We start from the raw sequence: 57,345 nt of genomic DNA, 5'->3' as shown, positions 1-57,345 counted from the left end.
GGACCAAGAAGCTCCCTGCGGCAGCCGCCCGCTTCACCGACGTTCCGGCTTCACACTGGGCGTTCAAGGATATCATGTCGGCGGTGCAATAGAAATAAAGTCTTACATGAAGGAGATTTAGCGGATGAGAAATAAACTGATGGCGCTGTGCCTGCTGGTGGCCTTGGCTTCCGCCGGGCTGCTGTATACGCGTCCTGCCGGCGCCGATACTCCTGTCGTCAACAATGCCGAACAGACCTACCGGCTGGCCGAGAACGCCATGTTCTATCTTCGGGTGCTGAAAAGCGACGGCACTGCCAGCTCCACGGGGACGGGAGTGATCCTGTCCTCCGGGGGAACGGCGGCGACGGCTTATCATGTGGTTAAAGGTGCGGAGCGTCTGGAGGGTGTGCTGGCGGATGGGACGGTGATTAGCCCCATCAAGGTAACCAAATATGATGAGCTTAAGGATGTTGCCGTTCTCGAACTGCCGGCACCCGGGGCGAAAGTGAAGGGCGGCGCCTATGCTTATCTCAAGATCCGCAAAGAAGTGCTGGAATATGGGGAAGCGGTATTTGCACTGGGTTATCCGCTGAAGAATACCAGCATCATTACAGCCGGGATTGTCAATTCACCTGATGCGCCGATCAACGGGCGAAGCCGGATTCTGACTTCGTCCCAGGTGGCCAGCGGCATGTCCGGCGGACCGCTGATCGACGCGCACGGGCAGCTTGCCGGAGTTATCTCCGGTTCGCTGCGGACCATGGACAATATTCATCTCGTAGTGAGTATGGAGGATCTGCGCAGCTTGCTGCCGGCGGCGCTGAAGTAAAGCGGCGTATTCCACAAGAGCTGTCCCCAAGCGTGTAAAAGCGCGGGGACAGCCTTTTTATAAAGGGGCCTTGCTGTCCGGCTCGATTCTACGGCGGGAGGTGGGAGGAAATGATCAAAGCATTCTTACTCGATGTGAACCAGAAGGATCTGTACAAGCTTTCTTCCATGTTGCAGCAGTCCGGGAGAGTCCATGTCATCGGCATGTCTACACATCCCGGCGATGCGGTCGAGACCCTGCTCCGTCTGCAGCCGGATGTATTGTTTCTGGAATTGCAGCTGCCGGACCTCCAGGGGGTTCTGGTCGCCGAGCAGGTCAAACGAAAGCTTCCGCAGATCCAGATTATCGTGGTGACCGGGAGCAAGCAGCATGCCCTTTGGGCCTTTGATCAGGCGGTGGCGGATTATGTGCTGAAGCCGCTGGAAGAGCTGCGGCTCGGCCAATCTTTGGACCGGCTCCGGCTGGGCAGTTAAGCTTCCGGGTAGCGGTGCAGGAAACGGGCGCCTGTGATACAATAAGCGGATATAACCGGAAGGTCACTTGGAGGTGCAGTAGTTTGAAATATGATTTTGACCGGGTAACGAACCGGCTAGGCACACGTTCCCTCAAATGGGATCAGCTCGAGAAGCTGTACGGGAGCGATGAAGTGCTGCCGCTTTGGGTAGCCGATATGGATTTTGAGTGTCCGCCTGCGGTGAAGGAGGCGCTGGTCCGCCGCGCCGAAGCCGGCATTTACGGATACAGCACGGATAGTGGATCTTACAGAGAGGCTATTGTCCGCTGGTTCGCCGGAAGACATGGCTGGAAGCTGCAGGAAGAATGGATTACAGATTCTCCGGGTGTAGTCACCTCACTGAGTCTGGCGGTGGAGCTGTTCAGCGAACCGGGAAGCGAGGTCATCATCCAGCCGCCGGTATACTATCCGTTCTTTGATGTGATCCGGACGAATGGGCGCAAGACCGCTCTTAGTCCGCTGCTTCTTACAGAGGGACGTTACGAGATGGATTACGCCAGATTGGAGGAGCTGATGCAGGGCGGAGCCCGGCTGCTTCTGCTCTGCAATCCCCATAATCCGGGAGGGCGCGTATGGGAGCCGGACGAGCTGCGGAAGCTCGGCGATTTATGCCTGCGCTACGGGGTGAAGGTCATCTCGGATGAAATCCACTGTGATCTCATCCTGCAGGGCCATAAGCATACGCCGTTCGCTTCATTATCGGGTGAGCTGGCGGAAATTACGCTGACTGCCTTGGCTTCAACGAAGACGTTTAACCTTCCGGGGCTGCAGACCTCGTTCATCGTGGCCAAGAACCGGGAGATCAAGCGCAGCTTTGACCGGAAGATGAAACAGCTCAGTCTGCAATCGGCTTCCTTCTTTGCCCATGAAGCGGTGGAGGCTGCGTATAATGAAGGCGGAGAATGGCTGGACGAGCTGCTTACTTATGTAGCCGGCAATGTGCAATTTGCAGCGCACTTCCTTCAGGAGAAGCTTCCGCAAGTCAAGGTGATGCAGCCGGAAGGCACCTATCTGTTATGGGTGGATTGCCGTCCGCTGGGACTCGATGTGGAGGAGCTGAAGCGCCTGATGTACCGGGAAGCGAAGGTCGCCTTTACCGAAGGCTCTATCTTCGGCGAGGAAGGCCGGGGCTTCCTGCGGATTAATCTGGCCTGCCCGCGGTCCATTCTGGCGGAGGCGCTGGAGCGCTTCGGCCGGGCGGCTGCGGCGTATACTGTAGACTAAGAGCAGGAGCAGCCTGCTGAAGAGGCCGTGTATCATCCGCCGTACCCTGCAATAAGACAGGGGCGGCGGATTTTTTTGGCAGAAGAGAATCCTGGAGGCCTGCTGCGTACATGAATGGGCATAATCCAATGGTTCCGTATTATAGGGGCAGGCTGGTGCTGATGGAAAGCAGGCAGCAGAACAGAGCGGCTGATGTAACATGCTTCTGCGGCAGGCCTCTTGAGCCCTTGTCGGCAAGCGTGATAAGATGATCCACATGCCAGGCATACTGTTAGATAGAGAAGAATGGGAGAGATACGAGAAGATGAACAACGAAGATACGCGAATGATTATAGATTGCGATACCGGGATAGACGACGCTCTGGCGATTTTATATGCCTTGCGGGCGCCGGGGGTAAGTGTGGAGGCCATTACCACCGGGTTCGGCAATATCGATGTGCAGCAGGCGGCGGAGAATACACTGCGGCTGCTGGCCCTGGCCCGGCCAGAGCGGGAAATTCCCGTGGCGGTGGGCGCGTCCCAAGCCCTTGTCCGCGAACCGGGCATCTACTCGCCCCATGTGCATGGAATGAACGGCATCGGGGGTGTCCTGCTTCCCCCTTCCGCCCAGCAGCCGGTCAGCGAATCTTCGGCTGAGCTCATTGTGCGGCTTGCGAATGAAGCGCCGGGCGAGCTGGTCCTTGTGACGCTGGGCCGGCTGACCAATCTGGCGCTGGCGCTTGAGCTGGACCCGGCGCTCCCCGGCAAGCTGAAGAAGGTGAGTGTCATGGGCGGAACGGTCTACAATCCGGGCAATGTAACGCCGGTGGCCGAAGCCAATATCTGGGGAGATCCGGAGGCTGCCGACCGGGTGTTCAGCGCCGGATTTCCGCTCCTGATGGTGGGTCTGGACGTCACGCTGAAGACCCTGATTACGGAGCAGCATATCGAACTGCTGAAGCGGCTGGGTAAACCGGACAACCTGCCGGTCATCAAATTCATGGAACAAACGCTGGGGCATTATTTCAAGTTCTACCGGGAAGCCAATTATGTGCTGAACGGGGCGCCGCTGCATGATCCGCTGGCCCTGATGGCCGCGCTCCAGCCGGACCTTGTGACCACCCGCCGGATGAAGGTCCGGGTAGAGCAGAAGGGCGAGTTCACGGCGGGCATGGTTGTTGCCGATCTGCGGCCGCAGCCCAAGGTCGGCGAATATATTGAGGTAGCCGTCGACGTCGATGCGCAGCGGGCGGTCGGCGCTTTTCTCAGCGTATTCATGTAATCTGGCTGCCTGTCCGAAATGAGAGATTGCGGTCCGGTATGGTTAAAAGTAACAATCTATTAATTTGCTATAAATAGCAGGTTTGGTAGAATGATAGAAGGCCGCCGGGCCATTCACTTACATCTTTCATTTCAGATTGGAGACCTTAGAGTATGAAACGCTTACCCAAACTGTTGTTGTGTGCAGCCATTTCCCTCGGCGGATGGGCTGCATTGCCGGTGCCGGCTACTCATGCCGCCGGAGGCGTCAGCATTGTGCTGGACGGCTATCCGCTGCCGTTTCCGGTAGAGCCGGCCATGATGAGCGGAACGACGATGGTTCCATTCCGGGCCATCTCTGAAGCACTGGGCATCAATGTACAGTGGAATCAAGCCGCGAAGAAGATAACGGCCACCATAACGGATAACGGCGTTACCAAAACGGTGGTACTGACTTTGGGCAAAAACACGGCAGCCGTCAACGGAACAGCCGTCAAGCTGGCGGTAGCGCCGCAAAATGTACGCGGGACGACGATGGTTCCGCTCAAATTCTTCAGTGAACAATTCGGTGCTGCGGTGTCCTGGAATCAGGCGACCAAGACCGTATCAATTACCTCTCCGCAGAAAGATTTGTACACGCTTGGTTTCTACGCGCAGAAGGCGTACAGTGAAGTCTCCCTTATTCCAGGCTTCGATGCGATAGCATTCGGCTGGAGCCGGATTGACCGCAGCGGACAATTCACCACAACCAGCACAGACTTCTGGTGGCCGGAAGCGGCCGGCGAGGTGACTCCCGAGCTGATCGTGCAGAATGCCGACGCCGGGGGAACCACTCCTTACCTGATGGTGTATTCCGGGGACAAGGAATTGGAGCTTACCAAGAACCTGGAGGATTTATCGCTGCAGCAGCAGACGATTACCAGTATCGTCGACTTGGCGGTGCAGAAGGGCTTCAAGGGCATCGGACTTGATCTGGAAGGTCTCGGACTAACCGGGGACAAGGCTGCGGTGCAGGCCCAGTTTAATACTTTTGTGCGGAATCTGTCTGTGAAGTCAAAGGCCGCAGGTCTTAAGCTGACTGTGATTGTACATCCGCTGAACGGCCCTTACAAAGGCTATGATTACAAGACGCTCGCCCAGATCGCCGATGATCTGGTGGTGATGGCGTATGCCTATGAGGATGAGTCGCGTCCGGAGCCGATGAACAAGGTGGATGAAGGCATCCGCCTTGCACTGAAGCAGGTGCCCAAGGAGAAGCTGATTCTCGGAATTTCGGTGTACAGCGAGGATGAGACCTCCGTCAATGCCAAGATCGGCCTGGCCAAGCGCTATGGTCTTAAGGGGATTGCGATCTGGCGTCTCGGATTGATCGGACAGCCGGTATGGAGCGAAATGGGCAAATCGGTGGAATTGCAATAGGCTTTGATGCAAGATAGACAGCATGAAAGTGATACCAGCATTACATTGTAAGGAAGAGCTTATGATATAGCGCTAAGTGTAAAGTGCTGTGGCCATAAACACATTATCTAGAAAAGACTGCCTATGGGCAGTCTTTTTAAATTGCGTCAACGGCTGACATCACGCGAGCTTGCTGGGGGAGAGTATTCAAGTTCCTGCGGCTGTTGAAATTCTGTCGTAGTAGAGCTATTCGGGCGCATACAGTAGTATCAGACGGACAAATGTCACATTAACACGCGGCGTAAACCTTTATAATGCTTAGGTTAAGCCTTGTGCAGACTATTTTATTTTTTCAGGAGGATTACGGGCATGAGTACAAAATATAAAGCGCTTGAGCTGGATAAGCCGCTGACCTATGATCTGGAAGGGCTGGAGGTCGGGGTCACCTCGAACTGCAATTTCCGCTGCGATTACTGCTGCGCCTATAATAGAAATGACGGACAAAGCATCAACGGCCAGGAGGTTATCCGTATTCTGGAGGAGCTGCCGCGGCTGAAACGAGTGCGTCTGTCCGGGGGAGAAGTGACGCTGAAGTTTCAGGATTGTCTGGACATCGTTACTTATTGCACATCCCGGGGAATTGCGACCCAGCTTAATTCGAACGGCAGTCTGCTGAACGCGGAGCGGATCGCACAGCTGGAGAAGGCCGGGCTGACCACCATACATATTTCCTTCAACTTTACGGATGCGGAAGCATTCTCGCGTTATTACAATATCCATCCTAGCGTGTACGTGAAGATCCGGGAGAACATCACCATGTTCGCCAAAACCAGTGTGAACGTCGTACTGGAGACGCTGCTGTTCAACGAGACTCAGGATAATATGAAGGAAATCAGCGAGCATGTCTATGCCATGGGCGTGCGCACGCATGAAATCCAGAACAGTATCATTATGGGTCACACCGGCTGGAAGGCAATTGCCGCCCGCGAACAGCTGAAGAACGCAGTGAACGAACTGATTTCCGGCAAAAAAGAGGACACCACGCTTTACTTCACCTGCATGGACCGTTTTATGGACGCCATGGGCTTCCAGGAGCAGCCTGGTGTGCATTTCCCGCATTGCATTGAGGGCATGAAGCAGTTGCATCTGCACGGCAATGGCGATATTCTGATCTCCGAGCTCTGCCACCCGGTCATTATCGGCAATATTTACAGCGGTACCTCGCTGAATGAGATGTACAGCAATATGCCGAAGCCGCTGGAGGATTATTTGGAGAAACGGCCTTGTCCGGCGCTGGATGCGCTGTTTCCGCAAGGCGTATAAGCCGAGATCCTTTACTTTCGCAAAAACCCGACCGCAGCGCCCAGCGCTGCGGTTCTTCATTATGGCGGATACTTGAATCGTTAGGCGCGGTAATTCTGAACATAAGCGTGGTATGGATCTATGATTTTCTGAAATAAGGAGAACGCTGTCATTTATTCCCGCAAATTTCAGCACAAACTGAAAAATTTCATGTATAATCATCATCATGTGCAGGGATAACGCAAAGCTTACTCTGCTTGATTTTTATAGATATAGTAATTTAGAAGATTCAGTGATATAGGGGCAGGAGGATTCATCATGGTTTACGGATTTTTGCTGTTGCTGCTGGCATGCTTCTTTCAGGGCAGCTTCGGACTGGGTATGAAGAAATATCAGCCTTTCTCCTGGGAAGCGTTCTGGACGATCTTCTCGCTGGTCGGGATTCTGATGATCCCGGTGCTCTGGACCTGGATTGAAGTCCCGGACTTCTTCAGCTTCATTAAGCAGACGCCGGGGGATGTGCTGTGGACAGCGTCCATCTGCGGCTTCATCTGGGGCATCAGCTCGATTATGTTCGGCAAGGCGATTGATACGATCGGGGTCTCGTTGACATACGGAGTGAATATGGGGATTTCCGCTTCCCTGGGCTCACTGATTCCGCTGTTTATCTTCGGGAATATCCCCGCAGCCGGCTCATTTACGGTCCTGCTGATCGGCACAGCGATTATGCTGGGCGGTGTGGTGGTTATAACCCGGGCGGGGCTGCTGAAGGAAAAAATGCTCGCGGCCGCCTCGGCCGGGAGCGCCACGGGCGGCGGCCTGTCCAAAGGCTTGATCATCGCATCGGTTGCCGGACTTGGCTCAGCAGCGATGAACATCGGCTTCTCTTACGCCAGCGAAGCTGCTGATATCGCGGTGGCCGCCGGGACGCCGAGAATCAGCGCCAGTCTTATTTCCTGGGTAATTACACTTTCAGGCGGCTTTGTCGCCAACTTTGTGTATGCGTTGGTACTGCTCATCAAGAATCGTACCTACCGGGACTACGTGGCCAAGGGGGCAGCTATGGCTTATGTCAAAGCGCTGGCAACCGCTCTGATCTGGTATCTTGCCCTTGGCTTCTACGCGAAGGCCACAGCGCTGCTCGGACCGCTCGGCTCGGTTGTAGGCTGGCTGGCCTTTAACGGCCTCTCGCTGATTATCAGCAATGCATGGGGGCTGAAGGACGGAGAATGGAAGGGCTTTGCCGCACCCAAAAAGCTGCTGCTCTGGGGAAATGTCATTCTGATCCTGTCCTGGATTGTGGTCGGCATCGCCAACAGCATGGCTTAGCAAGAAGCCAACACATACCGCTAAAAAAGGCAGACGATGTCAGTATCGCCTGCCTTTTTTGAAAAATAAGATAGCAAATCTTCCAGGCTATCATTCAGCCTTATCTTTTTCGCGCAGAAACGGCTATTGTCCTGCTTGATAACAGCTTAACCGTTTCAGCTTGCGCAGATAAGCAAAGTCGCCATTCGTTAACACGTATCACCTGAGCCGATAGACATAGTGAAACTATCGTTTTCGACATATTTTTCGCAAAATGTTCAGCTAATCATCATGGAATCTTCACAAACACCCGGTTTTTACCGATATTATTGTGACAATGGATACATTCCTTACACAGGAATGAGTCCCAGAAGATCAGAATGAAGGACGTGGAGAAGATGAAGATCCGGATGAAGCTGTCTGTAATAATGATTGCCGTTACCTTATTGTCTACGGTGATCATGGGTGTTTTTACGTACAACAAATCCACGGGGACCATTCTGGATATGACCGAAACGGCTATGGCCGAGATGAACAAGGGGAAAGCAGACACCATACAAGCGGTAATTTCCAAAGAACAGAGAAGCATGGCCCTGGTAGCACAAGAGACGGAGGTTGCCGAGCTCCTGCTGAAGGCGGCAAAAGGCGGAATCGCCGGCGGCGACCCGCTGCAGGCCGAGCTTAATGCCAAGCTGCAGAGACTGGTGGAGCAGGCAGGCAATCTTGAGCATATGTTTGTGGCAGATATGAACGGAATAGCCGTCGCCGACAGCGATATCAAGCTCGTAGGCACCGATTTCAGCGAACGAAATTACGCCAAGCGGGTTTTCGAAACCGGTGAACCTGTCATTAGTGAGACACTGAAATCGAAGTCGACCGGAGCTTATGTACTGGCCTTTGTCCATCCGGTAACGAGCGGAGGCAAGATGATCGGCTTTGTCGCTTCGGCAGTGAATGCCAGCGGAATGATCGAGCACCTGGCCAATGCGAAAGTCACTAACGCCCCTTCCTCTTACGCCTATCTGGTGGATGAAACCGGCAATATGCTGTATCATCCCGACGAGACGAAGATCGGCTTACCGGTCGAGAATGCGCAGATTAAAGAGGTAGTGGAGCGGGTGAAGGCCGGTGAGCCGGTCGAGCCAGACAACATTGAGTACATCTATAACAACGAAACGAAAAAAGCCGCGTACGAGCTGATCCCGGAAACGCGATGGACGCTCGTGCTAACCGGCGATCTCGATGAGGTGATGGCACCGGTCAGTGATATGACCCGTTACATTGTTCTGCTCGGAATCGGCTGTGTGCTGCTGTCCCTGCTGATTGGGCTGTTCGTGGCCCACCGTATTTCTTCTCCGATCATTAAGCTGACCGGGATGATCAACAAGACGGCGGACCTGGATCTGGTCTATGATCCGCAGTATGAGCCGCTGCTGAAGAACAAGGATGAGACCGGCACCATCGCGCGGGCGATGTTCCATACCCGCTCTGTGCTGCGCGGGATGGCGGAAAGCCTTGTGGCCATCTCCGGCAAGGTGATGGACAATGCGGAAACGCTGGAGAAGCTGTCGGTTGAGGTGCGCGAGAATGCGCATGACAACTCGGCGACTGCCCAGCAGCTCTCGGCGGGCATGGAGGAGACGGCGGCCTCGGCGGAGGAGATGACGGCGGCGATCCAGGATATCGGCAGCCATGTGCAGCTGATTACGGAGCAGGCACAGACCGGAGTGGCAGTATCGGGAGGCATCACGGACCGTGCCGTGTCCCTGCAGGACAGCGCCGGCGCCTCGACGGAGCAAGCCAAGCGGATGTACGAAGAGGTGCGGACCGATATGGAGCAGGCCATTGCCCGTTCTGCGGCCATTAACGATATTCATACCTTGGCCGACACCATTCTTGCCATCACCAGCCAGACTCAACTGCTGGCGCTGAACGCGGCGATTGAAGCCGCACGGGCCGGGGAAGCGGGCCGCGGCTTTGCGGTGGTGGCCAGCGAGATCCGCAAGCTGGCCGATCAGTCCTCGAAGACGGCCAGCGGGATTCAGGAGGTCGTTCATAACGTGTATTCTTCCGTGGAACAGATGAAAGAGAACTCGGAAGCGATGCTCCAGTTCATCGACCACAATGTGCTTAGCGATTATGAGCGGCTGATCGAAGTCAGCCGGCAATATCACAGCGATGCAGCCATGGTCAATGACCTGATGATCCGCTTCGGCTCTGCGGCGGAGCATCTGAGCGAAACGGTATCCGCCATCGGCACGGCCGTTCATGAAGTCGCCGCTACGGTCAACGAAGGTGCTGTCGGCGTACAGGACATCGCCGAGAAGACGGGGGACATTGTCGAGAAGACCTTCCAGGAAGCAGCGATGGCCGACGAGAATACCCAAAGTGCAGCGGCCCTGCAGGAGCTGGTGGCGAAATTTAAAGTTTAGCGTCGCCTTAAGGTAATCTTTAGCCGGGCTTCAGGTTAATTTAAGCTTCGCGAATTATACTTGTACTCATATCCCCTTATTATATACATTGAAGCCCCGCCGGCGCCCGGCGGGGTTCTTTTTTTGCCGCAAAACCGCAAAAAACCGGATATACAGGAATCCGCCTGCTGTTATATACTGTTAATACTTATGTTGCGGTTAGTGAAACTAAATTCAAAGGAGGAATACCTGTGACTGTGACAAGGTTTATGGGCTGCTCTATGCAAAGTCTGTGCATATCTAGCGACGGCGGTTGCCTGCATAGAGCCTGAATGAAACCGCTGCTGTTCGGCAATCTCTGATTTCACTGGATATCGCCGGGCTTTGCTGCCTTAAACCCCCAAATTTAAGGAGCGGAGCGATAATAATGAATACTATGAATGAAGATAACCAACGAAGCGCTACATTGAATAAAGCCAGAGCGGCTGCTGCAGCCGCTTTGCCGCATTACGGCCTGGAGTGGGACAAGATCATTTATCTGGGCTATTCGGACAGCATTACCTTCAAGATTGAGACGGCGGCTGCGGGGAGCTTTCTCTTGCGGGTCCACAATGCGCAGGCCCGTGCCGGGGAGCTGGTCTCTGAATTGCAGCTGCTTGACGCCTTAAGCCTGACCCTGCAATTCCCTGTCCCGACCGGTCTTGCCGCTGTCTCGGGCGAAACCGTTATCCAGCCCGGCGGGGCGGAGCTGCAGCTGCCGCTGGTGACGGTAACCCGGTGGGTGGAGGGAGAGCTTCTCAGTGATACGCTTACCGATGCGCAAGCAGCCGAGCTGGGCGTGATGACCGGAGAGCTGCATCAGGCGGCGGCAACGTTTGACCCTCCGGCGGGCTTCACCTGCCCGGTCTGGGGAATGGGCAGCTTTGGGCTTGAAATGGAGCGCTTGAAGGAGCACTATTCGGGCTTCCTTACGGAGACGGAATGGGGCTGGTATCAGGATGCAGCCGCCCAAATAGGGGATGAGCTTGCTACCCTTGCGCCATCACCTGACAGCTACGGGCTGATCCATGGCGATCTGCATCCCGGTAATATTATTGAAGACGGCCGCCGGCTGATGCCGATTGACTTCGGAAGATGCGGCTACGGCTATTACCTCTATGACCTGGCTGCCTTGCTGCTGGGCTTGTCTCCCCGGCAGCGGGAGCTGTGCATAGAAGGGTATGCGTCGGTACGGACGCTGCCGGTGAATGCCGTGCGGCAGCTGGAATGCTTTTTCATTATGGTGATGATCGGGAATTACAGCCATCATGCCGGCAATCCGGAGGAAATCCCGGGGCTGCAGGAAGAACAGCCCTATGCCCTGGCCTTCCTGCGGGAATATTTGCGGGGTGAATCCTTCTTGTTCAGAAGAATTGCGCCGGTATCACCGGAGGCGTGAGATTTCGAAGGCGTTGGCCAGCTTCTGAAATCCGAGCCGGGGATAATATTCCATGGCTGTAGGGGCAGACAGCAGGAGCAGCATTGCCTCTTCGCCCAGATGCCCGCGCAGGCTGGCGACCAGCTCCGTGCCGATGCCCCGGCGCTGATATTCCTTGCGGACCGCCAAATCGGAGAGATAGCAGCAATAGGCATAGTCGGTGATCGCACGGGCGAGTCCTACCGGATGTTCTCCGTCCCAGGCGGTCACGAGAATGTCGGCATGCTGCAGCATTCTGCCGATACGCTCCAGATCATCCACCGGCCGCCGGAGACCGGCGCTGCGGAAGATATCCGCCGCATCCTCTGCAGCCAGCGGATGATTCAGGGTATAAGAAATAGCCATATAGATTCCTCCAGATATAGAATAATAAAGGATTGAAGAGCACGCAGCTTAACTCATTATGCAGCGAACGCGGACCGGGGAACAGGGCCAATCAGCCGATATTCCCCCGGTCCATTTTTTGTCCTGCATTCATGCCTCCAGCTGCCAGATTGCCTGCTCCAGAGGCAGCAGCTCTTCTGTTCCCTCCCGCATATCCTTGAGCAGCACCTTGTCCTCCGCGGCTTCATCCTCACCGATCAGCATGACATAACGGGTGCCCCTGGCCGAGGCGGAGGCCAGAATCTTCTTGAGCTTGCGCCCGCCGGATTCCAGTGCCGCGCGGATGCCCGCCTCCCGCAGCGCAGCGGCTGCCAGCAGCGCCTGCGGCAGCGTGCCGCCCAGCGGAACGATCAGCACAGCGGCGTTCGGCTCCGGAAGCGGGCGGTCACCGAGCAGCGCCATGATCGCCTCCATTCCGAAGGAGATACCGACCGTGGGATAAGGAATATCCTCCCGGCCGGACAGCTTGCCGATGATCGCATCGTACCTTCCGCCGCTGCCAAGGCTGGAGGTGTAGCTGCCGGTGGCATCAAAGATTTCATACACCGTTCCGGTATAGAAGGAGAGCCCGCGCGAGAGGAAGGGATCGAAGGAGCAGACGCCGCTGAGCCCGAGGGTGGCGGTCAACCGTTCCAACTCCAATACCTCCAGGGCTCCCGGCTTGCCGGCAAGCCCGAAGGTTTCCGTCAATCGGGTGAAATCCGGGCTTTCCTGCGCCAGCAATCCGGCAATGCCGCGCACGGCATCCGATGACAAGCCTTTGGCGGCCAATTCGTTCAGCACACCGTCTGTGCCGGTCTTAGCCAGCTTGTCGAGCGTCAGCATGACGGAGAGATGCTCTTCCGGGGGCACACCCACCGCTTCAAGAAGCTCCCCGAGGAAGGTACGGTTGTTCCATTTCAGCACCACGGGGATTTCCAGCGCGCCAAAGACCTGCACCGCAAGCTGCATCAGCTCCGCCTCGGCCTGCGGGCCGGCAATCCCGGCGATATCGGCATCGCATTGCAGGAACTCGCGCAGCCTTCCCTTCTTGACGGGGCCGTCGCGGAATACTTTACCCATTTCATAACGGCGGAACGGAAGCTCGATGCCGGGATGCAGCGCGACCACCTTGGCGAACGGAATCGTCAGATCATAACGGAGCCCCAGCCTGCGTCCGCCCTGATCGGAGAGCTGATACATTTCCTTGAGGATCTCATCGCCTCCGGCGTATTTGGAGGTTAACAGCTCAAGCTCGTTGAGCAGCGCCGTATCCATTGCCGTGAAATCGTACAGCTCGAAGCAGCGGCGCAGCGTCTCCTGGACCTGCAGCCGCAGGGCCTGCTCTTTACCCCAGAAATCATAAGTTCCCTTAACATTTTGCATCGTCAGACAGCTCCTTTGGATTAGCGGCCCAGCTATTGGTGCAGGGCCTCTTTCTTGTCTTCAAATAAAAAAACGCGCCGGACCCCGTGGTCCTGCGCGTTTCGTATATCGCAGGGAGGTCAGAACGCGAATAGCGTTAGCCCTCCCTGAATTCATTCAGGAGTGCTAACGCTGCTTGTGATAATAAAATGCTTTCGTTATGATGGTAATGCTGTTCACAGAAATCATATCCTCTCCAACTGGATTACAGCACATTATAGCGGACGGGGCAGAACCTTGCAAGCATGAAAATAACATATCATCACGATAACAAACAGAACCGGGGGTATATAGCATTGAATGAGCAGAAGATGATCGGCGAAGCGGAAGCCTTCGCCCAAGCAGAACTGGGGCAGGATCATACCGGGCATGACTGGTGGCATACCTGGCGTGTGCGCAACACGGCGGAGCTGATCGCCGGAATGGAAGGGGCGGACCGCAGCATCTGTATTCTCGCAGCGCTGCTGCATGATGTCGCCGACGAGAAGCTGAATCCATCCAAGGAAGCGGGACTGGATAAAGTGCGCAGCTGGCTGGAGGAACGTATGGAGGATGAGGCGCGTCTCCAGCATATCATGGACATCATCGAGACGATGTCGTTCAGCGGCGGTGGCGGCCGGCCGATGGCCACGGCGGAAGGACGGTGTGTACAGGATGCGGACCGGCTGGATGCACTGGGGGCGATCGGCATTGCCCGGACGATGGTGTTCTCCGGAGCCAAGGGCCGGCCGGTATACGATCCGCAGACCCCGCCGCGCGATGAAACGCTGAAGCAGGAATACCGCGATTATTCCAAAGGGACGGCAATCAACCATTTTTACGAGAAGCTGCTGAAATTGAAGGCTATGATGAACACGGATTACGGGCGCAGGCTGGCGGAGGAGCGGCATCAGTTCATGCTTGCCTACCTGGAGCAATTTTACCGGGAATGGAACCAGGGGAGCGAAGCCTGAAGCCCATTCGCTAGAAAAAGTGATTTATGCGGCTGCATCCCTGCCCGGAAATAGCGTATTTTGTTACATAAATGCATTAAGGGGAGGGAACCGGGATGAAGAATGTCAGGGAACGCGAAACCGCCGTGACGTTTCTGCAGCAACTGATTCAGGCGGATACCTGCAATCCGCCGGGCAATGAGCATGCGCTGGCCAAGCTTATAGGCGATTTCCTGCAGGAATATGGCCTGCCATGCAGCATTCATGGGATTGAGCAGGGACGCAGCAACCTGGAGTTCTCGCTGAAGGGGGGCGCAGGCCGGAAGCTGATGTTCTGCGGCCATCTGGATACGGTCAGCGCCTGGACGCCGGATGCGGGCAGCTACCCGCCGCATGGCGCAGTCATTGCGGATGGCAGGATGTACGGGCGTGGGACCTCCGATATGAAAAGCGGGCTGGCCGCCATGCTGCTGGCCGCCGTATCGCTGCATCAGGAAGGAATTGCGCTCGGCGGTGAGCTGACCGTGCTTGCGACCGCCGGCGAAGAAGTGGACAGCTGCGGCGCCTGGCACTACGCCGAGCACACCTCCCTGCGGGACCTGGACGCCATTGTAATCGGTGAACCGACCGCGAGCAGGGTGGCGGTAGGCCACAAGGGAGCACTGTGGCTGCGGATTACGCTTTATGGCCGCAGTGCCCACGGCTCCATGCCGCAGCTCGGCGTCAATGCTGTCGAAGGCATGATGGAGCTGATCTCGCTGCTGCACAGCCACGCGCTGGAGTGGCAGGCTCATGATCCGGTGCTGGGAAGCAGCAGCTTGTCGGTCAACCGGATGGAAGGCGGCGTGCAGACCAATGTCATTCCGGACCGCTGCGTCATTGATGTCGATATCCGCACCGTTCCGCCGCTGCGGCATGCCGCATTGCTGGACGAGATATCGGCCAGGCTGAAGGCCATCCGCAGACGGCATCCCGATTACCGCTATCAGGTGGAGCAGCTGCTGGACCGGAGCGTGGTCTTTACAGACCCCGGGCATGAGCTGATCCGCACGGCGCTTGAACTGGCGGGCGCTGACGGCGGTGTCTCCGTTCAAGGGGTGTCCTACTATACAGACGGCTCGGTGCTGCATGATGAAGGCCGCCTGCCGGTGCTGATTTACGGGCCAGGGGAGCCCGGCCAGGCCCATCAGCCTGATGAATGGGTGGATATTGAGGCCTATTTGCAGTCGATTGACTTTTACCGGGAGCTGGCACTGCGTTATTTGGGAACTGCAGCTGTGCAGGAATAGTCGTTATGTGGCAAAAAATCGCTAAAACGCCTCTTTTACTATTCCATAAATGGAATTATTTATGTTAAAATACAAATAAAGAGCCCGGCTGCCTGGATGAACCTCACCTGAGTATTCACCGTCAGCCGGGCTTCTCATTTTAGTTGCAAGGAGAGGGGGATGCAGCGGAAGGAAGGCAAGGCAGAGGCAGTATTTGCACCCGAACGAATTCACCTGAATGAAAGGAATTCAATCCGTGAAGGGAGAAGAACGGGATGAAAAAATCAGTCTTTATGAAAGCGCTTAACATGCTATTTGTATTATGCCTTCTCTTACCTGCTTACTGGACAACCCCTGCGCATGCCGAGAACACATTGGTCACGCAAAGCGACTTTGAGGACGGCACGGTCCAGGACTGGGCCGGACGCGGCGGTGTCGAAGTGCTGGCTGCCGAGGCCGGCGCCGCCCGCAGCGGTTCCTATGGCCTTAACGTCAGCGGCCGGACCAAGACCTGGCACGGTCCGTCGCTGGATGTCACCTCACAGCTGCAGGTGGGACAGACCTATGTTTTTATCGGCTATGTGAAGCTGCCTGCCGGCGCTTCCAATACCAACGTATATATGTCCCTGCAGCGTACGATGCCGGCTAACACCTACTACGAGAATCTGACCTACGCCTCCGTCGGCTCAAGCGGCTGGGTGAAGCTGCAGGCCCAGTACAAGGTGCTGGAGCAGGCCGATAATCTTGCGGTGTATTTTGAAATACCGGACAGCGCCACGCAGTCCTTCTATCTGGATGATTTCCGGCTGGAGCAGCTGCCTGATCAGGGGCCGATCGTGATTGAAGAGAGCATTCCTTCGCTGAAGGACGCTTTTGCCGGGAAGTTCCTGGTGGGTACAGCCTTTACGAACAGCGAGCTGATTACCGCTCCGGACAAGCAGCTGCTGACGAAGCATTTCAACAGCCTGACGCCGGGCAATGTGCTGAAATGGGACAGCACCGAGCCGCAGGAGGGCGTATTTGATTTCGACGACTCGGATGCCGCGGTAGCCTTTGCCGCCGCCAATGGGCAGGAAGTCCGCGGGCATACGCTGATCTGGCACAACCAGACACCGAACTGGGTATTTTATGACGCGAACGGCGCTCTGGTCTCCAAGGAAGTGCTGTATGCACGGATGAAGGCTCATATCGACACCGTCATGGAACGGTATAAAGACGATATTTACGCCTGGGATGTGGTGAATGAGGTCATCGACGCCTCCCAGCCGGACGGTCTGCGCCGCAGCCTCTGGTACCAGATCGCCGGCGAGGAGTACATTCAGAAGGCTTTTGAATACGCACATGCCGCCGACCCCGATGCGAAGCTCTTCATCAATGATTACAACACGCATGAATCCGGCAAAAGCCAGGCGCTCTACAACCTGATCACCCGTCTGCAGGCCAAAGGCGTGCCGATTGACGGCGTCGGCCACCAGACCCATGTCAGCCTGTACTATCCGACCTTGTCCGAGATCGAAAATTCGATCATCAAATTCAAGGCGCTCGGACTGGAAACGCATATTACGGAGCTGGATGTCAGCGTGTATTCCAGCAGCTCCCAGTCCTACGATACGTTCCCGGCTGATCTGAAGACCCGCCAGGCGAACCTGTACAAGTCGCTGTTCCAGATCTTCCTGCGCCATACTGATACGGTCACCAGCGTCACGGTGTGGGGCAAGGATGACAGCAACACCTGGCTGCGGACCTTCCCGGTTGCCCGCAACGATTGGCCGCTGCTGTTCGATGAGCGGCTGCAGTCGAAGCCGGCCTATTGGTCCGTCCTGGAGACCGTAGCTACACCGGCGGTTCCGGCGGCCCCGGCCAATGTCAGCGCTACGGCCGGCAGTGCACTGGTCAACCTGAGCTGGAGCGCCTCAAGCGGTGCAGCCAGCTATAAGGTGCAGCGCTCCCTTACCAGCGGCGGGCCTTACACGAATATTGCGAGCGTGGCGGGAACCAGCTACAGCGATGCGGCAGTCACGAACGGTACGGCCTACTATTACGTAGTCAAGGCTGTGAACAGTGCAGGAGAGAGCCCGGCCTCCGCGCAGGTATCGGCGACGCCGAGCGGCACGACGACCCCGATTACGGGGCTGTCGGTAGCTTACCGGACAGGCGATTCAAATCCCGGAGACAACACAATGAAGCCGTTCCTGAACATCAAGAACGGCAGCGCCTCCACGGTCAATCTGAACGAACTGACGGTCCGCTACTGGTACACGATTGACGGAGACAAGGCTCAGACCTTCTTCTGCGATTATGCCCAGATCGGCGGCAGCAATGTGTCGGCCAGCTTTGTGAAGCTGGATACGCCGCGTACGGGGGCGGACTACTATGTGGAGCTGAAATTCGGCGCCGCTGCCGGCACCCTTGCACCCGGCGCCAGCACGGGCGAGATTCAGACCCGCATGCATAAGGCCGACTGGTCGAGCTTCAATGAGAGCAACGACTATTCCTACAACGGGCTGCAGACGGCGTTCGCCGATTCGGCCAAAGTCACCCTGTACCGCAACGGCGTTCTGGTGTGGGGAACAGAGCCCCAATAACGGATAGGCGTTGTGTAACAGAACAGCAAACTTCATATATAACGGCAAGAGGCACCTTCCGGCTGATCCGGAGCGTGCCTCTTTGGTTGCTTTGCGTGATGCGCGGAATGATCCGCCGAAGCTTAGGACATGGCGTACTGGGCCTGATACAGGCGGCTGTAAATGCCGCCGGCATTCAGCAATTCTTCGTGGCGGCCTTCCTCGGATATGCCGTTCTCCCCAACGACAATAATCCGGTCGGCATTCTTGATCGTGGTCAGGCGGTGGGCAATGACCAGTGTCGTGCGCCCGACAGCCAGCTCGGACAAGGACTGCTGGATCGCCGCTTCCGTCTCGGTATCCAGCGCCGAGGTCGCCTCATCGAGAATCAGAATCGGCGGATTCTTCAGGAACATCCGGGCGATGGCCAGCCGCTGCTTCTGTCCGCCGGACAGCTTCACGCCGCGTTCGCCGATTACGGTATCCATGCCGTCCGGAAGACTCTGAATAAGCTCCTCCAGATGGGCGCGTCTTGCCGCCTCCCAGATTTCCTCCAGGTCCGCGTCCAGCTTGCCGTAAGCAATATTCTCACGGATGGTGCCGGAGAACAGGAACACATCCTGCTGCACGATCCCGATCTGGCGGCGCAGCGACTGCAGCTGCAGATCACGGATGTCCATGCCGTCGACGGTGATGGCTCCGCCGGTCACTTCGTAGAAGCGCGGCAGCAGGCTGCAGATCGTTGTTTTGCCTGCACCGGAAGGACCTACGAAGGCGATGGTCTCGCCGGCTTTCACCTTCAGGCTGATATCGTTCAGTACCGGCCGGTTGCTGTCATAGCCGAAGCTGACCTGGTCGAACACAATATCGCCGTGCAACTGCTTGACCTCGATGGCATCCGGTTTATCGGCAATGTCCGGCTCGGTGTCGATAATCTCCAAGTAACGCTTGAAGCCGGCGATGCCTTTCGGGTAGCTTTCAATAACGGCATTAATCTTCTCGATCGGCCGGAAGAATATGTTGGACATCAGAATAAAAGCCACGAATTGGCCGATTTGCAGCTCACCCTGGATGAAGAACCAGGCGCCGCAGATCATGACGACAATCGTAATCAGACGGGTCATCATATAGCTAATGGAGGAACTGCGGGCCATCAGCTTATAGGCAAGCAGCTTCGTTTCGCGAAATTTCTGGTTATCCACAGCGAACAAAGCTTTTTCATGCTCCTCATTGGCAAAAGATTGTACGACGCGGATTCCGCCGACATTGTCCTCGATCCGGGCGTTGAAGCTGCCGACATTGCCGAACAGCCGGTGATAGGTACTGGTCATGCTGCGGCCGAAATAAATGATCACCCAGGCCATCAGCGGCACAATGATGAAGGTGATAACCGCTAGCTGTAAATTGATATCCGCCATCAGCACAAAAGCTCCGGCCAGTGTCATCAAAGCGATGAACACATCCTCCGGACCATGGTGCGCGACTTCCCCGATATCGTTAAGATCGTTGGTGATCCGCCCAAGCAGATGACCGGTTTTATTGTTGTCGAAGAAGCGGAAGCTGAGCTTCTGAATGTGGTCGAACATCTTTTTGCGCATATTGGTTTCGATGTTGATGCCCAGCATATGCCCCCAATAGGTGACGATATACTGCATTACGGCATTCAAGGCGTAAATCGCCAGCAGGGCGATGCAGGCAAGCAGAATCAGCGGCCAGTCCTGGCCCGGCAGCAGCTCGTCGATAAATTTATTGACGGCAACCGGAAACGCCAGCTCCAGCAGACCGGCTACCACCGCACAGATGAAATCAAGCGCGAATAGCTTCTTGTAGGGCTTATAGTAGGAGAAAAAACGGCGCAGCATCTTGGATTCACTCATTTCTGTTAGATTATGTATCGCTAGTTGAGAGTCATTCTCAACTGATCCGTATTCTTAGGATACTAACGGCGGACAGGGTATTTGTCAACGAAAAAAGGCTGAGCCTCAGGACAGTTGGGCTCAAACTTTGCCGTTTTACCCAATCCGGAAGGTTATTCTCCACATATGTTAATTTTGTATTCCAGCACAAAGGAGGAGACATTCATGAGCGAAAATGTCGGCGGCTACAACATGTTTACTTCGACCGGAGCGATTCTGGTCCTGTTCATCCTTCTGGTAATCATCACCAAATCCTTCTGGGTGTAATTCAAGACTCTCCCGCTGTACAAAAAGGGCTGCCCGCGAGGGCGGCCTTTTTCATGCTGTGAAACAGCCTGACTGACGCTTCTGCTGTGGTACATTCTCGCGGGCGGGGCTATAATGGAACAAGTTGTGTACGGGCGACAATGAATGCAGCAGGAATGTCTGCGGCTGCCCGCACGATTACATACAGTTTCAATCGCCGCCGGACAAGCCGTAAGCCTGGGCGGCGAATAAGGTCTCTTACGACAACATGGAGGAGCATCATGAACACAAACCACAAACACAGTTCCGCTGCCAAGGACGGCGGATTGGCCACCGGCCGGTCTGCGGGCAACCGGGGGCTGCTCATCGCGGGCATTCTTCTCGTGGCTGCGGCACTCCGCGCCCCGTTCACTTCGGTAGGACCGCTGATGGAGATGATTGCCGGTGACCTTGGCCTCTCAAGTGCCGCGGCGGGCACGGTCACGACATTGCCGCTGCTGGCTTTTGCGCTGCTGTCGCCGTATGCGCCGCAGCTGGCGCGCAGATTCGGCTCCGCAGCCGTGCTGGCGGCGGCCATGCTGGCGCTGTGCGCCGGCACCCTGGTCCGTACCCTGCCGGGCACGGCGCCTTTGTTCGCCGGCACGGCGCTGATCGGTATGGCCATTGCCGTATGCAATGTGCTGCTGCCGGCGCTGATCAAGGGGCAATTCCCGGCGCGGATCGGCCTGATGACGGGGCTGTACACCGTGTCCATGAATATATGCGCTGCGGCGGCCTCGGGTCTCAGCGTTCCGCTGGCCAGGCAGGCCGGGCTGGGCTGGAGGGGAACGCTTGCGCTGTGGCTTATCGTCGCCGTGCCTGCCCTGCTGCTCTGGATTCCGCAGCTGCGCACCCTGCGGCAGGAGAGCGCCGGCCGGACCGCCGGTTCTGCAGGCAGGATGTGGCGTTCGCCGCTGGCCTGGCAGGTCACTTTATTTATGGGCCTGCAGTCGCTGCTCTATTATGTGCTGATCGCCTGGTTCTCGGTTATTCTCGGTGAGCGGGGCATGTCCTCCGAGCAGGCAGGCTGGATTCTGTCGCTGATGCAACTGGCCCAGCTGCCCTGCACGTTCTTCGTGCCGATCTGGGCGGGTAAGCTGAAGCAGCAGCGTCCGCTGGTGCTGGTCACAGCCGTGTTGTTCCTGATCGGCATCGGCGGTGTCTGGCTGGGCGGCAATGCCTGGATGCCGCTGTGGGCCATCTGTATCGGCATCGCCGGGGGCTTCGCCTTCGGGCTGGCGATGATGTTCTTTAGCTTGCGCACCCGCAGTACCCGGGAAGCAGGCGAGCTGTCCGGAATGGCCCAGTCTGTGGGCTATTTGCTGGCCGCCCTGGGCCCGGTGCTGTTCGGGCTGCTGCATGACGCCGTGGATAGCTGGGACCTTCCGCTTGCCCTGCTGGTTGCGGCCAGCCTGCTGCTTCTGGCCGCCGGCTGGGGGGCGGGGAGCAGCAAATTTGTAGGCGATGAACGATAACGTTAAGGCTGAGCATGCAAACCAGGAGGAGCTGCTGCGGAAGAAGATATTCTCGCTTCCTTAGACAGCTCACCGGCATATAAGACAAGCAGAGCAGCGGTCCTCCGGTCAATGGAGGGTCGCTGCTCTGCTGTGTGCGCCCGGCATGGCGATAACTTGGCGGTAAGAGTCCGCTGCAGGCTTGGCTTTAAAGACTGTAAAGCTTGCTGTGAAAACTCAGCAGAGGCCATAGTATTTGAAAGTTATTTATCGGGAAAGGCAGAACAATCGTAAGTCTCAAGTCAGACCGAGGGAGAGCCGACGATGAAAGCAGAATACCGAAAGGGCTGTCTGCAAAGAGATAGTGTGGAACGCGAAGAGTCTGCGGGAGCGCGGAGCGTCGGTAATCGGAAAGGTAGAGAAGGAGGCGGTGCAACGGACCTGCTTCAGCAAATTCTGCACAGAAACAATCTGAACAGAGCCTGCAAGTTCGTCAAGTTATCAAGTTATGGAGCAGGTGTAAATCTGCATTCGGGTGGGGTAGGCCAGTTCTATGTAGCCGATATGAAACGGATCTTGCAAGCTGGAGCGTAAGGCTGCGCATACGGCGTAACAAATACTAAGCGTTTTTCTTCTGTATCAACTTCTCAATATATATCCAAACATAGTAAGTAATCCAAAAAGCCATCGCCGTTCCTAATAATGCAAAAGACCTTTTAAAGGATGAAAGATTAAAAGCCAAGACCATTCCTAAAATGAGGAAAGGGGGTAAGAGGATAAAATACTTTTTTATATGCAATATGACTAACTCCTTTTTATTGTTTTGATATATATAGATTGAACTAAAGATTTTTGTGTTGGGATTAGCCGTGACGCAAGAAAACCTTTGGACTTCCGGTCGCTTCCCGTCCGTAGATTTCTTGATTTATACCACTTGTTGCGGTTCCGGCCTCCGACTGATGGCTTTCCGCAGTAAAAGCTGATAGGCGAAGCACGGGCTGTCATCGTTTTAAGCTGCTGAAATGTAGATCGTGATTATCCTCCACACAGGTCAAATCAATAAGATTGATGAGGAAGGCCAAGAGCACCCATGACTAAAGGCGACAGCAGCTATTGCTCTTCATGACCTCACTAACCGCTGCTAAGCTGCTAATTGCAGTTTGTACAACTATATCCATCTAAACAGGCCGTTTCCCGGCTATAGTTGCATTTTGTACATCTATTTTCTTGCTTTAAGGCCGTTTGATCCCAATATGCTGATTTTAGTTGCACGAAATACATCTATCCTTCAAAAATGGGTGCATACCTAACAAATAGTTGTACGAAATACATTTATCCTTGTTGATTAGGGATTGCTTTTCGTTCATCATCATACCTAAACAGAGCCGGATAGAGCCTGCTGCCAGCGAACTCAACAGCAACTAGCGGTATTCATCTGGAGAACGGGAATGGGCAGCGTACGGAAGTCCATAACTTTAATTCACTTTCCGGCCTTATTCAGGCTAATCTTAAGTTCAACTTATATAGATACATTAATATTAACAAAACATTACAGAAGTTCAAAATAAATAATTATTATTGCTACACAGTCCGAAGAGATTTCGCAGCAATTATTGAGGGACCGGCATAGCCACTATAAGGAGAGAATCGGCCATGGACCGGACACGATAAGCATACCGAATTCTGGCCCATGGAACAGCTTGCCTACTAAAGTACGTAATGATCACCACAACGACGGCGAAGGCCGGCATATACAACAAACCGCCACTGGATCGGCCAAAGAGCCTGCCTGACAGCCAGTTCATGGCTGTCAGGCAGGCTCCTTGATGTGCGAGTGGACGTTGTGCGGCAATCAAAGCATACGAGCTTAGCGAGTGCCCAGCACCTACACCTTCCGGGCGGCGATACGCAGCCGCCGGTAATCCATGACCCAGCGCCCGTCCTGGTACAGCTGTGCGTGCAGCTCGCGCTCCATAAAGACAAGTACTTGCTCCCGCTCGGCGGGCGTAAGCACGCTGAGAATCCCGTCCGCGAAGGTGTTCAGCCAGCCGCGGAAGCCCGCCTCTCCGCCGCTGAGCGGAGTCGGGCGGTCATAGCAGAGCGCCAGCTCCACGCTTAGACCGCACCGCTCCAGCAAGGAGGTATATTCTCCGACGCTCGGGAAATACCACGGCAGCACAGCCTGGCCTTGGCGTCCCGCCGCTGCGAACGCACGGGGCAGCGCTGCGGTGACCGAGGCGATGTTGCCCGCTGCGCCGAACTCGGCAACCAGCCGCCCGCCGTGCCGCAGGCTGGCAGCGATGCTGCTGGCCGCGCCCTCGGCGTCCGGCAGCCAGTGCAGGGCGGCGTTGCTGAAGACGGCATCGGCAGGAGCCGCCGCGCGGTAACGCTGGCCGTCCGCCAGCACCCAGGTGAGGTCCGGGTATTTGGCCCGGGCGGCGGCCAGCATCTCCGGCGAGGCGTCAATACCCGTGACGGCGGCGCCCCGTTCTGCAATCGCAGCGGCCAAATCTCCCGTGCCGCAGCCGTAATCAATGATCTGTTCGCCGGGCTGCGGGTTCAGCAAATCAATCAGCGACTGGCCGAAGCCCGAGACAAAAGCCATGTCCGCATCATATGTTCCGGCACTCCATTTCTGGTTCATCGCAAGCTTCCCTCCGTTTCAAGCTTATCTTCCATGCATAAAGAACAATACCGTTGTACCACATCGCTTACACATCTGTGAAATACATAAATCAAATCAAGCTTATTGGTGCTGCCTATCGCCACTGGCAGAAGCCGCGCCGTTCCTGCCCAGCCTGCGGATCGGCGATGCCAGGGCGATGGCCACTTCTGCAAGCTTGGCCCCGGCGGCCAGGAGGAACACCGCTCCAGGAGGCAGCGTTCCCGTCATCCAGCCCCCGAGCAGGGCGCCGAGGGGCATGGCGGTACGGGTCAGCACCCGGGAGAAGCTGAGCACCCGGCCCAGCAGCTCCGGCGGCACACTGCGCTGGCGGACTGATGCGGCAAGAATGGACCAGGCTGTATTGCAGGCCGCTACAAGCGCGAAGCCGAGTCCCGGAGCCAGCCAGAAGGGGCTTAAGGCAGGCAGGAGGAAGCCGCAGGTTCCGGCCAGCAGCAGCAGCGGAATCAGGCGTCCGTAGCGGCAATGCCGCTCCAGAAGGACAATGGCCAGACTTCCGGCCAGGCCCCCGGCCGCCAGCAGACTGTAGGTGATGCCGATTCGCCCGCCGGACAGCTGCAGCGTCGTGATCAAATAATAGGTGAGCGTGGCATAAGCGGCGCTGTAGCCGAAGTTGCCGATCGCCGCCTGCAGGGACAGCGCGAGCTGCACGGGAGCGCGGACCAGCCAGGCCAGACCCCCGGCCATCTCGGCGAGAACGCCGGTGCGGGATGCGGCTGCCCGGCTGCCGCTGTCTGCGGGCAGCCGCCACAGCACGGTCAGAGTGGCGGCGAAGGAGCAGACGTCCAGCCACAGGATGGACGTCAGGCTGAACGCGGAGACCAGCACACCGGCAATAGCGGGACCGATCATATCGGCCAGCTGTCCGGCTGCCTGGACGCCCGCATTGGCACGGGTCAGCCCGTTCCCGGCAAGCCGCGGAATAATTGTTACCACCGCCAGATCATAAACGGTGGATAACAGGGAGAGCAGCAAGGTGAGTGCATACAGGCACCAGAGTTCAAGGAGCCCGAAATGCTCGAGAACCGGAACCAGGGCAACCAGTCCCATTCTGGCCAAGTCCGTAAAGAGCATCAGCCGTCTGCGGTCGAAGCGGTCAAGCATGGCGCCGGCAAGGGGGGCGAAGAGGATTACCGGCAGGACGCTCACGGCAAACAGCGAGCCCATCACCAGAGCCGAGCCTGTCAGCCGGTACGAAAGCAGCGGAAGACAGAAGGTATAAAGCGCATCGCCGATCCTGGAGATGAAGTAACCTGCCAGAAATGGAGTCAGGGTGAGAGGTTGCTGTGCCAATGCGGACAATCTCAATTTAAGTCTCTGCGGGAATTTCATCTTATAGTGCAATGTCCGCTACCTCCCTCCGGTCAGGGCATTCCAGAATGTAAATAAGGCGAAGCCCATCAGCAGGAGCGCTGTGAGGATATGGAGCCGGCGGATCAGAGTATCCGGCACCCGGCCGCGAATCCAGACCACCACGGCGGATAGCAGCAGCCACCAGCACAGGGAGCCGGAGGCAATTCCTGCAGGAAGGAGGAGAGAGCGGCCGGCAGACGCTCCGAGCGAAGCGGACAGCGCCATGAAGCTGAGTATGGTGGCTGGATTAGCCAGTGTTAGCAGCAGTGAAGACAGCAGGAAATAGGTATTCCCGCTGCGTCCGGCTTCAGCGGCGGAGCCGGAGGAAGGAGCCCGCAGTGCTTTTACGCCAAGGTATACGAGGAACAGGCTGCCCAATACCTGAAGCGGCGTGTTATAGCCGGTGGTAAAATTCGTCAGGGCCCGGAAGCCTGCGACGGTGATGAGTGCATAGGCGGCGTCGGCGAGCGCAATCCCTGCTCCGGTGGCGCAGCCTGCCGCGAACCCGCGCTGCAGTGTGCGGTTGATGAGCAGCAGCGCCATGGGACCGACAGGCGCAGCGACGATGAAGCCGAAGCCAAGCCCGCCGAGCAGGGCTTGCCAGTGCATCATGGGGCATCTGCCGGAGGCAGCGGCACATTGGGCGTCTCCTTGACCGTGCCCAGAATGATGGTGGTGCGGGTCCGCATAATTCCCGGCAGGCTCTTCAATTCCTCGCTGATGAGACGATCAAGGTCCCTTGTACCCCGGCAGCGCACCTTCAGCATATAGTCATCGTCTCCGGCCGTATGATGACATTCCTGAATCTCCGGCAGCCGCCGGACCAGCTCCAGGAAGGGCTGCCGGTGCTCGGGCCGCTCCAGGGAGACCGCAATCAGTGCCGCCAGGCCGTATCCGGCAGATTCGGCGTCAATCAGCGCGGTGTAGCCGCGGATCACGCCCTGCTCCTCCAGCCGCCGTACCCGGTCCGCGGCTGCCGGAGACGACAAGCCGAGCTGCCCGGCCAGTTCGGCCCAGGTGATACGCCCGTAATGCATTAACGCGGTAATAATTTTGTAATCCAAGGAATCCATGATCTCACACCTTCTATAATTAATTATTTATCTTATAATACCTTTGATAATAAGGTTTGAAAGTGATTTATCTATCATTCTGCAGTCTAGACCATCCAGACGGAATCGGGGTTGAAATACGATCTCCATAACATGCGAATCGTTAATAATTAAATTCCGAAAAAAGTCTTGCCTTTTATCGTGAATAAGTGTATATTCTTAATTACGGTGATTGAAACACCGGATACATATTATGCGGTCGTGGCGGAATTGGCAGACGCGCACGGTTCAGGTCCGTGTGGGCTAACCCCCCGTGGAGGTTCGAGTCCTCTCGACCGCATCATGGTTAAAGAACAGGCTTCTGATTGACAGCAATGTCATGAAGGGCCTGTTTTTTTGTGAATAAGAGTGAGGAAGGATTACGGACAGAGCATGACGAATGAAGCATCATGCAAATGATGGTGTGAAGCTTGCAGCAGCCTGGGCTGCTGCCGACAGAAGAAGATCAAGCCCGCACAATTGCTGTTTGGCAGTTGGCGGGCTTTTATTTTTGGCAGAGGAAGTGTAACCAAATTGGGGGCTTGTGCGAATAACAAGTAGTTATAAGGAGAGAGGAGGGGAGCGGGACGGACAGAAGCGATGTCAACGGGGGACGGCGGCCGCAGCCGGACGGATATGCTGCAGAAGCAGCGGATGAAGAAGAACAAATACTAAGGCGGTTCCGGCAGGGTGAACGCGATGCTTTTGAATGGCTGGTACGGAAATACCGGCAGCCGGCGGTACGGTTTGCTTATCAGCTGACCGGGGACTATCACATGGCTGAGGACTTGACGCAGGAATGCTTTGCTGTGGTGCTGGTCTATCCGGAAAAATATGATTTTCGCGCCTCGTTCAAAACGTATCTGTATACGATTCTGCGCCATAAATGCATCGATGCCCTGCGCCGGCAGCGCAAAGTACAGACCGGTATTCAAGGGCCACGGCACGCAGCGGAGGACAGAGAGGGGCAGGCTGCGGAGTTCCGGGACAGCAGGCAAGGGTCTGGCGAAACGGAGAATAATCCCGAAATGCTTGCCGTGATTCGCGAACAGGACCGGGAATGGGTCAGGCGCATGCTGGCGCTGAAGCCCGATTACCGGATGGCCGTCTATCTGGTGGATGTGAGCCAAATGAATTATGCGCAGGCGGCGGCCATCATGCAGCGCAGTACGGTCAGCTTCAAGGTGCTGCTGCACCGGGCCCGTAAGAAGCTCAGGCAAATATATGAACAGGAGGAGTGGGAAGGTGAACTCAGAAGAACGGGAGCAAGCATTTCTGGATGAAGTCTACCGGAAAGCCCGCCTGCTGGAATACGACAAACGCGAGGCGGAGAAGGTCCGGCATAACCACAGAATATTGGCCAGACAACGTTGGGTCAAAGTTGCGGTGGTTCTCGGATCTACGGTCTCGGCTGCAGGAATGAGCCTGTACGGAGAGATTAATGAAGGCATCTGTATCCTGGTGTCGCTGCTGCTCTTCGGAGCCGGAATGGCTGTGGAGCGATTCGAATTAAGCTGGAATGCGGACAAGCGCACTGGCAGTGGAAGCAATTAATTAGGGAAGAGGGGCCTGAAGTGGAACTGAACATTGAACAATTAAGCAAATCGTATGGCGGCAAAACGGCCTTGAACGGGATCAGCCTGCGCATCGGCGAAGGCATACACGGGCTGCTCGGTCCGAATGGAGCCGGCAAAACCACGCTGATGAGGCTGCTCGCCACCCTGCTGGAGCCAAGCTCCGGCAATGCCTTCATCGGCGGCATTCCGCTGCGGGACAAAGCGCAAATCCGGCGGATGGTCGGCTATTTGCCACAGGAATTCGCCGTCTACCCGGGAATGACGGTATTGGAGGCAATGGACTATCTGGCCTTGCTGTCAGGGATGCAGAGCCGCGCCGAACGCAAGCGGAGAATTGATGCGCTGCTGGAGCAGGTCAATCTGACGCAGCAGCGGCGGACGAAGGTGAAGGCCCTCTCCGGCGGGATGAAGCGCAGGCTGGGCGTCGCCCAGGCGATGGTGCATGAGCCGCAGCTCCTGATCGTCGACGAGCCGACGGCGGGGCTCGACCCGGAGGAGCGGATCCGCTTCCGGCAGCTGCTGAACCGGTTCTCCGAAGGGCGGATTGTGCTGCTCTCCACGCATGTCGTAGAGGACGTGGAATCGACCTGCGAGCAGATGACCGTGCTGCACCGGGGGGAGCTGCGTTATCACGGCCGGACCAGCGAGCTGACCGCTGCAGCCGCCGGCCGGATCTGGACGGCTGAGCTGGAACGCGGCCAGTGGGAACGGGAACGCGAGCGGTTCCCGGTGCTGTCCGCCGTGCCGGAGGGGACCGGGATGCGCATCCGTATTCTTGCCGATGAAAGGCCCTATGCAGATGCTCAGCCGGCCGTTCCTTCAATTGAGGATGCATACCTGTACTTGATGCGCAAGGAGGCAGCGGTCCGATGAGGGAACTGATCGGGAAGGAAATGCGCATGACTCTGCGCAGTCTGGTGTTCTATCTGTTCATTGTGGTCTCCTGCTTCTTCTACTTTACCCAGTACGCCACCGACGAGACCTGGGGTGAACTCGGCCCGCCGTCAAGCTCCGCTCCGCAAAATATCGGCACGGCCGAGCACCCGTTATACGGCTGGAGGCTGCCGGCAAATGCCGGTGAATTAGCGCAAAGTATACAGCAGGAAATGAAGTGGAATCTGGAATCCGGAACTGTCCAGAAGCTGCGGCTCGGGTTTCTTGTAGATACAAGGCTCAGTGAGAGAGAGAAGCAGGCGCTCTCTGCTGCGGCATCCGAACTAGAGAAAGTTATACAGAATGCGGATCAGTATACGATGGATGATGTCCATCAAATTACCGGAGATTTAAACCGGGAGCTCGGCGGCAACTCTTTTTACCGGATTGGTGTGGATAGCTTCCGGATTAACGTGGAAACACCGGAAGAGGCTCTGGCCGCGCAGAAACAAGTAGCTGCCGACTATGAGGCCAAGGTATCCGCAGGAGAACTGCTGCCTGGAGCCGCCCGTTATTTCTGTGATTACCTGTCCTTATCAGCCGGTGTATTTCCGGTGTTCCTGTCGGCGTTCCTCCTGCTGCGGGACCGCTCCAGCCGGATGAGCGAGCTGATTTACAGCCGCAGCGTATCCCGCTGGGCCTATGTCGGCTCCAAATTCATAGCGCTGGGCATTATGCTCTCTATCGTATACCTCCTGCTGGCCGTCCTCGGCGCCTGGCAGACGGTAAACGTCCTGGAGCTGGAAGGCCAATTGGGAGAGGCCCTTAGCGCATTCCTTGGATATACGGCCTGGTGGCTGCTGCCGACGGTCTGGGCATCCGTTGCCTTCGGAATGTTCGGCTCCATGCTGTTCCGCCGGGGAATCGTCCCGGTTGCCCTGCAGCTTGTCTGGTGGTTTATTTCGCTGCTGCCGCTGATGGGCTCCTATGACTTCTACAGGCTGCTGATCCGCTTCAATTCTCCCAATGATTACAACCTGTACCGGGATTGGGCGGATGAAATCGCTCTGAACAGGGGCTTTTATCTGGTGCTGGCCGTTCTTCTGGCTGCGGGAGCGGCGTGGTTATGGGAACGGGACCGCAGCAGGGCAGACGCCGGCGCTGTATTCAGAAAGCCAAGAAGGGGCAAGAAGTCTTCAGCCCCGGCGGAGGCGCTCTGATGCCGGGCCAAGGTACGGTGAAGCTGGGCTGGTACAATCTCAAGCTCACCGCCAACTATTCCTGGCTGTTGTCACTGCTGCTGCTAGCTGTAATCCCCTTCTTCATGGACCCGATTCTGATGGGAGCCGCCGAGGCGGGCAAGCTGGGCGCGCTGCTGCTGAGCTTCATCGGGCTGATTGTCTTCCCCCATCTGGCCTTGCTGGAAGAAGGGGGAATCGGCGAGGTCGTCTTTGGAAAGGCCGTCCGGCCGTTCCCGCTCTTCCTGTTCCGCTGGCTCGCCACCTTCGTTTTTGTATTCCTGGCGGTAGGCCTGCTGTACATATACCTCCGGCAGCAAGGGGCAGCCATCGAAGTATGGTCCCTCACCGGCAGTGTTGCCATTGCCGCAGCCGCACTGGGGTCGCTTGGGATGACCGCGGCGCTGCTGCTGGGCAGCCTTCCGGCCGGTTATATCGCGGGATTCGCTTGGTATTTAATCGATTATTCCACGAAAGGGAGGCTGACCGGGTCTTTCTATCTGTTCGGCCTCCTGAAGGGGGGATGGGGCCGGAATCAATGGCTGCTCGGCGGACTTGCCCTGGCGCTGGCCCTGGTCTGTGCCTGGCTGCTGCCGCGCCGGCGGCTGGACTAGAAGCCGCGCTGCACCTCACTGCTTCAAACGGTTGCACCCAAAAAAAGCAGAGCAGCGATTCCCGCTTGGAGGATCGCTGCTCTGCTTTATTGTCCGTGCTGTGGCTTGTTCGAAGCAGGAACCCGCTGGTCCCCGGAACCCCCGGCCTCCCAGACCCCCTGGAACCCAAGCTTGTTCACTTGTCCCAATGCCTTCCTTTCGCTTCCTTCATCCGGCTTGCCGCCATTGCTTACCTTCCTCACGTTGAAGAAGCGCTCAGGCTTGCTTCTGGTGCCGTAATCGCTCCAGACTCACCACGACTACCCGGCAAAGGAGGATAAGTGTATAACGTACAGCTATTTTGGCCCCCGGAGTCCTTTTTTTCAGTTTAATTGTATTTCGTACACTTAAAGAGAAGGGATTCCGGCGAAAAGGTCCAATAACCGGATTATAGTTGTACCGAATGCAATTATAGCGCGATGTAGCGGGCAACCGGCAGTTATAGTTGTATAAAATACACTTAAAGTTCCTCATACAGCTTCTAATACAGCTTCTAATACAGCTTCTCATACAGTCCGATCCATTTTACCTGCTGGGCTGGGTGAAGCTGATGACATTGCCGTCCGGATCGGCGAACTGCAGCGAGCGCGCTCCCCAGGGGCGGGTGACCGGTTCATTCAGCAGTTGTACTCCGAGCGCCTGCAGCCTGAGGTGTTCGGCATCCACGTCCTCCACAACAAACGTCAGCGTCATGTTTCCGGCCCCCGCATCAAGGCAGAGCGCCATATCTTCCCGTGCAGCCTCTCTGGAGTATATCGCCAATCCGGCCCCCGATGTAGCGATGTCCGTATGTACCGGATCAATCACAGACGAGGTCTGCAGGATACGGTCATAGAATCGGGCGAGTGCAACCACGTCTCCGGTAATAAGACAAATTCCCTGAAATTTCATTTTGCGCAACCTTCCTTTCGTTCTTTATACACAGGCGGTCCTCCTGGAATCCCAGCTTTTTGCGGCGATTGTCTCATTCTTCAACCCGGAACACTGTGATAGACTTCATATCTAAAGCCATTATTCCGAAAAAAAGGTATACTGTAAAATAACCGGGGTCCCCCACTTTCACAGAGGAGGCTACAACATTGTCAGATACACTGTTAAAAAATCTGTATATGCGCTCCTCCAACGGATTTGCCGCAATCTCTGCCCATGATGGCATTGTGCGGATGGCCAATCCGGCATTTCTCCGGATGTTCGGCTATGCTGAAGAAGAACTGGCGGGAATCGACTACCTGAAGCTGATCCATCCGGAAGACAGATGCCTGTATACGCATATGCAGGCGCTGGCGGCCTTGAAGAGCTATCCGGAAGGAGAAGCCGAGCTGGAGCTCCGCTTCCTGCACAGGGACGGCGGGAGCTTCCGGGGGGCGCTGCACATCTATCTGACCTACGGGGAGCAGGGCGATCCCTTGGACATGGTGGCCGAGCTGACATTAATCAAACATAAGGAGCGCCTGATATCGGAGTATTCCCGTGACTTCATTTCACGGAATGCTGCGGATTCGCAGGCCACTTATTTATATGCTTCGCCTATCTGCCAGGAGATGTTCGGCTATACGCCCGAAGAGATGATCGGCTCGCCGGGAATGAATTACGTTCACCCGGAGGATGAGGCGAAAGTTCGTGATTATTTACGCCTGAGCAGAGACGGGCAACCGCTTGAACCGGTCGTTTTCCGCTTTCGGTGCAAGGACGGCACTTACATATGGACGGAAACGACTTTGCGCTATACATACGAAGGAGCGGGCGGAGCCGGTGAAGTTATCGGCATCACCCGCGATATCTCCGAACGCAAGCAGTATGAATTACGGCTGCGGGAGAGCGAGAACCGTTATAAGTCGCTCTTCGAATACAATCCGGCGGCGATCATCGCAATGGACCGGTCGGGACGGATTCGCTCCCTGAATGAGAGTCTCCGCGGACTGACGGGTTATTCCTGCGAAAGCCTGCTGATGTCCGGGTACAGCGATATTATGGACCCGTCCGAGCTTGGGTTTGTGGCTGGGAGATTTGCGGCGGCGGCTGAGGGCATGGCCCAGACCTTCGAGAGCCGGATCATCCATAAAGAAGGGCACGCCGTTGAAGTCAGTATCATTTATGTGCCGATTATGGAGGATAACCAGGTAGTGGGTGTCTTCGCCATCATCAGCGACATCACGGACCGTAAACGCCATCTGGAGCAGATCGAGAAGCTGAGCTATGAACATTCGCTGATTCTGAACTCGGTATCCGAAGGGATCTTCGGCATGAATCTGCAAGGCGAGACCGTCTTCATCAATCCTGCGGCATCGGCGATGCTCGGCTACGGTACGCGGGAGCTGGAGCGGGGCGGCAAGCTGAACACGATCGAGCAGACCTGGCTGGCTGGTGAGCCATATCCCGGTATTCGCAATTCGGCGGAGGAATGGCTGCAGGAGCATCTGTCCTACGAGGAGAAGGAAGGCGTGTTCTGGCGGCAGGACGGATCGAGCTTCCTGGTCAGCTACCGGATGACGCCATTGTTCGACAATGGGGTGCGCAAAGGGGCTGTCGTTGTATTCCGCGATATTACCGAGGAGAAGGCAATTGTCCGCGCCAAGGAGTCCGCCGAGCAGGCGGACCGGGCCAAATCGGAGTTCCTCGCCATTATGAGCCACGAGCTGCGGACGCCGATGAACGGAATTATCGGAATGGCCGATCTGCTGGCGGGAACGGAGCTGAATGAAGAGCAGCAGTATTATACGGGTATTATCAACAAGAGCGGCGGCCAGCTGCTGCATATCCTGAACGAAGTGCTTGATTTCAGCAAAATCGAAGCGGGAATGATGACCCTTGAGCCGCAGACCGTTGAGCTGCGCCAGGTAATGCAGAATGTGTCGGAGATTTTTTATCCGCGGGTGAAGGAGAAAGGGCTGACGCTGCGCATCGAGCTGGACCCGGCCCTGCCGCCGCTGGTAGTGACGGATGAAGGCAGGCTGCGGCAAATTCTGGTCAACCTCGTCGGCAATGCGGTAAAGTTCACCGATGAAGGCGAAGTAACCGTGAAGGCTGCTCCGGTCTCTGCCCCTGCCCATAATCAGGTGATTCTCAAATTCACGGTGAAGGACACCGGGATCGGCATTCCCGAAGGCAGCCAGAAGTTGCTGTTCCAATCCTTCTCCCAGCTCCATCCCGCAATTAACCGCAAGTACGGCGGTACCGGGCTGGGCCTGGCCATCAGCAAGAAGCTGGTTGAATTGCTGGGCGGAGCCATCGGGGTGGACAGCATCCCGGACCAGGGCTCGGAGTTTTATTTTACCGTAAATGCGGCATTGCCCCGTGAAGAGAGCGGCTTCGTGCCCGGTTATTATTCTCAGCCGCTGAGCCCCGTTTCGTCTTCGGTGAAGTCCGCCGGCCAGTACGGTCCGCTGTCGATCCTGATCGCTGAAGATCATCCGGTGAATCTTGAGCTGCTGAAGGCTTATCTTCACAACCTGGGATATGCCGCCGATGAGGTGTCCAACGGCAGATTGGCGGTGGAGGCGGTGACGTCCCGCCGTTATGACCTTGTCTTTATGGATATCCAGATGCCGGTGATGGACGGTATAGAAGCCACCCGCAAGATCCGCGAGGAGCTCGGCTTGTATCCGGTAATCATTGCTGCGACTGCTTTTGCAAGGGAGGAGGATAGGGATATCTGCCTGAAGGCAGGCATGCAGGATTTCATCGCGAAGCCGATCCGCACGGCTGAGCTGGAGCGGGTGCTCCGGGAATGGACGCCGCATGTGCGCAGGTAGATTCTCAGCAGCCGGGCCGGAATTACATTCTGGCTGCGCCGGATACACAAACGGCTGCGCAAGGGTTGACAATGCGCAGCCGTGTTGGCTATAGTGGTATTATTCGTAATTATTACGTTATAATAGCTTGACGAAAGGATCACAACATTGCAAAAGCTGAAACGCGGAGATATCGTGCTGATCCTGGTGGTCCTGCTGGCGGCTGCTTCCTTCTATGGGGTGAAGTGGCTGAAGGAACGCAATGAGCACTTTACGCAAGGAGAACTTCAGGCAGTCATCTCTATCAACGGCAAAACGTATCAGACCGTGCCATTGACCAAAGAGGAGCAGGTCATCGACATCAAGACCAAATATGGACACAATATTCTGAAGGTATACGATTACGGTATTGAAATGACTTATTCCGATGCACCGCTGCCGATTGCACTGGATATGGGCTTCATTTCCAGGCCAAGGCAGCAGATTATTTGCATCCCGGCAAGACTGATGGTTGAGGTGATCAACCCGGCGGCCCCGGTGAACGACCCGGATGCACTTGATGCAGTCATCTAATAAGCAGCTTTCTGCGAGAGCTCATCCCATGCCGCTACCGAATCCGCGCTGGTATAGACATACGGCGTGGCCGGCTGCGGGACGGTGCTGATAGTCTCGGGAACCAGCCCCATGATCTCGCCGTCTCCATAGGCTACAACCTCAAGCTTGCCCCGAACCTGAATCCAGGTGTCTGCGGGCAGGCTTATTGGCGTCTGCGGGTGGAGCATGATACCGACCGGGGTGGCATCCGCTGTACAGCACTGGACGAGAAAGCGGCTGACGGCGAACATGTCTATCCCTCCGGCTCCCCGTTCCCGGTAGAGAAAGCCGGTTACCTGGACAGTTCTTCCGGCAAATTGCTCCTTGTACAGATTCAGCGCGCCGATGGTTTCGGAGAAGATTTCCGGCTGCACAGGTACGACGGGAAGGAGATGCAGCCTGCTTGCAAGCTCGGCGAATTCAGCCTTGTACGGGTCCTCGGCGCGGAAGTCCGCTTGGCGCCGGCTGCCCGTTTCGGGTGAGGTGTAAGCGAATTCGAAGCCTTTTTTGGCGGCGGCGGCGCTGCCGAGCGCCCGGTCGGGAAGCAGCAGTCCCAGGAGCAGCGGAAACAGGAAGAGGCTATACAGCGCTCCGCCGGCTGCTCCGGAAGCCGGCAGCCGGTGCTCGCAGTCGCACAGGTCGCCGCGTTTGCCGAAGAGTGCCTGCAGGGCGAGACTGAGAGACATCAGCACGAGCGGCAGCGGGCAGAGCCTGACCCAGCGGGCGAGGCGCGGAGCGACATAATAATGCAGCGCATCCTGCCGGACCAGGTGGGCGATGAACAGGGCGAACAGCAGCAGAATCGCTGCGCGCAGCAGATAGTGAACCCGGATGGTTCGGGGGTCATTCATAGTTTGCCATGCCTCCTGAAACGGAATTGCTTATTGATATTAATTTCCCGGTGAAATGCAGCTTCTCACAGGACGAGCGAGAAGAGCACGGAGCCGCTGAAGACCAGGGCGAAGATCAGGAAGAAGAGCAGCAGGGCGAAGCCGGTCTTGAACAGCGACAGCAGCATCAGCGCATTCTTGAAATCAAGCATGGGCCCCAGCACCATAAAGGCCAGCAGCGCACCCTCCGGAAAGGTATGCAGGAACGCCGAAGCGACAAAAGCATCCGAGGTCGAGCAGAGCGAGAGGGCAAAGGCCAGCCCCATCATGAACAAATACGAGAGAAGCGGCCGGTCCCCGATGGCAGAGAGGCTCCCCTGATCAAGAAAGGTCTGGATTCCTGCAGTCAGCAGGCAGCCGATGATCAAATATTTGCCCATTTCAAAAAATTCATCCGCCGTGTGCACGAAGACGGAGACCGCCTTGCCGCCGCGCATTTCCGGCCGGTGCGGCTCGCCTGCGGTGCGGGCCAGCGACAGCCGCAGCGGCGGCTTCTTCACGGTGACGAACAGAACCAGGCCAACGACCACGGCGACGGCAAAGGCGAGTCCCATCCGGGCATAGGCCAGGTCCGGGTGGGCCCGGAAAGCAGTCAGCGTTGCGCCGTAGACCACCGGGTTCAGGATCGGCCCGGCAAGAATGAAAGTGACTGCGGCATAGACCGGCATGCCCTTGTGCATCAGGCGCCGCACCAGCGGAATCATCCCGCATTCACAGACCGGGAAGATGACGCCGAGCAGGCAGGCGAGCAGAATGGCCGGCAGCGGCCGACGCGGAATCCACCGCGCCAGCGTCTCGTCGGCGACGAATACACGCAGCGCCGAGGAGAGCAGGGCGCCGAGCAGCACGAAGGGCAGTGCTTCAAGCAGGATGCCCAGAAACGCAGTCTTGAAGGTGTCGAGATAGACATTGTCCGGCGGTGCGGGAAAAGCCTGCAGCCAGATGACCCCGGCGGCCAGCAGGAAGGCGGCGGGCAGAAGCAGCGGGAGCCATTTCAGCGTCAGTGAAGACATGCTTGCCAAGCGGTCAGCCGAACAGCGCGGTCCATTGCTCCGCCAGCCGTTCCTCGTCCAGATTCAGTCCGATGAAGACCACATAAGGCTGTCCCGGATAGCGCGACGGCTCCCAGCTCGTACGGTTACCGGCGTATTGCACCAGCTGTACGGCAGCCTCGCCCCGCAGCTTCACATGTCCTTTGGCCCGCAGCAGGGCATGCCCCCACATGTGGAATAAGCTTTCGAGCCGCCCCGGATCAATGGCGTTTCCGCCCGCCTGGGGAAACGTCAAGGTGACGGCCGATACTTGGGAATAGGATGCGCTTCCGGTGTCCTGCAGCCCGTGCAGCGGCTCCTGCACGGCCGTTGCCGCCGGATGCGGGGCAGCGCGGCCCCGCTGCAGCGCCGCGCCGGTAATTCCCCCGCGGCCCCGCTGGGCCGCCGCACTGCGGGGAACCTGGGGCAGCACGCCCGCCAGCAGCGGAGCAAGATTAATCCTGCTGTAGTGGGTGAAGATCACCTCGGAATCGCTGTTATACTTGCGTACCGTTCTCTCAATCTTCCAGAGCGTCTCCTGCTCCGCCAGATCGCTCTTGTTCACGACGATCAGATCGGCACTGCTGAGCTGCTTGCGCAGTGTGCGGACCAGCTGTTTGTCCGCCGAGAAGCGGCTGCTGTATTCCAGGGCGTGCTCCGCGTCCAGCAGTGTAACCGTGTAATGCAGCTTCAGCCTGCCGGCAAAGGCATCAGCCTGCACAATTTCGGCAATCTCCCCGGGATCGGCCACACCCGTCAGCTCGATAAAGATGATATCCGGCCGTCTGCCCAGCAGGTTATTCAGGCTGCCCGGCAGCTCATCCTTGCGCGTGCAGCACACGCAGCCGTCCAGCAGCTTCTCGACGCCCACGCCGGTATGCTCCTGCAAAATGTATCCGTCCACATCGCGCGCACCGAGCTCGTTCATGACCACTCCCGGCTTTAAGCCGCGGGCTTTGCTCTCCTCCAGCAGCGACAGCAGGAGCGTCGTTTTTCCGCTGCCCAGAAATCCGCCAAGTATCATCACAGGTATATTCATGATCCACTCTCCCACGGGTAGGCTTCGCCTTTAATTTGCAAGACTCATATTTTCATATGGTTATCTATACGTGCCTTGTCCCCGGGAAAGACCTATAAATCCGGCCCGGAGCAAAATTCGTCCGCAGTGTTGACAACCGGAGGGCGCATATGTAGAATAATGCTTAATCGTAAGAATTACGAATAGACGACTGGAGCTGATCATATGCGTGTAACTGTTACCCTGGCCTGCACAGAGACGGGCGACCGGAACTATACAACCACCAAGAACAAGAAGACGAATCCGGAGAGGCTGGAGATGAAGAAATACAGCCCGCGCCTCAAGCGGGTGACACTGCACCGTGAGACGCGCTGAGAATCGGGGCCGGCACATTCGCCGACCCGTTCAGTGAGAGCCATTAAGAACATGTGGAATCAAGTGAGGAGAGAAAACATGCAACCAATACCTGTGACCGTACTCAGCGGATATCTGGGCTCCGGCAAGACTACCTTGCTGAATCATATTTTGCATAACCGGGATGGCCTTAAGGTGGCCGTCATTGTCAATGACATGAGCGAGGTCAATGTAGATGCCAGACTGGTTCAGGCCGGCAATACGCTCTCGCGTACCGAGGAGAAGCTGGTGGAGATGTCGAACGGCTGCATCTGCTGCACCCTGCGCGATGATCTGCTGCGCGAGGTAAGCAAGCTGGCAGCGGAGGGGAGATTTGATTATATCCTGATTGAATCCTCCGGGATCAGCGAGCCGGTCCCTGTCGCACAGACCTTCACGTATGCCAATCCCGAGCTGGATATTGACCTGACCTCGCTTTGCCGGCTGGATACGATGGTTACCGTAGTGGATGCCTACCGTTTCTGGCATGACTTCGCCTCAGGCGAGAGCCTGCTGGACCGCGGCCAGGCGGCAGGCGGGGAAGATGTGCGCGATATTGTCGATCTGCTCATTGACCAGATTGAGACCTGTGATGTGCTGCTGCTGAACAAGTGCGATCTTGTCGGCGAAGCGGAGCTGAACAAGCTGGAAGCGGTGCTTAAGCGGCTTCAGCCGGCCGCCAGAATCATTCGTACGGTCAAGGGGATTGTGGACCCGCGGGAGATTCTGAACACCGGACTGTTCAATTTCGAGAAGACCAGCATGTCCTCCGGATGGATCGCGGAGCTGAACAAGGACGAGCACACTCCGGAGACGGAGGAGTACGGCATTGGTTCCTTCGTCTACCGGCGCCGGCTGCCGTTCCACCCGGAGCGGCTAAGTGCCTTCTTCGGAAGCTGGCCGGAGCAGGTGGTACGGGCCAAAGGACTCGTATGGCTGGCGGCCAAGGGCGATCTCGCCGGGAGCCTGAGCCAGGCGGGGCCATCCATCCAGTTCGGCCCTGCCGGCTACTGGCTGGCCACCTTGCCGAAGGAGCAGCAGCTTAGCGTGCTGGTGGATGAGCCGGAGATGAAGGCCCGCTGGGACGCGCAGTGGGGTGACCGGATGAACGAGATTGTCTTTATCGGAATCGATATGGACCGGGCCCGGATTGAAGCTGACCTCGACGGTTGTCTGCTCCGTGCCGAAGAGATGAAGCAGGACTGGAGCAGGTTTGACAATCCGCTGCCATGGGCGGCCGATGAATTGCTTGCCGAATACGCAGAGTAGAAGAGAATCAGGCTCCTGCAATGCAGAGCGGGGAGGAGCTATAGGTTTCCGGAAAAGGAGGGAGATTACAAATGGCGAAGAAATCCAAGGTCGCTAAAGAACTGAAACGGCAGGAAACGGTGACTAAGTATGCGGATAAGCGCAGAGCGCTGAAGGCGGCGGGAGATTACGCGGCACTGCAGAAGCTGCCGCGCGACTCGGCAGCGGTCCGTCTGCACAGCCGCTGTGCCGTGACCGGCAGACCGCGCGGATATTTGCGCAAATTCAAGGTCTCGCGGATAGTGTTCCGCGAATTGGCACTGCAGGGCCGGATTCCCGGCATCGTTAAATCGAGCTGGTAGACTAGAGGGACATGCCTGAAGCACGGGCGGGGGGAGTTAAGCAAGCTTTCTTCTGAATATGACACAGAACTATAGAAGCTTTCCTGCACAGGGCATACGCTGCCGCCTGTGCGGGGATAGCTTCTTTTTTTGAATCGGCAACCCTGCTACCTTGACCCATTCAAATTCCAGGGTATAAGTGCTTTAATTCCCCTCTAGCATACTCGGTTGCAAAGTGCCATTACACCAATTTCTAAGCCTGGTTTCGTTTCGCTTCCCACTAACCCAGAAAAGAGCAACATGAGAACTTTAAGGTGCTGTCCTGCTTTTCGTTCGGTGAGCTTGGTTTGTGAATTATAGTCGATTTTTCGCCTACGTTTGCCCTATTTACATTCACGGTAGCCCATTGTGGTCAGTTTTTCGACTACAATTGGTCTGTTTTCCTCGACGGCAAGTCATTGTGGTCGGTTTTTCGACTACGTTTGCCTTATTTACCTTCACGGTAGCCCATTATGGTCGATTTCTCGACTACAATAGGATTGATTGGCCGGACTGTGCTGTTTGTCGGCCTGTTCACGGGAAAGGGATGCAGGTGCGGACGTCCCAGCCTTACTCGCAAATAGATGGTGCATAGCTACAATTTGATGCGGTCAAGGTACTTGGCGTTCCACCGGTGGAGGAAGTGAAGAGGAGGCGTTCCTCCGAACTGCAGGATTTGTACTGAATGCCTTGGCCTGAAGAACGCGGTCGGCTATGATAATAGTAACCTAAAAGCTTGCAAAAGGAGGATTCGCGATGAGCTATACCGATACGTTTATCCGGGTCGCGGCGGATTGTCCGGTGGAGACCGGAACGGTCCCGCAGTCCGGCCGCCCGCTTCCGCCGGTCCATGTGATCCAGTATGAGCTGCTGGCGGAAGCGCCTTATGTCTACAATCATGAGGAGCTGCTGTATGAGGTGCATGTGCGGCACAAGCAGATTCCGGCTGAAGAACGGGTGAACCGGCGGGATGAAATATGGGCCGGGCTGTTCGCGAAGAAGCACCCCTGCCTGCGGGCATCAATGCTGCCCAAGCGTTACGGCTGGGGCATCCACTTCAACGAAGAAGGGCGGATCGCCCTGTACGGCAAAGAGTCGCCGGAGTATGACCACTATACCTCGGGCGGCGAAGCGGGTGTGAAGCTGCTGGATGCGATGCGCAGTAAACGAAGCTGAAGGGAGTGAGGGAGGAACAGATTTCCGGAAGCAATCCTCCCGTACAACCGCCCGGCGCAGCCGCTTTATACGGCAAGTCGGGATTCAAGGAGATTTATACGCACTGGTGCAGGATCAAAAAAGCGTAAAGGAGCGGGTTCCACTGTCCGATTATTGGGAGGAGCGTTTTACACAGGAGGGAATGATATGGGGGCACGAGCCCAGTCCTTCGGCCGTCCAGGCCTTTGAACGCTTCAAGGAAGCGGGGGCCGCAGCGGTGCTGGTTCCCGGGGCGGGTTACGGCCGCCATACCAAAGTGTTCTCCGGCAGCTTTACTACATATGGAATTGAGATTAGCCCGGCAGCGCTTGAGCTGGCCGCTCGGTGGGACCCGGACAGCGTGTTCCTCGCCGGTTCGGCGCTGGAAGTTCAGCTGGAGTCTCCGGTAGACGCTGTGTACTGCTACGATGTGCTGCACCTGTTCCTTGCGGCGGAACGCCGCAGCTTGATTGCAGCCTGCCTGGCCCAGCTGCGCAGCGGCGGACTGCTCTATTTCACCTGCTTCTCTGACGAAGATCCGGCGAATGGGCAAGGGAGCATGCTGGAAGAGGGGACATATGAATACAAGCAGGGGAAATACGCCCACTTCTTCAGCGATGAAGATTTGCGGACGCATTTTGGCGGTACGGATATATTAGAGACCGGGGAGTTCACCGATTGTCTCCGCAGTTCGCAAGACGGCAGCCATTCCTACAGTCTGCGCTATATCCTTGCCCGCAAGCGGTAAGGCTGGCGGGCATAGTTACTCATTCCGGCCTGCAAATGGCTTAAGAAGCCGCAAGCACCCGCCGGAGTCGTGTCCCACTTGCTTACAGACCGTAAATACGCTATTTCGTCCAAATTCCGCCGATTGCTGATTTATCGGACGCAGCCGACGCTAAACCGGCTGCAGGCAATCATAACAACATGCTTATGCCGGAAGTCTGAACAAGAACAAGCGCGCCTGCATGTGCCAGCCCCGGAGAAATTCTCTGCGAGGGCTCAGACATACCGGCCCTGTTCGGGCAGCTCCTTCTCTTTGAAGGTCCGGCACAGCTCGGCGAGCTGCGGGCCCAGCTCCGGTCCGGCCATCGGGAGTCCATGGCCGGGCAGAAGCACCTTTGGGTCCAGCAGGGCAAGCCTGCGGACGGATTGCTCCGCCGCTTCCCAGTCCGTGGTGAAATAGGCGGGGGGCCCGTGCAATTCCTGGCGCTGCGTTACGACGGCCAGCGCCGATTCCTGCTTGACGGTCAGCAGCGCGTCGCCGGAGAGCAGCACCCGGTCCGCTTCGCGGAACAGCGAGATATGACCCGGGCTGTGACCGGGCGTATGCACCCACTTCCAGCCCGGAGCCCCGGGAACGCTGCCGTCGTCCGGCAGCGGCTGGACGGCCGGGCCGAGATCAATGGCCCGGTGCGGATAGAGCGGAGCGGCGGCGCTCATCAGACCGCCGCCAACGGAAGCATCGGCAGGCGGATAATCCTGCCTGCCCGTAAGATAAGGCAGCTCCTCGCGGTGGGCGTAGATGGGCGTGCCTTTCCATTCTTCCAGCAGCTCGCGCAGATTGCCGACATGGTCGAAATGCCCGTGAGTCAGAATGATTGCCTGCGGTGCGCCCGGATAGCTTGTCTGTGCGGCCCGCACAATACTGCCGGCGAAATTGCCGAGTCCCGCATCGACGAGAATCCACTTCTCCGGGGCAAGCGAGACGAAGGCCAGATTGGCAAATAAAGTGCGCAATCCGGCGACGCCGGGCGCCACGTCCCAGCTGTCTGTCAAACCGGTGGTCAACATGCCATGATATTCCATGAATTACCTCCTGAATACGGTATCGTATGAGCTCATGCAATCTCACGATAGTATACCCGATTCACCTGCGACTCACGCTGCCTTACTATTTATCCTGCCCGCTGCCCAGCCTGAGCGCCCATGCCCAATCCCCGCTTCCGCATCTCCGGATAAACGCCCAATTTCAGCTTGCTTGTCCCTGACCAGCCCGCCTCCCCCAGCTTAACCGCCCAGCCCCAAAAGCCAAATAGGCCCCTCTCCGGCTGGCGAAGAAAGGGCCTTAGCTTTCTGTTGTTAGGTTTGCGGGCAAGCAGCCGTCGTGTTACCTTGGTTCACAGTCGGCGAACAAAATGCTGCGCGGAATACGGAAGAAATGCTCCGCTTTCTCCTGAAGTGCCAGGGAAGGCAGATGGTTGTGGTGCAGCCATTTGCGGAAGGTCCCCGGGTGAACGCCGATCCAGATGCTGACATCGGTTACGGAGAAGTCGTAAACCATGCAGAGTCCGGTCAGTATGACATTGCTGCGGGGAGAGCCGGCAGCCGTTCTTTTCATAAACCGTGAAGGCGTCGGCTGGCATACGATCGGGCTTTGGCGCAGAAGCGCTTCGTTGAACAAGACATGCTGCGGATATCCGAGCAGACGGCAGGTCTTGTCCATATTCGTACGTGAGGGAATGCGGCCCTCATATACCCAGGCGCTGACACTGCGGGAGGAAACAGAGAGCTCTTCGGCCAGCCGGGACAGCTTGATGTCCTTGGCCATGAGGATCGCCAGAAGAACGCGGTTGCGGATCTGGCTGCGCTTCGGACGGCGGAATCGCTTGACCCGTACACCCTGTCCAAGATATTTGCGGTTGATCAGTGACCAAGCCTGAATGTTGTGAGATTCTGGTTGATTCTTAGACATACTTCCTCCGAAATTTTTAAGGATATACTACAATACTTTGCGGAGCGCTGCAATGGTTAATGCTGTAATTGCTTACATAAGAATTGAAGTTTCTTTCAGAAGCGGTGCAGAAGCGATGCTGTTATGATATATTTTTATAAAGATTGCTTACTTTTAAACTTCCGGGGCGGTTCCCGGTACAAGAATAATTGAGGGGTGTATTGTCAGGATGATCAAGCATATTGTGTTCTTTAAACTGAAGGACCGTTCGCCCGAAAGCGTGGAAGCCACCGCAGCGGTGCTCCGCAATATGGAGGGCAAGATTCCGCAGCTGATTTCTATTGAAGTCGGTAAGGATATTCTGCACTCCGAGCGTTCTTTTGATATTGCGCTGGTGACGGTTGTAGCTTCGCTCGAGGATTTGCAGGCTTATCAGGTCCATCCGGCCCACAAAGAGGTCATCGTTCACATCAATGAAGTGAAGGAGCTTTCGGTCGCAGTAGATTACGAGATCTAGAGTGGGGGGGCCAGCCAGTGTATTATGTCAACCGGAACCAGATAGAAACGATACTGAACCAGATTGGCGACGTTAACTCCGGCTTGCGCCGGGTGGCGGCAGAGTGGGATGGCGGATTGCTGCAGGGACTGATCCAGGAGCGCTGTCTGCACCTCGCGATCGAGGTGGTTACGGATGTCGGAAGCTGTCTGATCGACGGCTTCATTATGCGTGATGCGGGCAGCTATGAGGATATCATTACCATCATTCATCAGGAAAAAGTGTTCGAGGACCCGGCACTGTATGCGATGCTTACCGAACTGGTAGGGCTGCGCAAGCCGCTCGTGCAGGATTATTTCAGCTGGGAGCGCAAGGCGCTGCATCCGATGACTGCGGTATTGCCTGATAGGCTGGAGCAGTTCGCGGCACGGGTGCGGGGCTACCTGGACCAGGAGCTGGGAGCCGGACTTCCAGGCTGATATCTGGAATATACAAGGAACATGCCATAACCGAAAGGAGGCCGGAAGGATGAAGAAGGGGCAGGAGAGCGGTTCAACACGGCGCCATATTATGACTTTGCTGAAGATGAAGGGGCCGCTGACGATTGGAGCGCTCGCCGAGGAGCTGGGGATTACCGAGATGGGTGTACGCCGCCACGTGCTGCAGCTGGAGCAGGAATCACTCGCCAAAACCAAAGTGGTCCGCCAGGCCATGGGCCGGCCCCTGCATGTCTATTCGCTGACGGAACGGGCTGACGAGCATTTCCCGAAGAGCTATCACAACCTGGCGCTGGAGCTGCTGCGGGAGCTTGACCATGGCAGCGGGCTGGAGGCTGTTCACGTGCTGTTTGAAGGCCGGCGGCGGCGGATGCTTGCCCAGTATTCCCCGATGATGGAGAACCGCGGTCTGGAGGAGCGCGTGGCCGAGCTGTCGGCGATCCAGAATGCCGGCGGGTATATGGCGGAATGGAATCAGGAGGACGACGGGTCTTACACGCTTCGCGAATATAATTGCCCGATCCGCCAGGTAGCTACCCAATACCGCAAAGCCTGTGAATGCGAGCAGGGGCTGTTCGAGGAGCTGCTCGGTGCCAAGGTCACCCGGAGCGAATGTATGGCCGAAGGCGGGCAATGCTGCCGCTATGCCATTGTTCCGGGGGCTGCGGGCAAGAATAATAAAACTGCGGAATAGGCCGAAGCAAGTGTCACCTGACAGGCTCTCATTGCTTATGATATAGCAGAACTAGGCGAACGCCCGGATGCTCCAGGCAACCGGCAACCGAACTAAAGGAGAGATGAGCGATGAAAAAGGACACCAAAAGCTTGCTTTGGGGACTGCTGGCCGGCGGAGTGGCAGGATCGGTAACGGCGCTGCTGCTGGCGCCTAAGCCAGGCAAAGAGCTGCGTAAGGATATCGCGGACGGCACCACCGGCGCAATCGACAAGGTACAGGAAATCGCCGTCCAGGCCAGCGATAAGAGCGCGGAGCTGTACGGCAAAGCCAAAGATGCAGTCGGCTCGGTCGTCACTGAAATCAAGGAATGGCGCAAGCAGGCCCAGGAGGAAGAGGCAGCCCTGGAGACCGTCTCCGTCAGCGGTATTATAACGGATGAAGCCGGGCAGGCGGATGATGCCGCTGAAGGAACGGACGCCGCCCTTGCCGCCGATAATGCAGCACTGAAGTAAGCCGGGTGACCGGAGTGTCAAGCCGTTTTCCGCCGTATGGGCGGAGGGCGGCTTTTTTGATTCTCTTGAACTGCGCCGCCAAATGGAGTATTATCTGCAATTGGGGCATCGGCCCAGGTACACTTTAATTTGGCCTTACATAAGCTACACAAAACGAGTAAAAGGAAGCGGTGTGTTCGTGCAGCAAGCGATAGCAATATTGGACTCAGGAGTAGGGGGGCTTACGGTCGTCAAGGAAGTAATGAGACAGCTCCCAAGGGAGAAGATCATCTACTTCGGCGATACGGCGAGAGCTCCGTACGGACCCCGTTCAACCGAAGAAGTGAAGTTATTCACCGAACAAATCGTGGACTATTTAATTCAATTTAATCCCAAAATGATTGTGATCGCCTGTAATACCGCAACCGCAGCAGCGCTGGAGGATATCGCGGCTAAGGTACCGATTCCGGTGATTGGCGTCATCCATCCGGGTGCCCGCGCAGCCATTACTGCCACCAAGACGGGACGAATCGGTGTCATCGGTACGGTCGGCACCATCAAGAGCGGCGCGTATACCGCAGCGCTTCAGCAGCTGTCCCCCTTCGTCCAGGTAGTCAGCCAGGCTTGCCCGGCGCTGGTGCCGTATGTCGAACAGGGGCTCTTCCGTACAACGGAGAGCGAGAATGCAGTGGCGGAATCGCTGAACGGGATCAAATACGAGCCCATTGATACCCTTATTCTGGGCTGTACCCATTATCCGTTCCTGATTGAACCGATCGGCAAGGTTATGGGACCCGGCGTGAAGCTGATCAGCTCTGCCGATGAGACTGCCCGTGAGATCAGCACCATTCTCTACGACAAGGGCAAGCTGGCCAGCGGGGATGACAGCCCGATTCACCAGTTTTTTTGCAGCGGCGATGCCGAGATGTTCCAGCGGATCGCCAGGGATTGGCTCGGCGAGCAATTGCAGCGCGCGCCGGTCGTCTGGCAAATATCTACATTATAGACCGTTGCGCTGAAGGAAATATGGACAATCCCAGCAGCAATAGGTGCCGATTTGAAAATTCCGGACCGATCTGTGAGCCGTAACCAAGGCTTGCAGGTCGGTCTATTCGTTACGGGGCCTTGGCATTGAACAGGACAGACCTGCTATAAAAATGTATACGTTTACAATTCGTCGGGCGCTTTTCGTTCATGCCGAAGGCTGCAGCCGGCATACAATGGGAAGAAGGCTGTGTCCCGTTGTCTGCAGGAGAAAGCAGTCTACAGGGATAACGGTTACTAGAGGGCCGGGAGGATGAGGTTATGCAGCAGTATATTGCCCGTAAAGGAGATACCGTCAGCCGGATCGCCGCAAGGCACGGGCTGACACCGGAGCATGTCATTCAGGGAAATCCATGGGCAGGGAGCCAGCCCTATCTATATCCGGGGCAGATTCTGTATCTGCCGAACGCTCCGCGCAGACGTTACCGTGTACAGGAAGGGGATGACGCCGGTTCGATAGCCGCGTTGTTCGGCATAAGCGTCGATGCACTGGAGCAGGTCAACCCGGGGATTGCCTCCGGTCGGCACTGCCAGTCCGGCAAAGAACTGGTTATTCCGCAGGCAGGCTCCCGGCATATTGTCAGTCTGCGGGGAGAATACGGGCCGCAAGAGGCAGGGGAAGACATCGGAAAGCTTCTACAGCGTTACCCTTTCATTGCGCATGATACCATAGGCACCAGTGTGCTGGGCAAGCCGCTTCACGTGCTCCGGATTGGGGAAGGGGCCCGTCATCTGCATGTGAATGCGGCGCTTCACGCCAACGAGTGGCTGACATCGCCTTGTCTGCTGGCGTTCATCGAGCAGTATGCTGCGGCTTATGCCGAGGGCCGGAGCTGGCACGGTCATGACCCGGCTCAGTGGTACCGCGACTGGACCTTGTGGGCCGTGCCGCTGGCTAACCCCGATGGCGTCGAGCTGGTCCAGGAGGGCATTCTGCCAGGTGAGGCCCATTATGAGGAGCTGATGGCCTGGAATTCCGGCCGGCGCAGCTTCCGGCACTGGAAGGCGAACATCCGCGGCGTGGATCTTGGCGACCAGTTTCCCGCCCACTGGGAAGAGGAGCGGGCACGGCGGAGCGTTCCCGGTCCGGCGCCGCGCGATTATAGCGGCCCGGCTCCGCTCAGCGAGCCGGAAGCTGCAGCCCTGGCCCGGCTGGCCGAGCAGCACCCCGGGGAAGCCGCTGTCTCGCTGCACAGCCAGGGCAGCGAGATCTACTGGAACTACCGCGGCTACGAGCCGCCGGGCAGCAAGGAGCTGGCCGGCAAGCTGGCAGCGGCCAGCGGCTACCGGGCCGTGGAGCTGACCGGCAGCGACGCGGGTTACAAGGACTGGTTCATCCAGCGCTTCCGCAAGCCCGGTTTTACAGTCGAACTGGGCAGTGGCAGGAATCCCCTGCCGCTGGCCGATTATGAGGATATGGCGCTGGAGACAGGACTAATTTTGGCGGCGATTCTATCAAATTTCAATTAAAATTGAAACATTTGCTGCAAATTTGCGTAATATACCTGCAAAGGGCACGGCCGCAATCATCCTGAGATGCGCTTCGCGGCTGGCCCTTTTTTATAAGAGCAGAAAGTATATCTTCCATGCATCCTTGTTTAAATTAAGATAGCAACGTAGGGGAGGATTCCGGATGAAACCGAGAAAATGGCTGTCGCTGCGCCACTGGGTCCAATTGTTCAGATCAAGCTGGCGGTATATCGTTTCCCGCGAGGTAGCTTTGTCGGACAAGCTGCTGTTTGCCGTGCCGGTCGTGCTGTACTGGGTGCTGCCCGATGTGCTGCCGTTTCTGCCGATTGACGATATCGGGGTAACCATGCTGCTGGCGGGCTGGTTCGCGGAGCGGATGGAGCGCAAATACCCGGGGCTGGTCACGCGGAGAGCTGCACGTTAAGGGGATAATTTTCAAGAAATAAGCAGTAGTTTCTGCAAATTTTATGCATAAGGTTGCTTTTAACAGCCGCATTCCTTAAAATAGATGATTGAGTATCTATACTTTTGGTTTGGGAGATGGATGAGATGAACGTCAAAATTACCCGCAACGCGGCTAAAGTGATAAAGAAAGCAATGGAACAGGAAGGCAACGCCGAGCTGAAGCTGCGCGTCTTCATTACTCATGCCCACGGCGATCATGCCCACTACGGTATGGATCTGGACAAGCCGAAGGAGAACGACGTCATTGTGCCGACGGACAAGGAAATCGACGTTATTCTCGATCCGAACCAGCCGCTGCTGGACGGCGTGAAGATTGATTATCTGTATTTTCCGGAAGAGGGCTTTGTCATCACCAATCCGTCCCAGGGAAATCACGGCGATCATTAAGACTGCAAGCGAAGAAGGGTTGTGCCATGGCTAACGATATCCGCATTTGCGATGAATGCAATTTCATGAGTATAAAGAGCGTGTTGCCCAAGCTGCGCAAGATGGCGCCCGATGCCGAGATCAAGATCGGCTGCAAATCGTATTGCGGGCCTTGCGGCAAACGCGCTTTTATCTATATTAACGGCCGCTATGTCAGTGCTCCTACCGAGGATGAAGTGCTGGCCAAAGCGGAAGCCTTTGTTAAGAAGCCGGCTTTGAAGGAGTAGCTTCTCCCGAAGCCGCGATACATCCCCTCCAGCGTACATACGCTCAGGCGCAGGCCAAGAGTGTACCCGGAGGGGTTTTTGTTTATGAATGAAGAAGCCATCAAGCTGGCTACCCTTGCGGTAGAGCATGGAAATGAGCCTTTTGGAGCGGTACACCTGGGCGCCGCTGGTTTCCCCGCACAACGTCAAAGGAGCTGCCCCGCAAAGCCATCATGGCTTGCGGGGCAGCTCCTTTCGCAGCTTACTTGGACTGACGGGGCGGAAGCGGGCCCAGGTACTGGTAGTACTGGCACTCGATCCGGCCGTTGTACAGCTTGCGGCGCTTGTCCGCCTTGCGGCCGTAGAGCTGCTCGAATTCCTTGACCGGGCTGATCGCGAAGAAGGACCAGGTCGGCAGATACAGCATCATTTCGCCGAATTGGCGTGTCAGCCGCTCGACTTCCTTGTCGTTGCCGAGACGTTCGCCATAAGGCGGGTTGGTGATAATGCAGCCGTAATCCCCTTGCGGCCGCGCCTTGGCGGCGGCCAGCGTCTTGAACGTGATCTCGCCGGAGAGACCGGCGCTCTTCGCGGAGGCTTCGGCGACTTCAATCGCCGCCGGATCAATGTCGCTGCCGGTGAGCTGCAGCGGATAGTCGTCGCGCACGGAGTCGATGGCCTCCTCGCGCGCTTCCTGCCACAGCCGCTGCGGAATTTCCGGCCAGTGCTCGGACGGGAAGGTGCGCCGCAGGCCCGGTGCAATGTTCCAGGCGATCATTGCCGCCTCGATCAGGATGGTGCCGGAGCCGCAGCACGGATCATACATCGGGCGGCTGCCGTTCCAGCGGCTGAGCTGAATCAGCGCGGCGGCCATCGTCTCCTTGATCGGAGCTTCCGTCGCCTGACGGCGGTAGCCCCGCTTATGCAGCGCCGGGCCCGTTGTATCCAGCGTGATCAGAGCAATGTCGTTGAGCAGGATCACCTCAACGACATAACGAGGACCGTTCTCCTGGAACCACTCTGTCCGGTAGGACTGCTTCAGCCTCTCAACAATCGCCTTCTTGACGATCCCCTGGCAGGCAGGGACACTGGTGAGCTGCGACTTGTGCGAGCGGCCTTCCACCGGGAACTCCCCGTTCTCCGGAATGAAATCCTCCCAGTTCACGGCCTTCACTCCTTCGAATAATTCTTCGAAGGTTGTAGCCGGAAACTGTGCCATCTTGATCAGCACACGGTCAGAAGTGCGCAGCCACAGGTTACAGCGGCAGATGTCGCTATAATCGCCGCTGAAGAGCACCCGTCCGTTCTCAATGGTTGTTTCATATCCCAGTTCATTTAATTCACGCGCCACAATAGCTTCCAGCCCCATAGGGGCGGTGGCGATCAGTTGTAATTTGCTCAAATGCTCTCAGCTCCGTTTGACTTGTGAATGGCGGCAGATTGCCGCTACAATAAGAAATGGCTTTTCTGTTCAAGTATAGGGTAATGCGCGGGGCTGCACAATGCCTACCCCGGGCGAAAGCCCGCATTAATGTAATATAAGGAGAAAAACATATGCCCAATCAGGAAGAATACAGCGAACAGCTTTATGCAGAAGACGAATTGCTGCTGCAGGTCAAGCAGGCCATTGCCGCGAACCACATGCCTGAGGTGTCGATTGCTCCAGGCTACGGACGGCTGCTCACACTACTCGCCAAGCTATCCGGCGCAGCCGACATTCTGGAGATCGGAGCGCTCGGCGGCTACAGCGGCATCTGTCTCTGCCGCGGCATGGCTGCCGGCGGGAGGCTGACCTCCCTGGAGCTGAAGCCTGAATACGCCGCGCTGGCGGAGCGTCATCTGACACAGGCCGGCTTCGGCGAAGCCGTGGAATACCGGCTCGGCCCCGCGCTTCAAAGCCTGGAGCAGCTGGAAGCGGAGGGACGGCGGTTTGATTTCTTTTTCATCGATGCCGACAAGGAGAATTACCCGAACTATCTGGAATACGCGATCCGGCTGGGCCGGCCGGGCGCCTTAATTGCCGGAGACAACATCTTTCTGCGCGGCCGGACCCTGAATCCGGAGAAGAACGGGCCCGCTGTACAGGCGATGCGCCGCTTCAATGAGATGATCGCCGGTGATCCGCGCCTGGAGAGTACGCTGCTGCCTGCTTTTGACGGACTGGCACTCGCCCGGGTGAAGTAGACGCCCTGCAAGACGCAGCTCAGCGGAAGGACCGGGTCTGGGGGTGCTTGTACAATTTGAGGCGCACCCAGACCGTGTTGATGAGCAGGAATCCTCCGGAAATGATAAACAATCCTTCAATGCCGATGTAACCCGACAGAAATCCCCCGATGACCGCGCCCAGCATATTGCCGAGCGCCAGCGTGCTGCTGTTGAAGCCAAAGGCCCGGCTCTCCTTGCCGTCAGGCGTATAAGAACGGATCAGCGCATTGACGCTTGGCAGCAGGCCGCCCATAAACACACCCATCAGAAAGCGTACGATAACCAGCTGCCAGACGGTGGTGACGAAGGCCTGCGGAATCAGGAACAGTGCTGCGCCCACCAGCGCGTATGTCAGTATCCGGTGTGCGCCTACCTTGTCGCTGAGCTTGCCGAGCAGCGGGGAAGCCAGCATATTGGAAACGCCCGTTACGGCGCTGACCACCCCCGCCCAAAACGCGATATCGACCGCAGAGCCGTGCAGCTTCTCGACATACAGCGGCAGCAGCGTCATCGGACTGACCATAGCGAACTGCAGCAGGAAGGTTACGCCGAACAAGGCGGGCAGCTGCGGAACCTTGGCCAGTTCCTTGAAGCCCTCAAGCACGGACACCTGCGGCACCTGGGCGGCTTCGGCACGGTCGAATTTCTCTTTGACCAGGAACAGTGCCAGCAGAGAAGCCACGAACAACAAGGCACCTACTACATAAAAAATCGGCCGGAACCCGATCCAATCCGCCAGAGCGCCGCCGATCAATGGGCCAAGGATGGTGCCTGCCACCGATCCCGATTGCATTAGCCCCATGGCAAAGCCCATGCGCGGCTTGGGTGTCGTCCCCGAGACCAGCGCGATGGAGGCGGGATTGAAGCCGGAGATGGTTCCGTTCAAAAGGCGCAGCAGCAAGAGCTGCCACGGAGTCTGGGCAAAGCCCATCAGCACAATGACCACGGCCATGCCGAAGCTGGACCGCAGCAGCATGATTTTGCGTCCGTATTTATCGGCTAGCTTGCCCCACAGCGGCTGAAAAATAAAAGAGGTCAAAAAATTCGCGGCAAAAATGAGGCCGGCCCACATTCCGATTTCGTGCTCGCCGGTAACACCCAAATCTTTGGCGAGATAAAGCGAAAGAAACGGGGTAATCATAGTCATACCGGCATTGACGAGAAATTGGCCGAACCAAAGCACAATGAGATTGATTTTCCAGGTTTCCAGGTTCAACTTCTTCAATGTGCTTTCACTTCCTTTCAAGGGATTCTGAAATGGGCTTCCAACAAAATTCACGAAATTTTGACATTCTCATCAGTATACCACAAAAATAACCTTCTCCGGTGCAACACATGTCATAGTAATGTCATCGTATTGTCATTTCATTGGACGCAATTCGGTTGTTTCCCGCCAAAAAAGCGGGCATAATATAAGAATATACATTCCCCATAATCTATTAAATCCAACTTAAATGGAGATTTTATCATGACCTACAACGATACTTTTATTCGCGCATGCAAGCGGCAGCAGAGCGATTATGTGCCCGTATGGTACATGCGCCAAGCCGGACGATATGATCCCGAATACCGTAAAATCAAGGAAAAATATTCGCTGCTGGAAATCTGCCGCCAGCCTGAGCTGGCCGCTGAAGTTACGCTCATGCCTGTGCGCAAGCTGGGTGTGGATGCGGCGATTCTGTACTCCGACATTATGAATCCCGTGGCTTCCCTGGGCGTCGATTTTGACATCGTGAAGAACATTGGTCCGGTTATCGAGCAGCCGATCCGCTCCGCTGCCGATGTGGACCGCCTGCGTCCGGTAGATGTGGAAGGGGACCTGGGCCATATTCTGGAGACGATCGCCATTCTCGATAAGGAGCTGGATGTGCCGCTGATCACTTTTGCCGGCGCGCCGTTCACCATTGCCAGCTATCTGATCGAAGGCAAGCCCTCGAAGAGCTATCACCGGACCAAGGAGCTGATGTACAGCCAGCCTGAGGTGTGGGACCGTCTGATGGGCAAGCTGGGCGATATGGTAATCGCCTATCTGCGGGCGCATGTGCGCAGCGGAGGCAAGGCGTTCCAGCTGTTTGACAGCTGGGTCGGGGCTCTGGCGCCCCGGGACTTTGAGCGTTATGTGCTGCCGACCGTTTCCCGTATCTTTGCCGAGCTGGCGGATCTTGATGTACCGAAAATTTATTTTCCCGGGGTCAGTTCGGGTGAGCTCTTGCCGAGTCTCAGCACCCTCAAGGCCGATGTCATTGGACTGGATTGGCGGGTCAGCCTGAGCGAGGGGCGCCGCAGACTTGGCGACGGATTTGCCGTACAGGGTAATCTGGACCCTTACCTTCTGACGGCCCCGATGGATGTGCTGAAGCAGCGGGCTGCGGAAATCATCGATGAAGGAATCGCTGAACCGGGCTATGTATTTAATTTGGGCCACGGATTATTTCCGGAGGCTTCGCTGGACACGCTAAAAGAACTGACTGAATTTGTGCACACTTACTCCCGGGAGGCTTTACGGCAATCGGGAGCTCCGCGTGCGTAAGCTTGATGCCTTTTAACTTCGATCCGGACATTATTCGTATAAGGAGATGGGTTTAATGACAGCAAAAATCGGCGTTTTGGTCATGTCTTACGGAACACCGGAGAGCATGGACGGAGTGGAGGAATATTACACGGACATCCGTCACGGCAATCCGCCCTCGGCAGAGCAGTTAAAGGAGCTTAAGGACCGTTACGAAGCCATTGTCGGCGGTGTCTTTCCGCTGCGGGAGAACACCGACCGTCAGGTGGAAGCGCTGCAGGATGCACTGAACCGGGACCGTGCCCCGGGAGAACCGGAATATATCTGTTATCAGGGATTGAAACATGCCCGCCCGTTCATTGAGGACGGTGTCGCAGCGATGGCGAAGGATGGCATTAAGCATGCTGTCGGTGTGGTGCTCGCACCGCATTATTCCGTCATGAGCGTCGGCCTGTACATCAAGCGAGCGAAGAAAAAGGCGGAGGAGTGCGGTATTCAGCTGGAGGCGGTGGAGAGCTACCACCTGCATCCTCAGCTGATTGAGGTGCTCAGCGGCAGAGTGGCCGCGAAGCTGGATGCTTTTGAAGAGACAGGGGCGGTCCGCGATGATGTGAAGGTGCTCTTCAGCGCGCACAGCCTGCCGGAAAGAATTCTGTCCATGGGCGATCCCTACCGTGACCAGCTGCTGGCGACTTCGCAGGCGATTGCCGACAAGACCGGGGTGAAGAACTGGCAGTTCACCTGGCAAAGTGCCGGCCGGACTTCCGAACCATGGCTCGGGCCGGACATCCTGGATACGATGAAAGATCTGAGCGAGGCTCAGGTTAAATATGTGCTGTCGGCGCCTATAGGCTTCGTTTCCGACCATCTGGAAGTGCTGTACGACCTGGATATTGAAGCCCAGGCGCTGGCTGCCGATCTGGATATGCGCCTGATGCGTATTGAATCGCTGAACAGCGACCCCGGTTATATGGCCGTGCTGAGCGATGTGGTGCGCAAGAAGGCGGGGAATCTGCAGGTGGGCCGTTCATGAGCGGCACTTCACGTAAAGTCGTCATCATCGGCGGGGGCCTCAGCGGTCTCAGCGCTGCACACTATGTCCGCCAGTCCTACCGGCAGGCGGGGATAGAGCCGGACATTGTGCTGCTGGAGAAGGAAGGTAAGCTCGGCGGCAAGATTGAGACGCTGCACCGTGACGGATTTGTGATTGAACGGGGGCCGGATTCTTTTCTGGCCCGCAAGTCCGTTATGAGCGATCTGGCCAAGGAGCTGGGAATCGGCAGTGAGCTGGTAACGACGAATCCGAATGCGAAGAAGACATACATATTGCAGCGCGGGGTACTGCATTCCATGCCTGCCGGGCTGGTGCTGGGTATTCCTACGGAAATCAAGCCGTTTCTGAAGAGCAATCTGGTCAGCTTCAGCGGCAAAATGCGCGCACTGCTGGATTTCGTCATCCCGGCGCGCCGCAGTACAGAGGATGAGTCTCTGGGCTCGCTGATTGAACGGCGGCTCGGAACGGAAGTGCTGGAGAGTATGACTGAGCCGCTGCTGGCAGGCATCTATGCCGGAGATATGCGCAAGATCAGTCTGCAGGCGACCTTCCCGCAGTTCGGTGAGGTGGAACGCCGTTACGGCAGTCTGATCCGCGGGATGACTACCGGCAAGAAGCCGGTGGAGACTCATACCGGAACGAAGAAGAGCGCCTTCCTGACCTTCCGTCACGGGCTGCAGAGTCTGGTCAAGGCCTTGATCGAGGAGCTGCACGACGTCGAACAGCGCACCGGGACGAGTGTGTCAGCCATCCGCATTCGTGAGGGTGCCGCACCAAATGCTACGCCCCGTTATGAGGTGGAGCTGGCGACCGGCGAACTGCTCCCGGCCGACGATATCTATGTCACGGTTCAGAACTTCGCTGCTGCACAGCTGCTGAAGCCGCATGTGGACGTTGCCCCGCTCGAAGCCGTCAATTATGTGTCTGTGGCCAATGTGGTGCTGGCCTTCAACAAGAAGGACATCGTTACCGAGTATGACGGATCAGGCTTTCTGGTGCCGCGCAAGGAGTCCCGCAATATTACCGCCTGCACCTGGACCTCGACGAAGTGGCTGCATACGAGCCCGGACGACAAAGTGCTGCTGCGCTGCTATGTCGGGCGCTCCGGCGATGAGCAGAATGTTCTGCTTCCCGATGAGGCGATTACGGAGCTTGTGCGCAAGGACCTGCGCGAGATCATGGGCATTACGGCGGTGCCGCTGTTTACAGAGATTACCCGGCTGAAATCCTCCATGCCGCAATATCCGGTAGGCCATCCTGCGAATATTGCCCGGCTGCGCGATGAGCTCAACCG

General features: G+C 56.8%; 56 protein-coding genes and 1 tRNA gene (2 of these 57 running past the window's edge). 42 read left to right on the top strand and 15 right to left on the bottom strand.

Annotated features, from left to right (window positions below):
• The 10 genes from F1379_RS04760 to F1379_RS04715 all read left to right on the top strand — a co-directional run.
• Positions 1–92, top strand: the 3' end of a protein-coding gene (locus F1379_RS04760; RefSeq protein WP_150266918.1) for a chitobiase/beta-hexosaminidase C-terminal domain-containing protein. 9,175 nt of this gene lie to the left of the window's left edge; only the last 92 of its 9,267 coding nucleotides appear in the window; its start codon lies off the left edge, out of view; its stop codon occupies positions 90–92.
• A gap of 32 nt (positions 93–124) precedes the next feature.
• Positions 125–811 (top strand): S1 family peptidase, encoded by a 687-nt coding sequence (locus tag F1379_RS04755; RefSeq protein ID WP_150266916.1) that lies wholly within the window; start codon positions 125–127, stop codon positions 809–811.
• A gap of 110 nt (positions 812–921) precedes the next feature.
• Entirely contained in the window at positions 922–1,284 is a 363-nt protein-coding gene (locus F1379_RS04750) for a LytR/AlgR family response regulator transcription factor (RefSeq protein ID WP_150266914.1), read from the top strand.
• Positions 1,285–1,367: 83 nt separating this feature from the next.
• Positions 1,368–2,549, top strand: a complete 1,182-nt coding sequence (locus F1379_RS04745) for a MalY/PatB family protein (RefSeq protein WP_150266912.1) — start codon at positions 1,368–1,370, stop codon at positions 2,547–2,549.
• Positions 2,550–2,853: 304 nt separating this feature from the next.
• Positions 2,854–3,810, top strand: a complete 957-nt coding sequence (locus F1379_RS04740; RefSeq protein ID WP_150266910.1) for a nucleoside hydrolase — start codon at positions 2,854–2,856, stop codon at positions 3,808–3,810.
• A gap of 152 nt (positions 3,811–3,962) precedes the next feature.
• Positions 3,963–5,207, top strand: a complete 1,245-nt coding sequence (locus tag F1379_RS04735) for a stalk domain-containing protein (RefSeq protein WP_150266908.1) — start codon at positions 3,963–3,965, stop codon at positions 5,205–5,207.
• 348 nt (positions 5,208–5,555) lie between these two features.
• Entirely contained in the window at positions 5,556–6,509 is a 954-nt protein-coding gene (locus F1379_RS04730) for a radical SAM protein (protein WP_150266906.1), read from the top strand.
• Between the two features lie 297 nt (positions 6,510–6,806).
• Complete coding sequence (locus F1379_RS04725) at positions 6,807–7,817, top strand: L-rhamnose/proton symporter RhaT (protein ID WP_150266904.1); 1,011 nt, start codon at positions 6,807–6,809, stop codon at positions 7,815–7,817.
• Between the two features lie 359 nt (positions 7,818–8,176).
• Positions 8,177–10,228 carry a methyl-accepting chemotaxis protein gene (locus F1379_RS04720; RefSeq protein ID WP_239004555.1) on the top strand — a complete coding sequence of 684 codons (2,052 nt, stop codon included), beginning with the start codon at positions 8,177–8,179 and terminating at the stop codon, positions 10,226–10,228.
• Between the two features lie 406 nt (positions 10,229–10,634).
• Positions 10,635–11,645, top strand: a complete 1,011-nt coding sequence (locus F1379_RS04715) for a phosphotransferase enzyme family protein (protein WP_150266902.1) — start codon at positions 10,635–10,637, stop codon at positions 11,643–11,645.
• Here the strand turns inward: F1379_RS04715 and F1379_RS04710 are convergent.
• Positions 11,631–12,029: a GNAT family N-acetyltransferase gene (locus tag F1379_RS04710; protein WP_150266900.1), complete on the bottom strand. Its 399-nt coding sequence runs from the start codon at positions 12,027–12,029 to the stop codon at positions 11,631–11,633. The two genes, F1379_RS04715 and F1379_RS04710, sit on opposite strands and share 15 nt — an antisense overlap.
• A gap of 129 nt (positions 12,030–12,158) precedes the next feature.
• Positions 12,159–13,433, bottom strand: a complete 1,275-nt coding sequence (locus tag F1379_RS04705; RefSeq protein ID WP_150266898.1) for a histidine--tRNA ligase — start codon at positions 13,431–13,433, stop codon at positions 12,159–12,161.
• 350 nt (positions 13,434–13,783) lie between these two features.
• Here F1379_RS04705 and F1379_RS04700 point away from each other — a divergent pair, with 350 nt between their 5' ends.
• The 3 genes from F1379_RS04700 (at position 13,784) to F1379_RS04690 (ending at position 18,257) form a co-directional block, all read left to right on the top strand.
• The gene (locus tag F1379_RS04700; protein ID WP_420850475.1) at positions 13,784–14,425 is read left to right on the top strand and encodes an HD domain-containing protein; all 642 of its coding nucleotides are present in this window, start codon (positions 13,784–13,786) and stop codon (positions 14,423–14,425) included.
• A 95-nt stretch (positions 14,426–14,520) separates the two neighbouring features.
• Positions 14,521–15,693 carry a M20 family metallopeptidase gene (locus tag F1379_RS04695; protein ID WP_150266894.1) on the top strand — a complete coding sequence of 391 codons (1,173 nt, stop codon included), beginning with the start codon at positions 14,521–14,523 and terminating at the stop codon, positions 15,691–15,693.
• A 254-nt stretch (positions 15,694–15,947) separates the two neighbouring features.
• Positions 15,948–18,257 (top strand): endo-1,4-beta-xylanase, encoded by a 2,310-nt coding sequence (locus F1379_RS04690; protein ID WP_150266892.1) that lies wholly within the window; start codon positions 15,948–15,950, stop codon positions 18,255–18,257.
• Between the two features lie 122 nt (positions 18,258–18,379).
• Here the strand turns inward: F1379_RS04690 and F1379_RS04685 are convergent, their stop codons facing one another.
• The gene (locus F1379_RS04685) at positions 18,380–20,098 is read right to left on the bottom strand and encodes an ABC transporter ATP-binding protein (RefSeq protein ID WP_150266890.1); all 1,719 of its coding nucleotides are present in this window, start codon (positions 20,096–20,098) and stop codon (positions 18,380–18,382) included.
• A gap of 219 nt (positions 20,099–20,317) precedes the next feature.
• On the opposite strand from F1379_RS04685, the gene F1379_RS29980 reads away from it, so the two are divergent.
• From F1379_RS29980 to F1379_RS04675, 3 genes are all read left to right on the top strand, one after another.
• Complete coding sequence (locus tag F1379_RS29980; protein ID WP_203457039.1) at positions 20,318–20,419, top strand: sporulation protein YjcZ; 102 nt, start codon at positions 20,318–20,320, stop codon at positions 20,417–20,419.
• A gap of 260 nt (positions 20,420–20,679) precedes the next feature.
• A complete protein-coding gene (locus tag F1379_RS04680; protein WP_150266888.1) occupies positions 20,680–21,912 on the top strand; it encodes a CynX/NimT family MFS transporter in 1,233 nt (410 codons plus the stop codon).
• 303 nt (positions 21,913–22,215) lie between these two features.
• On the top strand, positions 22,216–22,485 hold the full coding sequence (locus F1379_RS04675) for a hypothetical protein (RefSeq protein ID WP_150266886.1): 270 nt from the start codon (positions 22,216–22,218) through the stop codon (positions 22,483–22,485).
• A 1,291-nt stretch (positions 22,486–23,776) separates the two neighbouring features.
• Here F1379_RS04675 and F1379_RS04670 read toward each other — a convergent pair.
• From F1379_RS04670 to F1379_RS04655, 4 genes are all read right to left on the bottom strand, one after another.
• Positions 23,777–24,535 (bottom strand): class I SAM-dependent methyltransferase, encoded by a 759-nt coding sequence (locus F1379_RS04670; protein WP_150266884.1) that lies wholly within the window; start codon positions 24,533–24,535, stop codon positions 23,777–23,779.
• A gap of 102 nt (positions 24,536–24,637) precedes the next feature.
• The gene (locus F1379_RS04665) at positions 24,638–25,867 is read right to left on the bottom strand and encodes an MFS transporter (RefSeq protein WP_203457038.1); all 1,230 of its coding nucleotides are present in this window, start codon (positions 25,865–25,867) and stop codon (positions 24,638–24,640) included.
• Positions 25,868–25,924: 57 nt separating this feature from the next.
• Complete coding sequence (locus tag F1379_RS04660) at positions 25,925–26,539, bottom strand: LysE family translocator (RefSeq protein ID WP_150266882.1); 615 nt, start codon at positions 26,537–26,539, stop codon at positions 25,925–25,927.
• Positions 26,536–27,000 (bottom strand): Lrp/AsnC family transcriptional regulator, encoded by a 465-nt coding sequence (locus F1379_RS04655; RefSeq protein WP_203457037.1) that lies wholly within the window; start codon positions 26,998–27,000, stop codon positions 26,536–26,538. Before F1379_RS04655 ends, F1379_RS04660 begins: the two co-directional genes overlap by 4 nt.
• 234 nt (positions 27,001–27,234) lie before the next feature.
• Here F1379_RS04655 and F1379_RS04650 point away from each other — a divergent pair.
• The 6 genes from F1379_RS04650 (at position 27,235) to F1379_RS04625 (ending at position 31,320) form a co-directional block, all read left to right on the top strand.
• Positions 27,235–27,319 (top strand) — tRNA-Leu (locus F1379_RS04650).
• Between the two features lie 262 nt (positions 27,320–27,581).
• Positions 27,582–28,301 (top strand): sigma-70 family RNA polymerase sigma factor, encoded by a 720-nt coding sequence (locus F1379_RS04645; protein ID WP_150266878.1) that lies wholly within the window; start codon positions 27,582–27,584, stop codon positions 28,299–28,301.
• Positions 28,264–28,572 carry a hypothetical protein gene (locus F1379_RS04640; RefSeq protein ID WP_150266876.1) on the top strand — a complete coding sequence of 103 codons (309 nt, stop codon included), beginning with the start codon at positions 28,264–28,266 and terminating at the stop codon, positions 28,570–28,572. Before F1379_RS04645 ends, F1379_RS04640 begins: the two co-directional genes overlap by 38 nt.
• A gap of 20 nt (positions 28,573–28,592) precedes the next feature.
• Positions 28,593–29,468, top strand: coding sequence for an ABC transporter ATP-binding protein (locus F1379_RS04635; protein WP_150266874.1), 876 nt, complete (start codon positions 28,593–28,595; stop codon positions 29,466–29,468).
• Entirely contained in the window at positions 29,465–30,688 is a 1,224-nt protein-coding gene (locus F1379_RS04630; protein ID WP_150266872.1) for an ABC transporter permease, read from the top strand. The genes F1379_RS04635 and F1379_RS04630 overlap by 4 nt, the downstream gene beginning before the upstream one ends.
• Positions 30,688–31,320 (top strand): hypothetical protein, encoded by a 633-nt coding sequence (locus tag F1379_RS04625; RefSeq protein ID WP_162551074.1) that lies wholly within the window; start codon positions 30,688–30,690, stop codon positions 31,318–31,320. The genes F1379_RS04630 and F1379_RS04625 overlap by 1 nt, the downstream gene beginning before the upstream one ends.
• A 564-nt stretch (positions 31,321–31,884) precedes the next feature.
• Here F1379_RS04625 and F1379_RS04620 read toward each other — a convergent pair.
• Complete coding sequence (locus tag F1379_RS04620) at positions 31,885–32,250, bottom strand: VOC family protein (protein WP_150266867.1); 366 nt, start codon at positions 32,248–32,250, stop codon at positions 31,885–31,887.
• A gap of 188 nt (positions 32,251–32,438) precedes the next feature.
• Between F1379_RS04620 and F1379_RS04615 the strand changes: the two genes are divergently transcribed.
• Together F1379_RS04615 and F1379_RS04610 are read left to right on the top strand one after the other, a co-directional pair.
• Positions 32,439–35,111 (top strand): PAS domain-containing hybrid sensor histidine kinase/response regulator, encoded by a 2,673-nt coding sequence (locus F1379_RS04615; RefSeq protein WP_150266865.1) that lies wholly within the window; start codon positions 32,439–32,441, stop codon positions 35,109–35,111.
• A 147-nt stretch (positions 35,112–35,258) separates the two neighbouring features.
• Complete coding sequence (locus F1379_RS04610) at positions 35,259–35,663, top strand: NusG domain II-containing protein (RefSeq protein WP_150266863.1); 405 nt, start codon at positions 35,259–35,261, stop codon at positions 35,661–35,663.
• On the opposite strand, the gene F1379_RS04605 is transcribed toward F1379_RS04610, so the two are convergent.
• From F1379_RS04605 to F1379_RS04595, 3 genes are all read right to left on the bottom strand, one after another.
• Positions 35,660–36,535 carry a TIGR03943 family putative permease subunit gene (locus tag F1379_RS04605; RefSeq protein ID WP_150266860.1) on the bottom strand — a complete coding sequence of 292 codons (876 nt, stop codon included), beginning with the start codon at positions 36,533–36,535 and terminating at the stop codon, positions 35,660–35,662. The genes F1379_RS04610 and F1379_RS04605 overlap by 4 nt on opposite strands.
• A 65-nt stretch (positions 36,536–36,600) precedes the next feature.
• Positions 36,601–37,587 (bottom strand): permease, encoded by a 987-nt coding sequence (locus tag F1379_RS04600; RefSeq protein ID WP_150266858.1) that lies wholly within the window; start codon positions 37,585–37,587, stop codon positions 36,601–36,603.
• A gap of 13 nt (positions 37,588–37,600) precedes the next feature.
• Positions 37,601–38,644: a CobW family GTP-binding protein gene (locus F1379_RS04595; RefSeq protein ID WP_150266856.1), complete on the bottom strand. Its 1,044-nt coding sequence runs from the start codon at positions 38,642–38,644 to the stop codon at positions 37,601–37,603.
• A 204-nt stretch (positions 38,645–38,848) separates the two neighbouring features.
• On the opposite strand from F1379_RS04595, the gene rpmG reads away from it, so the two are divergent.
• The 5 genes from rpmG (at position 38,849) to F1379_RS04570 (ending at position 42,586) form a co-directional block, all read left to right on the top strand.
• Positions 38,849–38,998, top strand: coding sequence for a 50S ribosomal protein L33 (gene rpmG, locus F1379_RS04590; protein WP_150266854.1), 150 nt, complete (start codon positions 38,849–38,851; stop codon positions 38,996–38,998).
• Between the two features lie 78 nt (positions 38,999–39,076).
• Entirely contained in the window at positions 39,077–40,285 is a 1,209-nt protein-coding gene (locus tag F1379_RS04585; protein WP_150266852.1) for a GTP-binding protein, read from the top strand.
• A 71-nt stretch (positions 40,286–40,356) separates the two neighbouring features.
• Positions 40,357–40,626, top strand: a complete 270-nt coding sequence (gene rpsN, locus F1379_RS04580; protein ID WP_150266850.1) for a 30S ribosomal protein S14 — start codon at positions 40,357–40,359, stop codon at positions 40,624–40,626.
• A 774-nt stretch (positions 40,627–41,400) separates the two neighbouring features.
• On the top strand, positions 41,401–41,820 hold the full coding sequence (locus tag F1379_RS04575) for a DUF6157 family protein (protein ID WP_150266848.1): 420 nt from the start codon (positions 41,401–41,403) through the stop codon (positions 41,818–41,820).
• A 106-nt stretch (positions 41,821–41,926) separates the two neighbouring features.
• Positions 41,927–42,586, top strand: a complete 660-nt coding sequence (locus tag F1379_RS04570) for a class I SAM-dependent methyltransferase (RefSeq protein ID WP_239004553.1) — start codon at positions 41,927–41,929, stop codon at positions 42,584–42,586.
• A 254-nt stretch (positions 42,587–42,840) separates the two neighbouring features.
• On the opposite strand, the gene F1379_RS04565 is transcribed toward F1379_RS04570, so the two are convergent.
• Positions 42,841–43,647 (bottom strand): MBL fold metallo-hydrolase, encoded by an 807-nt coding sequence (locus F1379_RS04565; protein WP_150266846.1) that lies wholly within the window; start codon positions 43,645–43,647, stop codon positions 42,841–42,843.
• Positions 43,648–43,948: 301 nt separating this feature from the next.
• Positions 43,949–44,533 carry a helix-turn-helix domain-containing protein gene (locus F1379_RS04560; protein ID WP_150266843.1) on the bottom strand — a complete coding sequence of 195 codons (585 nt, stop codon included), beginning with the start codon at positions 44,531–44,533 and terminating at the stop codon, positions 43,949–43,951.
• 208 nt (positions 44,534–44,741) lie between these two features.
• Between F1379_RS04560 and F1379_RS04555 the strand changes: the two genes are divergently transcribed.
• The 9 genes from F1379_RS04555 (at position 44,742) to F1379_RS04515 (ending at position 50,304) form a co-directional block, all read left to right on the top strand.
• Positions 44,742–45,029 (top strand): Dabb family protein, encoded by a 288-nt coding sequence (locus F1379_RS04555; RefSeq protein WP_150266841.1) that lies wholly within the window; start codon positions 44,742–44,744, stop codon positions 45,027–45,029.
• Positions 45,030–45,046: 17 nt separating this feature from the next.
• Positions 45,047–45,487: a DUF86 domain-containing protein gene (locus F1379_RS04550; protein WP_150266839.1), complete on the top strand. Its 441-nt coding sequence runs from the start codon at positions 45,047–45,049 to the stop codon at positions 45,485–45,487.
• Positions 45,488–45,536: 49 nt separating this feature from the next.
• Positions 45,537–46,199, top strand: coding sequence for a helix-turn-helix transcriptional regulator (locus F1379_RS04545; protein WP_150266838.1), 663 nt, complete (start codon positions 45,537–45,539; stop codon positions 46,197–46,199).
• Between the two features lie 110 nt (positions 46,200–46,309).
• Entirely contained in the window at positions 46,310–46,693 is a 384-nt protein-coding gene (locus F1379_RS04540) for a YtxH domain-containing protein (RefSeq protein ID WP_150266836.1), read from the top strand.
• 178 nt (positions 46,694–46,871) lie between these two features.
• Positions 46,872–47,678, top strand: a complete 807-nt coding sequence (gene racE / locus F1379_RS04535; RefSeq protein ID WP_150266834.1) for a glutamate racemase — start codon at positions 46,872–46,874, stop codon at positions 47,676–47,678.
• Between the two features lie 299 nt (positions 47,679–47,977).
• Positions 47,978–49,186, top strand: coding sequence for a M14 family metallopeptidase (locus F1379_RS04530; protein ID WP_150266832.1), 1,209 nt, complete (start codon positions 47,978–47,980; stop codon positions 49,184–49,186).
• 163 nt (positions 49,187–49,349) lie between these two features.
• Entirely contained in the window at positions 49,350–49,610 is a 261-nt protein-coding gene (locus F1379_RS04525) for a hypothetical protein (protein WP_150266829.1), read from the top strand.
• Positions 49,611–49,735: 125 nt separating this feature from the next.
• Positions 49,736–50,038, top strand: coding sequence for a HesB/IscA family protein (locus F1379_RS04520; RefSeq protein WP_150266827.1), 303 nt, complete (start codon positions 49,736–49,738; stop codon positions 50,036–50,038).
• 26 nt (positions 50,039–50,064) lie between these two features.
• Positions 50,065–50,304 carry a YuzB family protein gene (locus F1379_RS04515; RefSeq protein WP_150266826.1) on the top strand — a complete coding sequence of 80 codons (240 nt, stop codon included), beginning with the start codon at positions 50,065–50,067 and terminating at the stop codon, positions 50,302–50,304.
• A gap of 241 nt (positions 50,305–50,545) precedes the next feature.
• Here F1379_RS04515 and F1379_RS04505 read toward each other — a convergent pair whose 3' ends face one another.
• The gene (locus tag F1379_RS04505; RefSeq protein WP_150266824.1) at positions 50,546–51,685 is read right to left on the bottom strand and encodes a THUMP domain-containing class I SAM-dependent RNA methyltransferase; all 1,140 of its coding nucleotides are present in this window, start codon (positions 51,683–51,685) and stop codon (positions 50,546–50,548) included.
• A 152-nt stretch (positions 51,686–51,837) separates the two neighbouring features.
• On the opposite strand from F1379_RS04505, the gene F1379_RS04500 reads away from it, so the two are divergent.
• Positions 51,838–52,467, top strand: a complete 630-nt coding sequence (locus F1379_RS04500; RefSeq protein WP_150266821.1) for an O-methyltransferase — start codon at positions 51,838–51,840, stop codon at positions 52,465–52,467.
• 19 nt (positions 52,468–52,486) lie between these two features.
• Here F1379_RS04500 and F1379_RS04495 read toward each other — a convergent pair whose 3' ends face one another.
• Entirely contained in the window at positions 52,487–53,698 is a 1,212-nt protein-coding gene (locus F1379_RS04495; protein ID WP_150267371.1) for an MFS transporter, read from the bottom strand.
• A 258-nt stretch (positions 53,699–53,956) separates the two neighbouring features.
• Between F1379_RS04495 and hemE the strand changes: the two genes are divergently transcribed.
• The 3 genes in view from hemE to hemG are tightly spaced (at most 55 nt apart) and all read left to right on the top strand, a layout consistent with a single transcriptional unit that may run on beyond the window.
• On the top strand, positions 53,957–55,018 hold the full coding sequence (gene hemE / locus F1379_RS04490) for a uroporphyrinogen decarboxylase (RefSeq protein WP_150266818.1): 1,062 nt from the start codon (positions 53,957–53,959) through the stop codon (positions 55,016–55,018).
• Between the two features lie 55 nt (positions 55,019–55,073).
• On the top strand, positions 55,074–56,030 hold the full coding sequence (hemH, locus tag F1379_RS04485; protein WP_150266816.1) for a ferrochelatase: 957 nt from the start codon (positions 55,074–55,076) through the stop codon (positions 56,028–56,030).
• Positions 56,027–57,345, top strand: partial view of a protoporphyrinogen oxidase gene (hemG, locus tag F1379_RS04480; RefSeq protein ID WP_150266810.1) — the 5' portion only. 130 nt of this gene lie beyond the right edge of the window; only the first 1,319 of its 1,449 coding nucleotides appear in the window; its start codon is at positions 56,027–56,029; the stop codon falls past the right edge of the window. The genes hemH and hemG overlap by 4 nt, the downstream gene beginning before the upstream one ends.

Source organism: Paenibacillus tepidiphilus (assembly GCF_008635795.1).
Lineage (GTDB): Bacteria > Bacillota > Bacilli > Paenibacillales > Paenibacillaceae > Paenibacillus_AQ > Paenibacillus_AQ tepidiphilus.
This window is presented reverse-complemented; position numbering and strand designations above follow the sequence as displayed.

Excerpts from the sequence above, each read along its gene's own strand:
- F1379_RS04755 (WP_150266916.1), top strand. The coding sequence starts at position 125 with ATGAGAAATAAACTGATGGCGCTGTGCCTGCTGGTGGCCTTGGCTTCC.
- F1379_RS04750 (WP_150266914.1), top strand. The coding sequence starts at position 922 with ATGATCAAAGCATTCTTACTCGATGTGAACCAGAAGGATCTGTACAAG.
- F1379_RS04740 (WP_150266910.1), top strand. The coding sequence starts at position 2,854 with ATGAACAACGAAGATACGCGAATGATTATAGATTGCGATACCGGGATA.
- F1379_RS04735 (WP_150266908.1), top strand. The coding sequence starts at position 3,963 with ATGAAACGCTTACCCAAACTGTTGTTGTGTGCAGCCATTTCCCTCGGC.
- F1379_RS04730 (WP_150266906.1), top strand. The coding sequence starts at position 5,556 with ATGAGTACAAAATATAAAGCGCTTGAGCTGGATAAGCCGCTGACCTAT.
- F1379_RS04725 (WP_150266904.1), top strand. The coding sequence starts at position 6,807 with ATGGTTTACGGATTTTTGCTGTTGCTGCTGGCATGCTTCTTTCAGGGC.
- F1379_RS04720 (WP_239004555.1), top strand. The coding sequence starts at position 8,177 with ATGAAGGACGTGGAGAAGATGAAGATCCGGATGAAGCTGTCTGTAATA.
- F1379_RS04715 (WP_150266902.1), top strand. The coding sequence starts at position 10,635 with ATGAATACTATGAATGAAGATAACCAACGAAGCGCTACATTGAATAAA.
- F1379_RS04710 (WP_150266900.1), bottom strand. The coding sequence starts at position 12,029 with ATGGCTATTTCTTATACCCTGAATCATCCGCTGGCTGCAGAGGATGCG.
- F1379_RS04705 (WP_150266898.1), bottom strand. The coding sequence starts at position 13,433 with ATGCAAAATGTTAAGGGAACTTATGATTTCTGGGGTAAAGAGCAGGCC.
- F1379_RS04700 (WP_420850475.1), top strand. The coding sequence starts at position 13,784 with ATGATCGGCGAAGCGGAAGCCTTCGCCCAAGCAGAACTGGGGCAGGAT.
- F1379_RS04695 (WP_150266894.1), top strand. The coding sequence starts at position 14,521 with ATGAAGAATGTCAGGGAACGCGAAACCGCCGTGACGTTTCTGCAGCAA.
- F1379_RS04690 (WP_150266892.1), top strand. The coding sequence starts at position 15,948 with ATGAAAAAATCAGTCTTTATGAAAGCGCTTAACATGCTATTTGTATTA.
- F1379_RS04685 (WP_150266890.1), bottom strand. The coding sequence starts at position 20,098 with ATGCTGCGCCGTTTTTTCTCCTACTATAAGCCCTACAAGAAGCTATTC.
- F1379_RS29980 (WP_203457039.1), top strand. The coding sequence starts at position 20,318 with ATGAGCGAAAATGTCGGCGGCTACAACATGTTTACTTCGACCGGAGCG.
- F1379_RS04680 (WP_150266888.1), top strand. The coding sequence starts at position 20,680 with ATGAACACAAACCACAAACACAGTTCCGCTGCCAAGGACGGCGGATTG.
- F1379_RS04675 (WP_150266886.1), top strand. The coding sequence starts at position 22,216 with ATGAAAGCAGAATACCGAAAGGGCTGTCTGCAAAGAGATAGTGTGGAA.
- F1379_RS04670 (WP_150266884.1), bottom strand. The coding sequence starts at position 24,535 with ATGAACCAGAAATGGAGTGCCGGAACATATGATGCGGACATGGCTTTT.
- F1379_RS04660 (WP_150266882.1), bottom strand. The coding sequence starts at position 26,539 with ATGATGCACTGGCAAGCCCTGCTCGGCGGGCTTGGCTTCGGCTTCATC.
- F1379_RS04655 (WP_203457037.1), bottom strand. The coding sequence starts at position 27,000 with ATGGATTCCTTGGATTACAAAATTATTACCGCGTTAATGCATTACGGG.
- F1379_RS04630 (WP_150266872.1), top strand. The coding sequence starts at position 29,465 with ATGAGGGAACTGATCGGGAAGGAAATGCGCATGACTCTGCGCAGTCTG.
- F1379_RS04625 (WP_162551074.1), top strand. The coding sequence starts at position 30,688 with ATGCCGGGCCAAGGTACGGTGAAGCTGGGCTGGTACAATCTCAAGCTC.
- F1379_RS04620 (WP_150266867.1), bottom strand. The coding sequence starts at position 32,250 with ATGAAATTTCAGGGAATTTGTCTTATTACCGGAGACGTGGTTGCACTC.
- F1379_RS04605 (WP_150266860.1), bottom strand. The coding sequence starts at position 36,535 with ATGAATGACCCCCGAACCATCCGGGTTCACTATCTGCTGCGCGCAGCG.
- F1379_RS04600 (WP_150266858.1), bottom strand. The coding sequence starts at position 37,587 with ATGTCTTCACTGACGCTGAAATGGCTCCCGCTGCTTCTGCCCGCCGCC.
- F1379_RS04595 (WP_150266856.1), bottom strand. The coding sequence starts at position 38,644 with ATGAATATACCTGTGATGATACTTGGCGGATTTCTGGGCAGCGGAAAA.
- rpmG (WP_150266854.1), top strand. The coding sequence starts at position 38,849 with ATGCGTGTAACTGTTACCCTGGCCTGCACAGAGACGGGCGACCGGAAC.
- F1379_RS04585 (WP_150266852.1), top strand. The coding sequence starts at position 39,077 with ATGCAACCAATACCTGTGACCGTACTCAGCGGATATCTGGGCTCCGGC.
- rpsN (WP_150266850.1), top strand. The coding sequence starts at position 40,357 with ATGGCGAAGAAATCCAAGGTCGCTAAAGAACTGAAACGGCAGGAAACG.
- F1379_RS04575 (WP_150266848.1), top strand. The coding sequence starts at position 41,401 with ATGAGCTATACCGATACGTTTATCCGGGTCGCGGCGGATTGTCCGGTG.
- F1379_RS04565 (WP_150266846.1), bottom strand. The coding sequence starts at position 43,647 with ATGGAATATCATGGCATGTTGACCACCGGTTTGACAGACAGCTGGGAC.
- F1379_RS04560 (WP_150266843.1), bottom strand. The coding sequence starts at position 44,533 with ATGTCTAAGAATCAACCAGAATCTCACAACATTCAGGCTTGGTCACTG.
- F1379_RS04555 (WP_150266841.1), top strand. The coding sequence starts at position 44,742 with ATGATCAAGCATATTGTGTTCTTTAAACTGAAGGACCGTTCGCCCGAA.
- F1379_RS04545 (WP_150266838.1), top strand. The coding sequence starts at position 45,537 with ATGAAGAAGGGGCAGGAGAGCGGTTCAACACGGCGCCATATTATGACT.
- F1379_RS04540 (WP_150266836.1), top strand. The coding sequence starts at position 46,310 with ATGAAAAAGGACACCAAAAGCTTGCTTTGGGGACTGCTGGCCGGCGGA.
- F1379_RS04530 (WP_150266832.1), top strand. The coding sequence starts at position 47,978 with ATGCAGCAGTATATTGCCCGTAAAGGAGATACCGTCAGCCGGATCGCC.
- F1379_RS04525 (WP_150266829.1), top strand. The coding sequence starts at position 49,350 with ATGAAACCGAGAAAATGGCTGTCGCTGCGCCACTGGGTCCAATTGTTC.
- F1379_RS04520 (WP_150266827.1), top strand. The coding sequence starts at position 49,736 with ATGAACGTCAAAATTACCCGCAACGCGGCTAAAGTGATAAAGAAAGCA.
- F1379_RS04515 (WP_150266826.1), top strand. The coding sequence starts at position 50,065 with ATGGCTAACGATATCCGCATTTGCGATGAATGCAATTTCATGAGTATA.
- F1379_RS04500 (WP_150266821.1), top strand. The coding sequence starts at position 51,838 with ATGCCCAATCAGGAAGAATACAGCGAACAGCTTTATGCAGAAGACGAA.
- hemE (WP_150266818.1), top strand. The coding sequence starts at position 53,957 with ATGACCTACAACGATACTTTTATTCGCGCATGCAAGCGGCAGCAGAGC.
- hemH (WP_150266816.1), top strand. The coding sequence starts at position 55,074 with ATGACAGCAAAAATCGGCGTTTTGGTCATGTCTTACGGAACACCGGAG.